At 71.2% G+C, this 42,801-nt stretch carries 38 protein-coding genes and 3 pseudogenes (1 of these 41 only partly in view); 27 read left to right on the top strand and 14 right to left on the bottom strand.

Annotated elements, in window-relative coordinates:
- A protein-coding gene (locus AB0H86_RS14525) for a S8 family serine peptidase (RefSeq protein WP_362437107.1) crosses the window boundary here: on the top strand, positions 1-548 show its final stretch. The gene continues 2,761 nt to the left of window position 1, outside the view; the window shows 548 of its 3,309 coding nt (coding positions 2,762-3,309); the start codon falls outside the window, past its left edge; the stop codon is at positions 546-548.
- Positions 549-607: 59 nt separating this feature from the next.
- Here AB0H86_RS14525 and AB0H86_RS14530 read toward each other — a convergent pair whose 3' ends face one another.
- Together AB0H86_RS14530 and AB0H86_RS14535 are read right to left on the bottom strand one after the other, a co-directional pair.
- Complete coding sequence (locus AB0H86_RS14530; protein WP_362437109.1) at positions 608-1,414, bottom strand: hypothetical protein; 807 nt, start codon at positions 1,412-1,414, stop codon at positions 608-610.
- Position 1,415: 1 nt separating this feature from the next.
- Entirely contained in the window at positions 1,416-1,949 is a 534-nt protein-coding gene (locus tag AB0H86_RS14535) for a sigma-70 family RNA polymerase sigma factor (protein WP_362437111.1), read from the bottom strand.
- Positions 1,950-2,276: 327 nt separating this feature from the next.
- Here AB0H86_RS14535 and AB0H86_RS14540 point away from each other — a divergent pair, with 327 nt between their 5' ends.
- Positions 2,277-3,293 (top strand): aspartate-semialdehyde dehydrogenase, encoded by a 1,017-nt coding sequence (locus AB0H86_RS14540; RefSeq protein WP_362437113.1) that lies wholly within the window; start codon positions 2,277-2,279, stop codon positions 3,291-3,293.
- A gap of 63 nt (positions 3,294-3,356) precedes the next feature.
- Here the strand turns inward: AB0H86_RS14540 and AB0H86_RS14545 are convergent, their stop codons facing one another.
- A complete protein-coding gene (locus AB0H86_RS14545) occupies positions 3,357-3,704 on the bottom strand; it encodes a type II toxin-antitoxin system PemK/MazF family toxin (protein WP_362437115.1) in 348 nt (115 codons plus the stop codon).
- On the bottom strand, positions 3,691-3,921 hold the full coding sequence (locus AB0H86_RS14550) for a ribbon-helix-helix domain-containing protein (RefSeq protein WP_362437117.1): 231 nt from the start codon (positions 3,919-3,921) through the stop codon (positions 3,691-3,693). Before AB0H86_RS14550 ends, AB0H86_RS14545 begins: the two co-directional genes overlap by 14 nt.
- A 100-nt stretch (positions 3,922-4,021) precedes the next feature.
- On the opposite strand from AB0H86_RS14550, the gene pepN reads away from it, so the two are divergent.
- Positions 4,022-6,595 carry an aminopeptidase N gene (gene pepN / locus AB0H86_RS14555; protein ID WP_362437119.1) on the top strand — a complete coding sequence of 858 codons (2,574 nt, stop codon included), beginning with the start codon at positions 4,022-4,024 and terminating at the stop codon, positions 6,593-6,595.
- A gap of 112 nt (positions 6,596-6,707) precedes the next feature.
- Here the strand turns inward: pepN and AB0H86_RS14560 are convergent, their stop codons facing one another.
- A complete protein-coding gene (locus AB0H86_RS14560; protein ID WP_362437121.1) occupies positions 6,708-7,658 on the bottom strand; it encodes an EamA family transporter in 951 nt (316 codons plus the stop codon).
- Positions 7,659-7,788: 130 nt separating this feature from the next.
- Between AB0H86_RS14560 and AB0H86_RS14565 the strand changes: the two genes are divergently transcribed.
- Positions 7,789-8,298, top strand: coding sequence for a MarR family transcriptional regulator (locus AB0H86_RS14565; protein ID WP_362437123.1), 510 nt, complete (start codon positions 7,789-7,791; stop codon positions 8,296-8,298).
- Between the two features lie 23 nt (positions 8,299-8,321).
- Here the strand turns inward: AB0H86_RS14565 and AB0H86_RS14570 are convergent, their stop codons facing one another.
- Entirely contained in the window at positions 8,322-9,812 is a 1,491-nt protein-coding gene (locus AB0H86_RS14570) for an FAD-dependent oxidoreductase (RefSeq protein ID WP_362437125.1), read from the bottom strand.
- A gap of 143 nt (positions 9,813-9,955) precedes the next feature.
- Here AB0H86_RS14570 and AB0H86_RS14575 point away from each other — a divergent pair, with 143 nt between their 5' ends.
- Entirely contained in the window at positions 9,956-10,534 is a 579-nt protein-coding gene (locus AB0H86_RS14575) for a TetR family transcriptional regulator (protein ID WP_362437127.1), read from the top strand.
- A 207-nt stretch (positions 10,535-10,741) separates the two neighbouring features.
- Here the strand turns inward: AB0H86_RS14575 and AB0H86_RS14580 are convergent, their stop codons facing one another.
- The 3 genes from AB0H86_RS14580 to AB0H86_RS14590 form a co-directional block, all read right to left on the bottom strand.
- Positions 10,742-11,029, bottom strand: coding sequence for a hypothetical protein (locus AB0H86_RS14580; protein WP_362437129.1), 288 nt, complete (start codon positions 11,027-11,029; stop codon positions 10,742-10,744).
- Between the two features lie 80 nt (positions 11,030-11,109).
- On the bottom strand, positions 11,110-13,197 hold the full coding sequence (gene malQ / locus AB0H86_RS14585; RefSeq protein WP_362437131.1) for a 4-alpha-glucanotransferase: 2,088 nt from the start codon (positions 13,195-13,197) through the stop codon (positions 11,110-11,112).
- Positions 13,198-13,455: a hypothetical protein gene (locus AB0H86_RS14590; protein WP_362437133.1), complete on the bottom strand. Its 258-nt coding sequence runs from the start codon at positions 13,453-13,455 to the stop codon at positions 13,198-13,200.
- 265 nt (positions 13,456-13,720) lie between these two features.
- Between AB0H86_RS14590 and AB0H86_RS14595 the strand changes: the two genes are divergently transcribed.
- From AB0H86_RS14595 to AB0H86_RS14615, 5 genes are all read left to right on the top strand, one after another.
- The gene (locus AB0H86_RS14595) at positions 13,721-14,335 is read left to right on the top strand and encodes an RNA polymerase sigma factor (RefSeq protein ID WP_362437135.1); all 615 of its coding nucleotides are present in this window, start codon (positions 13,721-13,723) and stop codon (positions 14,333-14,335) included.
- A complete protein-coding gene (locus tag AB0H86_RS14600; protein ID WP_362437137.1) occupies positions 14,332-15,240 on the top strand; it encodes a zf-HC2 domain-containing protein in 909 nt (302 codons plus the stop codon). Before AB0H86_RS14595 ends, AB0H86_RS14600 begins: the two co-directional genes overlap by 4 nt.
- 103 nt (positions 15,241-15,343) lie before the next feature.
- Positions 15,344-16,138 (top strand): ABC transporter ATP-binding protein, encoded by a 795-nt coding sequence (locus AB0H86_RS14605; RefSeq protein WP_362437139.1) that lies wholly within the window; start codon positions 15,344-15,346, stop codon positions 16,136-16,138.
- A complete protein-coding gene (locus AB0H86_RS14610; protein ID WP_362437141.1) occupies positions 16,135-17,475 on the top strand; it encodes a hypothetical protein in 1,341 nt (446 codons plus the stop codon). The genes AB0H86_RS14605 and AB0H86_RS14610 overlap by 4 nt, the downstream gene beginning before the upstream one ends.
- Positions 17,472-18,116, top strand: coding sequence for a hypothetical protein (locus AB0H86_RS14615; RefSeq protein WP_362437143.1), 645 nt, complete (start codon positions 17,472-17,474; stop codon positions 18,114-18,116). Before AB0H86_RS14610 ends, AB0H86_RS14615 begins: the two co-directional genes overlap by 4 nt.
- A 109-nt stretch (positions 18,117-18,225) precedes the next feature.
- Here the strand turns inward: AB0H86_RS14615 and AB0H86_RS14620 are convergent, their stop codons facing one another.
- Positions 18,226-18,762: an HNH endonuclease gene (locus tag AB0H86_RS14620; protein WP_030670120.1), complete on the bottom strand. Its 537-nt coding sequence runs from the start codon at positions 18,760-18,762 to the stop codon at positions 18,226-18,228.
- A 351-nt stretch (positions 18,763-19,113) separates the two neighbouring features.
- Here AB0H86_RS14620 and AB0H86_RS14625 point away from each other — a divergent pair, with 351 nt between their 5' ends.
- Both AB0H86_RS14625 and AB0H86_RS14630 read left to right on the top strand, forming a co-directional pair.
- Positions 19,114-20,214: a mechanosensitive ion channel family protein gene (locus tag AB0H86_RS14625; RefSeq protein ID WP_362437146.1), complete on the top strand. Its 1,101-nt coding sequence runs from the start codon at positions 19,114-19,116 to the stop codon at positions 20,212-20,214.
- Between the two features lie 138 nt (positions 20,215-20,352).
- The gene (locus AB0H86_RS14630) at positions 20,353-20,967 is read left to right on the top strand and encodes a Uma2 family endonuclease (protein WP_362437148.1); all 615 of its coding nucleotides are present in this window, start codon (positions 20,353-20,355) and stop codon (positions 20,965-20,967) included.
- 197 nt (positions 20,968-21,164) lie between these two features.
- Here the strand turns inward: AB0H86_RS14630 and AB0H86_RS14635 are convergent, their stop codons facing one another.
- Both AB0H86_RS14635 and AB0H86_RS14640 read right to left on the bottom strand, forming a co-directional pair.
- Complete coding sequence (locus tag AB0H86_RS14635) at positions 21,165-21,287, bottom strand: hypothetical protein (RefSeq protein ID WP_362437361.1); 123 nt, start codon at positions 21,285-21,287, stop codon at positions 21,165-21,167.
- A gap of 130 nt (positions 21,288-21,417) precedes the next feature.
- Positions 21,418-21,570, bottom strand: coding sequence for a hypothetical protein (locus AB0H86_RS14640; protein ID WP_362437150.1), 153 nt, complete (start codon positions 21,568-21,570; stop codon positions 21,418-21,420).
- Positions 21,571-22,206: 636 nt separating this feature from the next.
- On the opposite strand from AB0H86_RS14640, the gene AB0H86_RS14645 reads away from it, so the two are divergent.
- Positions 22,207-23,436: a hypothetical protein gene (locus AB0H86_RS14645; protein WP_362437152.1), complete on the top strand. Its 1,230-nt coding sequence runs from the start codon at positions 22,207-22,209 to the stop codon at positions 23,434-23,436.
- 145 nt (positions 23,437-23,581) lie between these two features.
- On the opposite strand, the pseudogene AB0H86_RS14650 reads toward AB0H86_RS14645, so the two are convergent.
- Positions 23,582-24,196, bottom strand: a pseudogene (locus tag AB0H86_RS14650) (transposase); the annotation flags it as partial.
- Between AB0H86_RS14650 and AB0H86_RS14655 the strand changes: the two are divergent.
- Positions 24,190-24,480: pseudogene (locus tag AB0H86_RS14655) on the top strand (transposase family protein); the annotation flags it as partial. The pseudogenes AB0H86_RS14650 and AB0H86_RS14655 overlap by 7 nt on opposite strands.
- A gap of 33 nt (positions 24,481-24,513) precedes the next feature.
- Here AB0H86_RS14655 and AB0H86_RS14660 read toward each other — a convergent pair.
- The gene (locus tag AB0H86_RS14660; protein ID WP_362437154.1) at positions 24,514-24,867 is read right to left on the bottom strand and encodes a hypothetical protein; all 354 of its coding nucleotides are present in this window, start codon (positions 24,865-24,867) and stop codon (positions 24,514-24,516) included.
- Positions 24,868-25,325: 458 nt separating this feature from the next.
- On the opposite strand from AB0H86_RS14660, the gene AB0H86_RS14665 reads away from it, so the two are divergent.
- The 13 genes and pseudogenes from AB0H86_RS14665 to AB0H86_RS14725 form a co-directional block, all read left to right on the top strand.
- Positions 25,326-26,537 carry an ROK family transcriptional regulator gene (locus tag AB0H86_RS14665; RefSeq protein WP_362437156.1) on the top strand — a complete coding sequence of 404 codons (1,212 nt, stop codon included), beginning with the start codon at positions 25,326-25,328 and terminating at the stop codon, positions 26,535-26,537.
- A 59-nt stretch (positions 26,538-26,596) separates the two neighbouring features.
- Positions 26,597-27,940 carry an ABC transporter substrate-binding protein gene (locus AB0H86_RS14670; RefSeq protein WP_362437158.1) on the top strand — a complete coding sequence of 448 codons (1,344 nt, stop codon included), beginning with the start codon at positions 26,597-26,599 and terminating at the stop codon, positions 27,938-27,940.
- A 2-nt stretch (positions 27,941-27,942) separates the two neighbouring features.
- A complete protein-coding gene (locus tag AB0H86_RS14675; protein WP_362437160.1) occupies positions 27,943-28,911 on the top strand; it encodes a sugar ABC transporter permease in 969 nt (322 codons plus the stop codon).
- A 1-nt stretch (position 28,912) separates the two neighbouring features.
- Positions 28,913-29,806: a carbohydrate ABC transporter permease gene (locus tag AB0H86_RS14680; protein ID WP_362437162.1), complete on the top strand. Its 894-nt coding sequence runs from the start codon at positions 28,913-28,915 to the stop codon at positions 29,804-29,806.
- Between the two features lie 7 nt (positions 29,807-29,813).
- Complete coding sequence (locus AB0H86_RS14685) at positions 29,814-31,079, top strand: 6-phospho-beta-glucosidase (protein ID WP_362437164.1); 1,266 nt, start codon at positions 29,814-29,816, stop codon at positions 31,077-31,079.
- Positions 31,070-32,059: a BadF/BadG/BcrA/BcrD ATPase family protein gene (locus AB0H86_RS14690; protein WP_362437166.1), complete on the top strand. Its 990-nt coding sequence runs from the start codon at positions 31,070-31,072 to the stop codon at positions 32,057-32,059. Before AB0H86_RS14685 ends, AB0H86_RS14690 begins: the two co-directional genes overlap by 10 nt.
- A 632-nt stretch (positions 32,060-32,691) precedes the next feature.
- Complete coding sequence (locus AB0H86_RS14695; protein WP_362437168.1) at positions 32,692-34,182, top strand: hypothetical protein; 1,491 nt, start codon at positions 32,692-32,694, stop codon at positions 34,180-34,182.
- Between the two features lie 14 nt (positions 34,183-34,196).
- On the top strand, positions 34,197-35,255 hold the full coding sequence (locus AB0H86_RS14700) for a glutamate ABC transporter substrate-binding protein (protein WP_362437170.1): 1,059 nt from the start codon (positions 34,197-34,199) through the stop codon (positions 35,253-35,255).
- A gap of 45 nt (positions 35,256-35,300) precedes the next feature.
- Complete coding sequence (locus tag AB0H86_RS14705; RefSeq protein WP_362437172.1) at positions 35,301-36,635, top strand: hypothetical protein; 1,335 nt, start codon at positions 35,301-35,303, stop codon at positions 36,633-36,635.
- Complete coding sequence (locus AB0H86_RS14710) at positions 36,632-39,220, top strand: tetratricopeptide repeat protein (RefSeq protein ID WP_362437174.1); 2,589 nt, start codon at positions 36,632-36,634, stop codon at positions 39,218-39,220. The genes AB0H86_RS14705 and AB0H86_RS14710 overlap by 4 nt, the downstream gene beginning before the upstream one ends.
- Complete coding sequence (locus AB0H86_RS14715; protein ID WP_362437176.1) at positions 39,221-40,579, top strand: protein phosphatase 2C domain-containing protein; 1,359 nt, start codon at positions 39,221-39,223, stop codon at positions 40,577-40,579.
- Between the two features lie 111 nt (positions 40,580-40,690).
- Positions 40,691-42,037 (top strand): VWA domain-containing protein, encoded by a 1,347-nt coding sequence (locus AB0H86_RS14720; RefSeq protein ID WP_362437178.1) that lies wholly within the window; start codon positions 40,691-40,693, stop codon positions 42,035-42,037.
- 103 nt (positions 42,038-42,140) lie between these two features.
- Positions 42,141-42,801, top strand: a pseudogene (locus AB0H86_RS14725) (FHA domain-containing protein); the annotation flags it as partial.

Raw genomic sequence — 42,801 nt, forward strand, 5'->3', positions numbered from 1 at the left:
ACGGCTTCGCCGCGATCGACGGCAAGCTGGTGGGCGGTCCGCTCGGCTCCGCCAAGTCGGCCCGTCCGACGATCGCCACGGGCGAGACGCAGACCACCACGGTCGAGGTGCCCGCGGGCGCCGCGTCCCTGGACGTCGCCATCGGCAACGTCTCCGACCCGGCGGCCGACCTCGACCTGGTCGTGCGGGACGCGGACGGCACCGAGGTGGGCAGCTCCGCCGACGGTGACTCGGAGGAGGCGGTCTCGGTTCCCACCCCGGCCGCCGGCACGTACACCATCGAGGTCATCGGCTACTCGGTCCCGACCGGGTCCACCGCGTACGACTACCAGGACGTGTTCTTCTCCGCCGCCCTCGGTACCGTCACCGTCGACGGGTCGACGCCGGTGAAGCTCGGCACGGGCGACTCGGCGACGGTCTCCGGCAGCGTCGTCGCCGCCGCGGCCGCGCCTCAGGGCCGTGAGTTCTTCGGCCAGGTCCAGCTGGTGAACGCCCGGGGCACGGTCGCGGGCACCGGCAACGTGAAGATCGAGAAGGTCACGCCGTAACCGATCCGGTACGACCGAGGGGCGGGCGTTCGTCGTCATGACGGGCGCCCGCCCTTGTCTCATGCGCAGGTCAGGGTGCGGGACTCGGGCAGCGAGGCGGTGATCCAGGCCCGTTCGCGGGCGACCTCCTGCTCGCCGACGGCCCAGTGGTCGGGCGTGGCGGCGTCGCGGGGGACGCCGAGCAGGACCTGGTCGCCCTTGTGCAGGTCGGTGACGTCGTACCGGCCGATCACGAAGGTGAGCCGGTCCTCTCCCCGCTCCGGCTTGTAGTAGCGGGTCACGTGCACGGTGACGCGCAGCTGTTCGGCGCCGGGGAGCTGTTCGAGGCGGGTGACCGTGCCCTCGACGACCGTGCGGGCGCAGGCCAGGTACCGGGGGCTGCCGAAGCGGACGCCGGACTCCTGCTTGGAGGCCGCGCTGTCGTCCCTGGAGGCCGCGCTGCCGTCGCTGTCCGACGCGGCATCGATGCCGTTCCCGGCCTGGCTCAGCAGCCAGCCCATGCCCGACAGCACGACCGCGACGGCGGCCACCGCGAGGGCGCCGAAGGCAACCCTGAAGGCCCGGCGGCGGGGCCGTGACGGACGTCGCGGAACGGTCCTCGCACCCTCCGAGGGCTCGCCGAGGGCGTGGCCGATGAGCCCCAACTGCTCGCGCAGCAGCGCGAGATCGGACTCGGCGGCACGGTGTTCGGCCATGAAGGCCGCGTCCGCGCGGTCGGCGTCGGACAGCGACTCCTCGGTGATCGCGGCCATCAGCGCGTCCATGTCGGCGCGTCCGTCGTGTTCGGCGGAGCCGTCGTGTTCGGCGGAGCCGTCGTGTTCGGCGGAGCCGTCGTGTTCGGCGGAGCCGTCGTGTTCGGCGGTCATGTCACACCACCTCGTCCTCGTGCAGACGGGCGCGCAGGGCCCGGACCGCCGTGTGCAGCCTGCTCTTGACCGTGCCCTCCGGGATGCCGAGTTCCGTGGCGATCCCGCGCACCGGCAGGTCGGCGTAGAAACGCAGGACGACGACCTGGCGCAGGGCGTCGGGCAGCTCGTCCAGGCCCTGGGCGATGGCGAGGGAGAGCACGCTGGTGTCCTCGCCGGAGGGGTGTTCCAGCTGGCGCAGGGAGGCCAGGCGCTCGCCGATGCGCTCCTGGCGGCGCTTGGCCCGGTGCCAGTCCATGGCCAGGTTGGAGGCGACGACCGCCGCCCACGCGGACACGTCACGCGGCGCCTCGTAGCCGCGCGCCACGCGCTCCAGCAACCTCAGGCGGACCTGCTGCACCCCGTCCGGCAGGTCCGCCTGCGGCACCCCGCCCAGGGCGAGCACCGCTCGCACCCGGCGTTCCTGAGCCGCGTCCAGGGGATCGTCGTGTTCGTCCCCCGGCGCGCGACGGGCCCTTCCGCGCAGCACAGACACCCCTCCCCTCACCGCGTTTCCTCTACGACGCCGTGGCGCGCGGAAACGTTCGGCGGAACCGCGGGAAATCCTTCAGAGGTGTCTTCAGAGGTGTACGTCACACCGTCGGGGGAAGCCGCACAGCTTGCGGCCCGAAGCGGTCGTAGGGCGAATTCCTGCAGCTCAGTGGGGGTGTGGACGGGAGTTCCGCAACCGTGGGCCGTCCCAGGGTGTCCCAGCCCTCGGGCATGGCGGCCAAAGAACTGGACAGGTGGACCCTTGTCGGCCGCATCATGGAAAAGCCTCGGCCAGGCAACACGCACGCAAAGACAGACACAGGGAGTCGCCGTGAGGGTCGGAATCGTCGGAGCCACCGGTCAGGTCGGTACGGTCATGCGCAGGATTCTCACGGAGCGTGACTTCACCGTGACCGAGCTGCGGCTGTTCGCCTCGGCCCGCTCGGCGGGAACGGTCCTGGACGGCGTGACCGTGGAGGACGCGACCACCGCCGACTACACCGGCCTGGACATCGTGCTGTTCTCGGCGGGCGGCTCGACCTCGAAGGCGCTGGCCGAGAAGGTGGCCTCGCAGGGCGCGGTCGTGATCGACAACTCCTCCGCGTGGCGCCGCGACCCGGACGTACCCCTCGTGGTGGCCGAGGTGAACCCGCACGCGATCGCCAACCGCCCCAAGGGCATCATCGCCAACCCGAACTGCACGACGATGGCCGCGATGCCGGTCCTGCGGCCGCTGCACGCCGAGGCGGGCCTCGAAGCGTTGGTCGTGGCCACCTACCAGGCGGTCTCCGGCTCCGGTCTGGCCGGCGTGGACGAGCTGTTCGAGCAGGTCAAGAAGGTCGGCGAGGACGCGCCGAAGCTCACGCACGACGGATCGGCGGCGGAGTTCCCCGCGCCGAACAAGTACGTCGCCCCGATCGCGTACAACGTGCTGCCGCTGGCCGGTTCGATCGTCGACGACGGGCTGCACGAGACCGACGAGGAGCAGAAGCTCCGCCACGAGTCCCGCAAGATCCTGGAGATCCCCGAGCTGAAGGTCTCCGGCACCTGCGTCCGCGTCCCGGTCTTCACGGGTCACTCCCTCCAGGTCAACGCCCGCTTCGCCCGCCCGATCAGCGTGGAGCGCGCGAAGGAGCTGCTCGGCGGTGCGCCCGGCGTCGCCCTCACCGAGGTCCCCAACCCGCTCCAGGCGGCCGGCCAGGACCCGTCGTACGTCGGCCGCATCCGCCGGGACGAGACCGTCGACAACGGCCTCGCCCTGTTCCTCTCCAACGACAACCTCCGCAAGGGCGCCGCGCTGAACGCGGTGCAGATCGCGGAGCTGGTGGCGGCGGAGCTGAAGGGCTGACGCCTCGCTGTCCTGGGGGGGGGCGGCCACCAGCTCGCGGGCTCGTGGCCGCCCTCCGGGTTCTCAGAGAGCCAGGTGACGCCGGAGCGCCAAGTCGATCTCGGCCATCCGCTGGCGCGGGAGCGAGCCGAGCCGCCGCAGCAACCGCTCCGCGGCGACGGCCCTCACCTGCTCGCACTGCGCCTTGGAGTCCTTCGGCAGGTGACACTCGCCCGCGCTGAGGAACACCTGGAAGGTGAGGACCCGCGTCGTGTTGGACGTCAGCGGCACCACCGTGACAACACCCCGGCCGTGGCGCTCGACCGACTGGTTGGCGCCGTCGTTGGACACGATCACCGAGGGGCGCGCCTTGTTCGCCTCGGCGCCCCGGGTGGGTTCGTAGTCGACGAGGTAGATGTCACCGCGCTTCATCAGTCAGTCCGTCTCCCGTGAGCCCGTCCCAGAACTCGGCGTCGCCGCTGCCGTCCCACTCGGCGAACGCCTCCGTGTACTCCGCCTCCAACTGAGCCGCGCGCAGCAGCTCGATCGCGGCGTGTATCACGGCGGACCGGGACTCGGCCTCGGTTCTGGCCGCGTACTCGTCGACGAAGGCGACATCCTCCTGTGGCAGGCTCACACTGATCTTCATACCCTCGATGCTACCAAGGGTAGGCAAAGGTCGGCCACTCCAAACGGAGCCCGCTTCGTGGAAGGATGGCGCAACCCACACATAACGAGGAGATGACCGCGTGCCTGGCACAAACCTGACTCGCGAAGAGGCGCAGCAGCGGGCGAAGCTGCTCACCGTTGACTCGTACGAGATCGATCTCGACCTCTCCGGCGCGCAGGAGGGCGGCACTTACAGGTCCGTGACCACGGTGCGCTTCGACGTCGCCGAATCCGGCACGGAGTCCTTCATCGACCTGGTCGCCCCGACCGTCCACGAGGTCGCTCTCAACGGCGACGCGCTCGACCCCGCCGAGCTCTTCGCGGACTCCCGGATCGCGCTGCCCGGTCTGCTGGAGGGCCGCAACATCCTGCGGGTCGTCGCCGACTGCGCGTACACCAACACCGGGGAGGGCCTGCACCGGTTCGTCGACCCCGTCGACAACCAGGCCTACCTGTACACCCAGTTCGAGGTGCCGGACGCCCGCCGCGTCTTCGCGAGCTTCGAGCAGCCCGACCTCAAGGCCACCTTCCAGTTCACCGTGAAGGCGCCGGACGGCTGGACGGTCATCTCCAACTCGCCGACGCCCGAACCGAAGGACAGCGTCTGGGAGTTCGAGCCGACGCCGCGGATCTCGTCGTACATCACCGCGCTGATCGTCGGCCCGTACCACTCGGTGCACAGCGTGTACGAGAAGGACGGCCAGTCGGTCCCGCTCGGCATCTACTGCCGTCCCTCGCTCGCCGAGCACCTCGACTCGGACGCCATCTTCGAGGTGACCCGGCAGGGCTTCGACTGGTTCCAGGAGAAGTTCGACTACCCGTACCCGTTCAAGAAGTACGACCAGCTGTTCGTGCCGGAGTTCAACGCGGGCGCGATGGAGAACGCGGGCGCGGTCACCATCCGCGACCAGTACGTGTTCCGGTCCAAGGTGACGGACGCCGCCTACGAGATGCGCGCCGAGACGATCCTGCACGAGCTGGCCCACATGTGGTTCGGCGACCTGGTCACCATGGAGTGGTGGAACGACCTGTGGCTGAACGAGTCGTTCGCCACCTACACCTCCATCGCCTGCCAGGCGCACGCGCCGGGGAGCCGCTGGCCGCACTCCTGGACCACCTTCGCTAACTCCATGAAGACGTGGGCGTACCGCCAGGACCAACTGCCGTCCACGCACCCGATCATGGCCGAGATCAACGACCTCGACGACGTGCTCGTCAACTTCGACGGCATCACGTACGCCAAGGGCGCCTCCGTACTGAAGCAGCTCGTCGCGTACGTCGGCTCGGACGAGTTCTTCGCGGGCGTGCAGGCGTATTTCAAGGCGCACGCGTACGGCAACACCCGTCTGTCCGACCTGCTGGGCGCGCTGGAGGAGACCTCCGGCCGTGACCTGGGGACCTGGTCGCAGAAGTGGCTCCAGACCGCCGGTATCAACATCCTGCGGCCCGAGATCGAGACGGACGCCGACGGTGTCATCACGTCCTTCGCGATCCGCCAGGAGGCCCCGGCCCTGCCGACGGGCGCGAAGGGCGAGCCCACGCTGCGCCCGCACCGCATCGCCGTCGGCCTCTACGAGCTCGACGAGGACAGCGGCAAGCTGGTCCGGGACGAGCGCGTCGAGCTGGACGTGGACGGCGAACTGACCGCCGTACCCCAGCTGGTGGGCAAGCGCAGGGCGGCCGTGGTGCTGCTGAACGACGACGACCTGTCGTACGCGAAGGTCCGCCTCGACGAGCGGTCCCTCGCCTTCGTCACCGAGCACCTCGGCGACTTCGAGTCGTCCCTGCCCCGCGCGCTGTGCTGGGCGTCGGCGTGGGACATGACCCGGGACGCCGAGCTGCCGACCCGCGACTACCTGTCCCTGGTGCTGTCCGGCATCGGCAAGGAGTCCGACATCGGCGTCGTGCAGTCGCTGCACCGCCAGGTGAAGCTGGCGATCGAGCTGTACGCCGACCCGAGCGCCCGCGAGGCCCTGCTGACCCGCTGGACGGACGCCACGCTGGCGCACCTGCGCGCGGCGGCGCCGGGCAGCGACCACCAGCTGGCGTGGGCACGCGCGTTCGCCGCGACCGCGCGGACCCCGGAGCAGCTCGATCTGCTGGACGCGCTGCTGGAGGGCACGCAGACGATCGAGGGCCTGGCCGTCGACACCGAGCTGCGCTGGTCGTTCGTGCAGCGCCTGGCCGCCGTGGGGCGCTACGACGAGGCGGAGATCACCGGCGAGTACGAGCGGGACAAGACCGCCGCCGGTGAGCGGCACGCGGCCACCGCCCGGGCCGCCCGTCCGACCGAGGAGGCCAAGGCGGAGGCGTGGGCGTCGGTCGTCGAGTCCGACAAGCTGCCGAACGCCGTCCAGGAGGCGGTCATCGGCGGCTTCGTCCAGACCGACCAGCGTGAGCTGCTCGCCCCGTACACGGAGACGTTCTTCACCGTGGTCAAGGACATCTGGGAGGACCGCTCGCACGAGATCGCCCAGCAGATCGCGGTCGGCCTCTACCCGTCGCTCCAGGTCTCGCAGGACACCCTGCGCCTGACGGACGAGTGGCTGGCCTCCGCGGAGCCCAGCGCGGCCCTGCGGCGGCTGATCTCCGAGTCCCGCGCGGGCGTGGAACGCGCGTTGAAGGCGCAGGCCGCGGACGCGGCGGCCGAGTAGGAGCCGGTGGTGGCCGGCAGTAGCCGCTAGTAGCCGCTAGTACGACGACGGGGGCGTCCGGTGCCGAACCGGACGCCCCCGTTCGCGTGCCAGCACCCGCGCGGCTCGTCGTCTACCGTCGCAGCGCCGGACCCGTCAGGCCCGTCAGGCCCTTCGAGTCCTTTCGGGTACGTCCTTCGGTGAGGCTGAACGATCGAGCGGGTGGGCGCGGCCCCGACTCCCCGAGCTGTCCCGCCACCGTCGCCCCGAAGGCCAGCGCCATGCCCGCCAGCTGCACCGGTGTGAGGGCCTGCCCGAGCGCCGCCCAGCCGACCACGGCGGCGGTCAGGGGGGACAGCGGGCCGAGGAAGGTGACCTGGGTGGCGGTGAGCCGGCCGATGCCGCGGAACCAGAGCCAGTACGCGACCGCCGTGTTCGCCAGCGCCAGGTAGAGGTAGCCGCCGATCGCCCGGCCGTCCAGCGCGGGCGGCGCGCCCTCGACGAGGAGGGCGAGCGGGGCGATGAGCAGACCGCCCGCGGTGAGCTGCCAGGCGGTGAGCGCCAGCGGGCCCACGCCGTCCGGGCGGCCCCACCGCTTGGTCAGTACGGTGCCGGTCGACATCGAGGCGGTCGAGGCGAGGGCGGCCAGCACCCCGACGGGGTCGAGCGCGCCGGCCGCCTTCAGCACGACCAGGCTCACCCCGGAGGCGGCGACGAATCCGGTGAGCACGCTGCGGGCCGTCGGCCGCTGTCCCAGCAGCAGCGCCGAGAGCCCCACGACGAACAGCGGCCCGACCGACCCGACGACCGCCGCCATACCGCCCGGCATCCGGTACGCCGACAGGAACAGCAGCGGGAAGAAGGCGCCGATGTTCAGCGCCCCCAGCACCGCCGCCTTGCCCCACCAGACACCGCGCGGCAGTACCCGGGCGATCGCCAGCAGGACCAGCCCGGCGGGCAGGGCACGCATGAGGCCGGTGAACAGAGGGCGGTCGGCCGGCAGGAGCTCGGTGGTGACGGCGTACGTGGTGCCCCAGGAGACGGGGGCGAGGGCGGTGAGCAGAACGGTCGTGGGCCGCTTCATGACCGGCACCCTTCCCAGAAGGTAGCTTGACGGTAATTAGCTTAGCTCTAAGCAACTTACAGTCAAGTTACTTTCTTGCGGGTGACCGGAACCCGTGACCGGAACCCTGCGGACAACGGATACTCATCGCATGAGTGCACAGCGCAAGGACCCGGTCGACGCGATCATCGAGCAGTGGGCCACCGTGCGGCCCGACCTCGACACCGCCGCCATGGAGGTCTTCGGCCGGGTCTACCGGCTCTCGCGCGCGATGGGCGACCGTATGAACAAGGCGTACGCCACCCTCGGCATCTCCCGCGGCGAGTTCGACGTCCTGGCCACCCTGCGCCGCTCCGGCGAGCCCTACGCCCTCTCACCCCGCCAGCTGTCGGCGACGCTCATGCTCACCACCGGCGGGATGACCGGCCGCCTCGACAAACTGGAACGGGCCGGACTGCTGCGCCGCTCCCCCGACCCGCACGACCGTCGGGGCCTCCAGGTGACCCTCACCGACACGGGGCTGGACCTTGTCGACCGGGCCGTCGGCGCGGGCCTCGCCGTCCAGACCGAGGCCCTGTCCGCCCTGCACACCGAACAGGCCGGCCAACTGGCCGACCTGTTGCGGGAGTTGCTGCTCTCGACGGAATCGGCGGACACGTAGCGCCCCCGCTCCTCGGGGACGGCTCAGCCGACGTGTGCGGCGAGGGCCGTCTCGATCGCGGAGGGGGCGGCGGAGGGGTCGGCGGTGTCGGCCGCCCAGGCCACGTAGCCGTCGGGGCGCACCAGCATTGCCGTACGCCGGTCGCTCGCCCAGTGCTCCACCGTGAGCCGGTCCTTGCGGGCGGCGCCCTGCTCCTCGTACGACGCGGACGTCTTCGGCGTGATCAGCACGAACCGTCCGCCGCGCAGGGCCTCGTAGAGGCGGCCGCTCTCCAGGGCCACGTCCGGGACGCGGGTGCCGGTGAGGCGGTGGGCGCCTCGGGGCGCGGCGTACCGGTAGCCGATACCGGAGATCTGGCCGACCATCTTGCGGCGGGCCGGGCCGACGGCCTTGAGGAAACCGGTCACCGCCGACCGCAGCGCCAGGGTCCAGGGGCGCTTGGCCATCCCGAGCCGGACCAGGCCGCCACTGCTGCGCAGCACGGCCCGGCCGATAGGGTGCCGCTCGGCCTGGTAGGTGTCGAGGAGTTCCGGACCCGCGTGGCCGTGGACGACCTGGGCGAGCTTCCAGCTGAGGTTGGCCGCGTCCTGCAGGCCGGTGTTCAGACCCTGCCCGCCGGCGGGGCTGTGGACGTGCGCGGCGTCCCCGGCGAGGAAGACACGGCCCACGCGGTAGGCGGGCGCCTGGCGTTCGTCACTGTGGAAGCGGGACATCCAGCGGGGGTCGTGCATCCCGAAGTCCCGGCCGAAGGCGATCCGGGCGATCTCCTTGATCTCGTCGAGGTCGACGGGCTCACTGTCGGACACGTCGCGGCCGTAGTGCCAGCCGAAGACGCGGTAGTACCCGTCCCCGAAGGGCGCGAGGAAGGCGAAGACGCCACGGTCGGCACTGGCGGTGAACACGACCGCGGGCTCCTCGGCGAGCTTCACGTCCGCCAGCACGATGGACCGGATGACGGAGCGGCCGGGGAACGGCAACCCGATGGCGTTCCGGACGACGCTGCGCATCCCGTCGGCGCCGACGACATACGCGGCACGCAGCGTCTCAGCCTCCCCGCCGGGGCCGCTCACCTCGACGGTGACCCCGTCCGCGTCCTGGGTCAGCCCGGTCACCTCGGACCCGTACCGGAACTCCACGCCTGCCGCGACGGCTCGCCGCTCCAGGGCCTTCTCGACCTCGTACTGCGGGATGACGAGCAGGTGGTTGAAGCGGGAGGGGAGGGCGGCGAGGTCGACTTCGAGGCGGGTGAAGAGGCGAAGGCTGTCGAGGGTGCGGCCGGCCGCCTCGACGTCGTCGGCCAGACCCCGGGCGTCGAGCTGTTCCAGGGTGCGGGCGTGCAGGACGAAGGCGCGGGAGAGGTTGCTGATCTCGTGGGGGCGCTTTTCGAGGAGGGTGACGGGGACGCCTGCGGTGGCGAGGTCACCGGCCAGCAGGAGACCGGTGGGGCCGGAGCCGACGATGATCACGGGAGGCGTGTTGTTGGTGGGGCCGGTGGTGCCAGTGGTGCCGTTCATGGGGACCTCCTGGGATGCCAACTCCTGTTGGTCAACTCCTGTTGGCCAACAACTGTTGGCCAACAACTGTTGGTAAAGTTAGGGCGGTCGGCGCGAGATGTCAACGCTTGTTGACCAACACATGTTGACCTACGCTTGTTGGCATGGCTGAAAGCACGTCTCCCCCGAAGGCAAAGCGCTCTGACGCGACCCGGAACGCGATCCTCGCCGCCGCGCGGGAGCGCTTCGCGGCCGACGGCTACGAGCGGGCCACCATTCGCGCCATCGCCAAGGACGCGGTCATCGACCCGTCGATGGTGATGCGCTACTTCGGCAACAAGGAGGGCCTGTTCGCGGCGGCCGTCGCGGTCGATCTGAAAATGCCGGACCTGGGGTCACTGCCGCGGGAGGACGTCGGCCGGGTGCTGGTGAACCACTTCCTCGACATGTGGGAGGAGAACGAGGTGCTCACCGCACTGCTGCGGGTCGGCGTGACCAATCAGGACGGGGCCCGGCGTGTGCAGGGCATCTTCCGGGACCAGTTGCTGCCGGTCGCCCGTCAGGTGTGCCCCGACCCCGAGCAGGCTCCGACCCGGGCGGCGCTCGTGGCCACCCAGTTGCTGGGGCTGGCGCTGACGCGGTACGTCCTGCGGTTTCCGCCGGCCGTCGCGCTGGTCCGCGAGGAGGCGGTGGCGTGGCTGGGGCCGACGGTGCAGCGGTATTTCACGGCGCCCAGTCCGTGAGGGGACGGTGCGCGGGACCAGGCCGGGCTCAGTGAGCCGAGCCGGCGCGGAGATCTGCGCGGCCCGCATCTCACCGGGAACACGCAAGGGCGCCGGCCCAGCACCCACGTACGGGCTGATGCGCGTACGTGCGGCGGGCGCGGCGCCCTGCGAAGAGCGTGCGGGGTACCCGTCCCCGGGTGGGGACCGGCAGCCCTGTCAGACCATTCAGGCCTTCGAGCCGGCCTCGGCCTTGGGCTTGGTCTTGATGTTGCGGGTGGTGACCCGGTGCGACTCGTGCGACTTGTCGAGGACCAGGACCAGGCCCGCGATGACCCCGAACAGCACGAGGGGGGCCACGACATACAGGCCCAGCGTCTCGACGACGCTCAGGCCCGAGCCCGGATCGTCGCCGTCGTCGGGGGTCAGCGCGAACGCGGGGGACGACATGAGCAGCATCATCAGCGTCGTACCGGCAGCCAGGGCACCGGCGCGCAGGGCGTTCTTCTTGTCCACGGTGCCAAAAGTATCGAACGCCGGTGGGCGGCGCTCGTCCGGGGTGCCGTATGAGGCGATCGGGGTGCCGTATGAGGCGATCAGCCCTCCGCCGACTCCCGCAGCACCTCCATCAACGCGTGCAGCCTCGGTGACCCGGCCAGCTCCTCCAGTGTCACCGGCCTGCCCTCCGCGTCCGCGATCGGCAACCGCCAGTTCGGGTACTGGTCCCAGGTCCCCGGGAGGTTCTGGGGACGGCGGTCGCCCACGCCGTCCGGGAGCCAGATGCCGAGCATGCGGGCCGGGGTGCGCAGCAGGAAGCGGTGGACGGCCTGGATCTCGGCTTCCTCCGAGGAGGCGTCGGAGCCGCCGCCCGTGCCCTGGAGGAGGCCGAGTCGGGTGAGCAGGCCCAGCCACTCCGCCGTGTCCGCGGCGGCCTCGGCCCGCTCCTCCTCCAGAGGGCGGGTCAACAGGCCCAGGCTGTCGCGGAGTTCGACGTGTTCGCCGGTGAGGCGGGCGGCGGTGGACGGCAGGTCGTGGGTGGTGGCGGTGGCCAGGCAGTCGGCGCGCCAGCGGTCGGGGGCCAGGGGGCGGCCGTCGCCCTCCCAGTCGCGCTCGAACCACAGCACCGACGTGCCGAGCACGCCCCGCTCGCGCAGCGTCTCGCGCACCCCGGGTTCGACGGTGCCCAGGTCCTCGCCGATCACCACCGCCCCGGCCCGCCAGGCCTCCAGCACGAGGACGGCGAGCATGGCCTCGGCGTCGTAGTGGACGTACGTACCGTCCGTGGGCGCCTCGCCCAGCGGGACCCACCACAGCCGGAACAGGCCCATGACGTGGTCGATCCGCAGGGCGCCGGCATAGCGGAACAGCGCCCGCAGCAGGTGCTGGAAGGGCGCGTAGCCGGACTCGGCCAGACGGTCGGGGCGCCAGGGCGGCAGCCCCCAGTCCTGGCCGCGCGCGTTGAAGGCGTCCGGGGGCGCGCCGACCGACATGCCGGCCGCGAAGTACTCCTGCTGCGCCCAGGCGTCGGCGCCCTCGGGGTGCACACCGACAGCGAGGTCATGGACGATCCCGACCGGCATGCCCGCCTCGCGGGCCGCGCGCTGGGCGGCGGTGAGCTGGGTGTCGGTGAGCCAGGCGAGGCGGCAGTAGAAGTCGACGTGGTCCATCAACTCCTCGCGGGCGCGGGCCGTTTCGGCGGAGCGCGGGTCACGCAGGCCGGCCGGCCACCGATGCCAGTCGGAGCCGTGCACCTCGGCGAGCGCGTACCAGGTGGCGTGGTCCTCCAGGGCCTCGTCCTGCTCGGCGAGGTAGTCGCCGTAGGCGGCGCGTCGGCCCGGCCCGAGCGGTACGGCCCGCACCAGCTCCAGCGCCTCCCGCTTGAGCTCCCACACGGCGTCCCGGTCGATCAGCGCGGACTTCTCCAGTACGGAGGCGCGCAGCCCGTCGGCCCGCTCCAGCAGGGCCCGTACGCGCTCGCGGTCCTCGACATGGGCGTACTCGGGGATGTCCGCCACCCGCAGATGGACCGGATCCGGGAAGCGGCGCGAGGAGGGACGGTAGGGGGAGGGATCCGTGGGGGCGCCGGGCACGGCCGCGTGCAGCGGGTTGACCTGGACGAATCCGGCGCCGAGCGCCCGGCCCGCCCAGGAGGCCAGTTCGGCGAGGTCGCCGAGGTCTCCCATGCCCCAGGAGCGGCGGGAAAGGAGGGAGTAGAGCTGCACGAGCAGCCCGTACGAGCGTCCGGGGGGCGCGGGCAGCCGGGGCGGGGCGACGATCAAGTGGGCGTCGGCGGTGCGGCCGTCGGGGGCGGTCGCGGCCAACCGGTGGACTCCGGGCGGGAGTTGATCGGCGGCGGCGCGGGTCTCGCCCTGTTCGGTGGTGATGCTCAGCCGGGTGCCGGCCGGGAGGGCGTCGAGGGCTTCGGGCGTACTGCCGCTCCAGCCCACCACGGTCGGCGGCAGCAGCCGTCCGCGCAGCCCCGCTTCCCGGGCCGTGCGCGCGGCGCGGACCGCCTCGGGGCTGTCGGCGGCGACGCCCAGGGCGGTCAGGGTCCGGGTGACGGCGGTGGCCGAGGCCGGGACCGTACGGTCCGGGGAGGGGCTGTAGGAGGTGGAGACGCCATACAGCGCGGCGAGCCGGGACAGGTCCTCGGTGAGTGGCTCGACCGGCCGGGGCGCCGTCATCTACGGCTCCGCGTGGGCATCGGACTCGCTGGTCAGCGGGGCGTCGCCGAGCGGCGGCTCGCTGGTGAGGGGCTCGGCGTCGGGCAGGGGCGGTTCGCTGGTGAGGGGTGCCTCGACGCAGGCGCCCTCCGCGCTGAACATGCACAGGTGAAGATCGGATGCGGCGGACGGTTCCGCCTCGGGCAGGGCGGACAGGGCGGAAGGGTCCGCCTCGGGTTTGGAAAGGGCCGGGAGCAGAAGGGGTGCAGATGCGGCCACGGGGGCCTCCTTGTCGAGTACGACGTGCGGATACCGCAGCCCTACCCAGTGGTCGCGAGGGCAGACGTACCCGAGGGAACAACGTGCCTCTTATCACAATCTGTTCGAGTGCGGTATTCCCAGACTGAGGCAAACACCGCATGACGGCTGCTCCCGTTCCCTGACGGGCAGGTCCGCCGGCGCTCGGGGCGCCGGAGTGCGGCGAGCCGCGTGAACCGTACGCTCCGAGGTCGTCGATAGACGGGGTGTGAGACTGTTCCGCCCCATGGGGGGCCACCGCGAGAAGGACCATGGAGACGCAGAGGGCTCTGACGCGGCACTGTTGCGGGCGGTCGCGGCCGGCGACTCGGCGGCCATGGCCGCGCTGTACGACCGGCACGCGGGATGGCTGCACGCGCGGCTGACCCGGCGTTGCGCCGATCCCGAGGTCGTGCGCGAGGTGTTGCAGGACACCTTCGTGACCGTGTGGCGGTCGGCGGCCGGGCATCGCGGCGAGGAGGCCGGCGGCTGGCTGTGGACGATCGCCGCGCGCCGCCTGGTCGACGCGCGCCGGGCGCACGAGCGGGCGGCGCGGGTCACGGGGGCGCCGCTGGAGCCGACGAGCACCGGGTACGAGTCCGCCGCGGTCGCGCCGTCCGCGGAGGACCGGGTGCTGGCGGCGCTGGAGTACGGCGACGTGGGCACAGCCCTCGACCGGATCTCGCCCGAGCTGCGCGAGGTGCTGCGCGCCACGGTCGTCGACGGACTGACCACGCGCGAGGCGGCCCGACTGCTCGGCATCCCGGAGGGGACCGTCAAGTCCCGCGCGATGCGCGCCCGCGCCGAACTCCGCGCGGCTCTCGCCCAGTTGAACCCGTCACCGATGGGAGGCCCGGCATGACCGGCTGGCACGCGTCCGACGACCTCGTCTCCCGCTACGGCGACGGCTCCCTCCCGGAACCGGACGCCTGGTCCCTGGAGAAACACCTCGAAACCTGCGGCCGGTGCGCGAGCCGCGTGTCCCGGGCCGTACGTGAGACGGCGGCGGGAGTGGCCCTGGCGCAGGTACGGGAGGCGGTCCTGGGAGCCGCGCCCACCCTGCCGACCGCCACGACGCCGACCACGACTCAGCCCCATGCCCGCCCCCGCGCCCGCCCCCTCGCTCTCCCCTCCCCCGGCCCCCGCCTCGCCCACCTCCTCTGGGCCGCCGGGCCCGCCGTGCGCGGGGCCTGGCTGCCCGCCGTGCTGCTCGTGGCCTTCGGTGCCGTGGCGCTCGCGTACGGGGCCGACATCACCGGCGTACGGCCTCTGCTGCTGGCCGTCGCCCCCGTCGTACCGGTCGCCGGGGTGGCCCTGTCCTACGGGGCGCACGCCGACCCGCTGCACGAGATCGCCGCTTCGACACCCTCCGCCGGGCTGCGGCTGGTGCTGACGCGGACGGCCGCCGTGCTGGCGGTGAGTGTGCCGCTGCTGACGCTGGCGGGGCTGCTGGTGCCGTCCTCGGACGCGCCGGGCGCGGCGGCCTGGCTGCTGCCGGGGCTCGCGCTGACGCTGGCCTCGCTCGCCCTGGCCGGCTATGTCGACGTCCGTACGGCGACGGCCGTGACCGGCGGCGGTTGGCTCTGCGCCGTGCTCGCCCCGGTGCTCGCAGCCCCGGGCGGGCACCTGACGGCCCGGCTGGCCGAGCAGCTCCAGTACTGCCTCGACGGCGCCCCGGCACAGGGCGGCTGGGCAGCGGCGGCCGTCCTGTCCGCCGTCCTGCTGGCCGCCCGCCGACCCGCCTACGACCGCCTGGAACGGCGTTGAGCACGGCAGGCACGGCAGGCACAGCAGGCACAGCAGCAGGCACGGCGGGCACAGCCACGAGAGTGCGGACCGCGTCCGCCTCCCACCCACCTCTGGAGAACCGTTGAGCACGATACGAGTGACCGGTCTGCACGTCCGGCACCGCAGAACCGTCGCCCTCGACTCGGTGGACCTCGACTTCGGTCCCGGCGTGCACGGCCTGCTGGGTCCGAACGGCGCCGGCAAGACCTCGCTGATCCGGGTCCTCGCCACGGTCGCCGCGCCGACCGGCGGCCGGGTGGAGCTGCTCGGGGACGACGTCCGCGAGCACCGGAAGCGGGCCGTGGTGCGCCGGCGGCTGGGTTATCTGCCGCAGGAGTTCGGCTACTACCCGGGCTTCACCGTGCGCGAGTTCGTCGCGTACGTGGCCTGGCTGAAGGAGATGCCCGCCGCCGAGGTCCCGGCCGCCGTCGAACGGGCCGTCGAACGGGTCGGGCTCGCCGACCGCGTCGACGCGAAGGTGAAGACGCTGTCCGGCGGCATGGTGCGCCGCGTCGGCATCGCGCAGGCCATCGTCAACGAGCCCGACGTACTGCTGCTCGACGAACCGACGGCGGGGCTCGATCCGGAACAGCGGGTGGAGTTCCGGGAGCTGCTGCGCGAGCTGGGCGGCTCGTCCACCGTCGTCGTCTCCACGCACCTGGTGGAGGACGTGACGGCGGCCTGCACGGAGGTCACCTTGATCGAGTCGGGCCGGGTCGCCTACCGCGGGACACCCGCCGCGCTCGCCGCACTCGGCGAGTCCGCGGACGGTATCGGCGTCGGCGTGGGCGACAACCCCATCGAGCGCGGCTACACGACGGCCCTGCGCACCCACCGCGCGTCGGCCACCCCCGCTCTGGAGGGGATGGCGCGATGACCCTCGTAGCGGAGAGGAGACCGGAAACCGCCCCGCACCCGCACCACCCGCTGCGCGCCGAGGTGGTCCGCGGTTTCGGCCCGTGGGCCGGTGCCGCCGTCCTGTTGACGGTCGCGGTCGCGCTGGGTGCCGACGCCGGCCAGTGGCAGGGCGGCTGGGCCGAGACGCGCGAGCGGTTGCACGTGGCGGCGGGGCTGCTCGGCGTGCCGCTGGCGCTGGCCGCGGGCTGCTGGCACGGCGGGCGGGAACGCAGACGCCGTACCGAGGAGCTGCTGGCGGCAGCCGCGCGCGCCCCGCTCGCCCGGCTGCTGGCGTCGGGGCTGCCGCTGGTGCTGTGGGTGGTCGCGGGCTACGCGGCCGCGGCCCTTCTGGCCTGGCTCGCCACCTGGTACTGCGCCATGGGCGACAGCCCGTACGTGATCGCACCGCTCACGGACGCGGCGGTCCTGGCGTCGGCCGTCCTGGCGGGCCAGGTCGTGGGCCGGCTGGTGGCCTGGCGGCTCGCGGCACCGCTGCTGGCGGCGGGCGCGTACGTCGGCATCGGCATGCTCACGTACGGCAGCGGCAACAACTCCTACGCACCCCTGTCGCCGGTCGTAGACGCCATGACCGACTCGGTCCCGGTGTGGTGGCAGCCGCTCGCGATGACGGCGTGGGCGGGCGGTCTCGCGGGCGCTGCCGTCCTGGCGTACGCGGCCCGTCTCCGGGCCGTCGCCCTGTTGCCGCTGGCCGCCGCGATCGCCGCGGGCACGCTGCTGGTGCAGACCGGGGACGGTCTGTGGCACACCGGCCCGCTCGCCCGCCGTCAGGTGTGCGACACCTCCACCACCCCGCAGATCTGTGTGAACGCCCGCTCCGAAAAGCTCCTGCCCCAGGTGAAGGACGCCCTGTCCGGACTCACCGGCCGGCTGGAGGGCGTACGGAATCTGCCGGTGCGGTTCGAGGACAGGCCGGGGGGACCGGCGCGGGACGAAGTGGGGCTGCCGATGCTCACGCCGATCGGCTGGACCGTCGTACGGGGTGAGCTCGCCGATCCGCGGGAGTACGCGTGGGCGGCCGGGATGTCGCTGTACGGCCGGTCCGAGTGCGACGATTCGGCGCCGTCGCTGGACGCGGTCGACAACGCCGTGGAGCACTATCTGGCGCCCAGCCCGTTGGAGAAGGACTTCGACGAGCAACTGGTCGAGAGCGACGAGGCCGACCGCGCCCGTCTCAAGGACCGCCTCGAGGCTCGCGCCCGCCTGCGGGCGATGAGCGAGCAAGAGCGCCGCGCCTGGCTGTCCGCCTACTTCGCCACGGCGAACGAGTGCGACCTGAGCAAGGTGCCGACGCTGTGACCGACCCCCGCCGCCTCGACGCCCGCTCCACCACCCCGCTCGACGGCCCGCTCCTGTACGCCCGCTCGCGTGCCGTCCCGCGCGCCCTCGCCGCGCTCCTCGCCACCGCCGCCCTCGCCGTATGGGCGGCGGACGGCCTGGACGCCTACGTCGATCCGGAACGGCGGGTGCCGGTCGTGGCGCTGGCCCCGCTGTTCGCCGCCGCGGTGATCGGGACGAGCCTGCACACCGCGTCCGACGAGCTGGACCGTACGGCGGTCCGCCCCTGGTGGCGACGGCGCCTGGTCCATCTCCTGGCGCTGACCGCGCTCACCGCGGCCCTGCTGTCCGTGGCGGTGCTCGGACACACCTCCGTGTTCGGTCCCCCCGCGATGATCCGCAACACCCTCGGCAGCACGGGCCTGACCGCGGCGGCGGCCGCCCTGCTCGGCGCCCGGCTGAGCTGGCTGCCGGCCTTCGGCTATGTCAGCGCGGTGTACCTGGGGTCGGCCGGTACGCACGGGCGCTCCAGCCCGGTGTGGGCGTGGCCGGTGCAGCCGGGCGGCAGGACCGGTGCCTGGACGGCGGCGGCGCTGGTCTTCGCGGCGGGCGCGGCGCTGTACGTCGTACGGGGTGCGCGGGGCCAGGGACCGCGCGCCTGAGGGGCCTCACGTCCTGGAGGTGAGGCACCCACTGACGGGGCCCTCGGTGGCGAAAGCGCCCCTGCCGAAACCGCCGATGACGGCGGGTATGCAAAAGCCCGGATCGTGGTCAGGCAGAGATGCCGTCGATCCGGGCCAGGGCGTCGTCCGCGCCGTACGGTTGCAAGTACGGCAGCCAGCGCGGATCCCTGTGGCCAGTCCCGATGATGCGCCAGGCCAGGCCCGTTGGCGGGGCGGGTTTGTGGCGCAGCCGCCAGCCGATCTCGACGAGATGGCGGTCGGCTTTGACGTGGTTGCAGCGACGGCAGGACGCGACGACGTTGTCCCAGACGTGCTTGCCCCCGCGACTGCGCGGGATGACGTGGTCGACGCTGGTTGCGACGCCACCGCAGTACATGCACCGGCCACCGTCACGGGCGAAGAGGGCCCGCCGAGTGAGAGGAACGGGCCCCCGATAGGGAACCCGTACGAATCGCTTGAGCCGGACCACGCTGGGTGCGGGGACAGTGACGGTAGCGCTGTGCATGAAAGCGCCGGACTCCTCAAGGCACACGGCCTTGTTCTCCAGGACGAGAATGAGCGCGCGGCGCAGTGGTACGACGCCGAGTGGCTCGTACGACGCGTTCAGGACCAGGACATGCGGCACGGATGGCCTCCTTGGACGCCGGCGGCGCGTGGCTCGCGCCGGGACGATTCGTTAGTCAGTCTCCCCTCATGCCTGGTGGAAGCGCCACCATGTCCCGGTAACGGGCTGGGAGTGTTTTCGACCACATCTAGTACATCCCCAGGATCATGAGCGGTTCATCCCACCTGTTCATCCCCAGGTGAGCGCGTTCTCTCCCTCGAACATCGCAACGATCCACACACGATGCCCCGATAGTGTGGTGGGCCTGCCCCACCGGTGACCTTTTCGTGACCTTGAACCGCGACGTACGCCCACGACGTACGACCCTGACCGCGACCGGAGGGGCGGGCCGCTGCACTGGAGGTACCTGCCGTGTCCTTGTCCGCCGTCCTACTGGCCGCCGGCCCGTCTCCGTCGCCGTCCCCCTCGGGGACGCCGACCGCTCCGGCGGTGCCGTCGCTCCAGGACGCCCAGGAGAGCGCGACGAACGCCGCCGGCTGGGTCCAGCAGAACTGGTCCACCTGGCTCGCGATCGGGCTGAGGGTTCTGCTGATCCTGGTGATAGCGGCGGTGCTGAGAGTTGTGGTGCGGCGGGCCATCACCAAGCTGATAGACCGGATGAACCGCTCGGTGAACTCGGCCGACGGCGGCGCGCTCGGCGGCCTGCTGGTGAACGTGGAGCGCCGCCGCCAGCGCTCCCAGGCGATCGGCTCGGTCCTCCGCTCGGTCGCCAGCTTCCTGATCCTCGGCACCGCGGCGCTGATGATCCTCGGCACCTTCGAGATCAACCTCGCCCCGCTGCTGGCGTCCGCCGGTGTGGCGGGTGTGGCGATCGGTTTCGGCGCCCGGAACCTGGTGACGGACTTCCTCTCCGGCGTCTTCATGATCCTCGAGGACCAGTACGGGGTCGGCGACACGATCGACGCGGGGGTCGCCTCCGGCGAGGTCATAGAGGTCGGCCTGCGGGTGACGAAGCTGCGTGGCGACAACGGCGAGATCTGGTACGTCCGCAACGGCGAGGTCAAGCGCATCGGCAACCTGTCCCAGGGCTGGGCGACGGCCGGCGTGGATGTGACCGTCCGCGCGAGCGAGGACCTGGACAAGGTACGGCGGACCCTCAACGAGGTCAGCGAGAAGATGAGCAAGGAAGAGCCCTGGAACGAGCTCCTGTGGGGCCCGATCGAGGTCCTCGGTCTGGACAGCGTCCTGCTCGACTCGATGGTCGTGCGCGTCTCCGCCAAGACCATGCCGGGCAAGGCCCTCACCGTCGAACGCGAACTGCGCTGGCGCATCAAGCGCGCGTTCGACGCGGCGGACATCCCGATCGTGGGCGGCGTGGCCGTCCTCGTCCAGAACGACGAGTCCGCGGACCCGACAGCCGCGGTGGCGGCCCCCTCGGTATACGCCAACACGGAGTCCCCCCAGGCCACGGCAGCCTCCCCGATCGTCCAGCCGAGGCCGACGCCGAAGTAGGGGTACGACGGGGGGCGCCGTATCGGTTCGGCACCCTCGTTCGGGTGAAGGGGTACGGCTGGACGCCCCCGCGGCCGGCTGACGGCTCCAGGGTGCTGTCGAGCCACTGCCCCGCGACAGCACCGAGGAACCCCGACGATGAACGCCGAGCCGGACCTCCTGTCCCAGCTGGAGCCCGTCGCCCTGCTGGCCCGGTACGAACAGGCCTCGCCCATGCCCATTCGCCCCGAGTACCTCGACGGGGTGGCCCATGTGCCGCTGTCGCCGCCGGACTTCCCGCACAGCGACACCGCCCTGAACCTGTTCTTCCAGCTCCGCTCGGCGGGAGTCCCCCACGTCGGCACCGGCAACGGGTACCGGTTCGCCGACCGGAGCGGCGGCACGACGGCCCTGCTCATCCCCGACTTCTACGCCCTGCACCGCAAGCCGACCACGGCCGACGAGGCGCACTACGGCACCCATCCGGGCTGGTACCCCATCGACATGCTCGCCCTCGTCGGCGAGGTCACCTCAACCAACCACGAGACGGACACCGGCCCGAAGTTCCGCACCTACGCCGCCGCCCGCGTCCCCGTCTACGTCCTCATCGACCGTCACTCCAAGACGGCCCACTGCTACACGGACCCGGTCCTCCCCGGCGACGACCCCACCGAGGCCTACTACGCCACTGACACCAAGGTCGACCTCGGGAAGCCGCTTCTGCTTTCGGAGCCGTATCCCACTGTGGACACGGCCCCGTTCATCACGGACTAGCCACGCGTGCTCCCCGCGCCGCTCCTCGAATCTCCCGCTGTTGTTCAGCCGAACCAGGTCACCTGAACAACCACGATCCGCTCGCCACGCACGTCCGTCAGAAAGGTGAGCATGAGCAGACCACGGCTCTCCGTGCGGGTCCCCGGCCCCCGCCTGCGGCCCGCCAGCACGGACGCATCAGCGGCCCCGCCACCGGCTCATCTAGCGGTGTGCTGTTCGGCCTGGGCGGACAACTCGGCCACCACCCTCGCGTGCTGTCCCAGACGCAGCTGTACCTCTGCCAGATTGACCTGTGTGGCCAGCCTCTCCGCGTTTAGCAGGGTGCGCTGAGCGTTGAATCACGGGCCGTCCGCCGCGGCGACCGCCCCCCCTCGCCATAGCCCCAGCGCCCCTTCCCACAACGCCACCGCAGGCTCATCGGCGTCCAACTCACGGGCCTGTCCCCCCAGATCACGGAAACAGATGCACATCCACCGCCGCCGCCTCCACCGTGAGCCGGTAGCCACTCAGCTCCCGAACGATGTCCGGCCCCAGCTCCATCAGCACCTGTCGCAGCCGAGACAGGTACCCGTACAGCGTCTCTCGGCCCCGTGTCGTGATCACGCACTACCGGTGTATATGCCGCTGACCAGTGGACCACGGACGATTCAAGACTTTCCGAAGGTTTTCCGACGGTCGGCACGACACGGTGCCGACACGTAACGGCGCCTAGTGGACCGGGGTCGACCGGACGTCGGTCCCATCACAGAAGGAGTGCGGGCATGCACAAGAGCTGGAAGCGCTCGGAAGCAGCCTTCCTCGAGACAAGTGAGCCAAATGGTCCGAGACATACATGCCTCATGAGTATCTGAGGGTTTCAGGCACTTTGGCCGCCAGCCCGCCTGGTTACGGCGGCCGGGCAGATCGCGTCCTGCTGGGCGCGGGCCAGGACCGCGATGGCGCAGCGAGGCTAGCTGTCGTCGGGCAGCGGACGGTGCATGGGCAGGCCAAGGGAAGTTATCCGACTTCAGGCGGCACACGTCGGTGAGCCGCGAATCGGTGGTAATGGCCGGCCTGGGCTCGGACCTGGTACGGCGTCGCCAGGCGGATCAGCGGAGCCGGTGTGCCGTATCAAGCATGGGCTGGATGGCGAGGGTCGTGAACAGCCGCTGGAGGAGGGCGGATGCCGTTCCACGCTCGCATGCAAGAGATTCAAGGCAAGACGCGAACTCTGTGCTCTTACCGAGGGGGAGATTGGTCATGAATTCAACACGAAGGACGATCCTGCGGGGGATGGCGGCGGCGCCGCTCGTGGCGACAACGGGCGGGTTACTGGTGCCGGAGTCGGCGATGGCGTCTCAGGCCGCTCAGGTGGAAGCCCCGCTCACCCTGACCTACAACCCTGCCGAGACCAGCGCCAATGTGCAGGGAATCCGATGGCTCATACGGAAGTACGGCGGCAGGCGGTACAACGCGGCGACGATTTCGCTGGCGCGCGCGTGGCAGGTCACCAACGTGACGGCCGAGGATCTCAATTGGCCAACTGACTCGCCCAAGCCCGAGTTTGTCTTCGGCTGGTCCCCCAACGACCAGGACGCCAACACAGCCCATTGGCATCCCCAGGGCGTCACGACGTACTACGACGCGTGGGGCCGGAACGGCAAGCGCATGATGGTTTCCTGGTACAACAAGTCATCGTCGAAAGAGGGCGCTCGCATAGCCGTCATCGATCGCAGCGGCAACGATCGGCGGTACCACTACGTGACGCTGGTGAGAGCGAAACGGTCTGGTAAAGACGCGTACACCACCGAGGCGCTCTCCGGCCTGCACGCGGGAGGCCTGGCGTGGTACCGGAACCGACTGTATGTCACGGACAGCGAGAATGGCGCGCTCTTGGTGTTCAACACCGATGACCTGTTCAAGCCCGGAGGCGACACCCCGTATGAGTATGCGATGCCTTTGAGCCGCATCTACACTGCGGATGAGGCATCGAAAAAGAGGCTCACGTTCTCGCAGGTCTCGGTTGACCGTACCTCGCTCCAGGGGCCGATCCGGCGGACCAGTCTCATCGTGAACTCGTTTGACAACCAGGATCCCGAGAACCGGCCCACGTACGAAAATCAGATCGTGGGCCGGTGGAGCTTCGAATACAACAGCGGATCGCTGCAGTCCAGCGGTACGACTGCTCGGTCATCGTCGGTCTACCGGGTTAACCGGGGGAGCGGCCTGCCCGTTGAGCGTGGAATTCAGGGGGCGGTCGCCATCCGCAACAGGTTGCACCTCTCCGTCAGTGACGGCGTGGGCGGCAAGGGGCTCTTCAGTACCGTGCCGCTCAACGGCGAGGGCGTCGGGACCGCCGTGGCAACGTGGCAGGTGCCGCGCGGGCCGGAAGACCTGAGCTACGAGGAACGGAGCGGAAGGGGCGGCTGGGTGTGGGGCCTCGGTGAGTACGTGGGGAACCGCCATGTGTACGCGATGCGAGTGGTGTGAGAACCCATTTTCCAACCGACCTTGGAACGCGGGGTCAAACGGGGATTCCGTTCGGGTGATCTTCCGGCTGTACGCGCATGAAGGCATAACCTTTCGGTAGCTCGGGGTTGTGTTTCAGGACGATCAGCCGCATGCCTTTCGGTCAGGTGCTCAGGTCGGGCAAGTCGGTGATCTCTGCGACCCAGGCGCCGGGCTGCTCGGTGCCTCCCGCGTCGTAGGCCGGTGTCCATGTCTTCTTCGGGATCTTCAGGACGGCCTGGTGGATGGCGTCGGTGATGGTCATTCCGACGGAATACGACAGCCACCGGCCCGGCCTGGCGAGCCAGTCGAGGAAGGCGTGGGTGCCGGTGCCGCCGGCGGAGTCGGTGCGGATCAGTGTCTGCCGGCCCCGCCCCAGGAGTTTGGGGAGTTGAGCGAGGGCGAGTTGGGTGGTGGCGATGTGATCGCTTGCGGTGTTGGAGCCGGGGTTGCCGGGCCGCAGCAGGGCGGCCGCCGGCTCGCCGGACCCGGCCGGGCCGGGCCGGGCCGTGGACTACGAACGCGACAAGCAGATGCTGGCCGAAGGCCTTCTTCCAGGTCGCGGTGGCGTCCTACTCTCGGAGAGCGCGAGCACCGGCACGCCGTTGATGTCCACGATCACGTTGCCGTCAGCGGCCGGACCATTTGCCCTGGCCAGCCCCCAGACCCGCGAGCGCACTTCGGCCCGCGCCGACCGGAGCACGGTGAGGGCCCTCGGGCCGGCTGCGGCGAGGACGTCAACACGACACCCTCGCCCAGCTTGCCGCCGGCTTCGGCATCTCCATCGGCACCGCCCACGCCTACGCGGCAGCCGTCGTCGATCTGCTCGCCGACCGCGCGCCCGGGCTGCTGCGTGCCCTGCGCGAAGCCGACCCGGACTACGTCCTGCTGGACGGCACTTTGGCGGAGTGTGACCGGGTTGGCGACGGCCGGGCCGGCTACTCCCACAAGCACCGCCGGCACGGAGTGAACGTGCAGGTCGTGACCGACCCAGCCGGACGGCTGCTGCGGATCTCGCCCGCACTGGGCTGGCGTGCCCCGTCAGCAAGCCTCCCTGCTTCAGTGAAACTCGTGGACCACCTGGATCTCGCCGACAATGTGGGCGTTGAAGTCGTCCAGCTCCTCAGCCGGAACCCAGAGCTCGAGGATCGTCTGCCCGCCGGCCTGCTGGACGGGATACCGGCTCAAGAACTCCGACTCGACCTCAAAACGAGTGACGAAGCCCGCACCGTCGTGCTTCACGTTCCAGTCCCGCGCAATCTTGATCGCGTAGTCCTCGTTGAGGACCGGGTAGAAAATCGGCTGCTCGGGAAGCCGAGGCGGCCACGCACGCCAGTTCAGATCGCGGACCAGGTCCAGCTCCTTGGGGCCAGTGGGGCGCCACAGGGTCGTCGCTGGTCGCTGGCTGGTCATGTGAGCCGCTCTCTGAACCTGGGAAGCCGCTGGTACGGCCGGTCGGAGGACCGGACCTTACCGGCAACGTCAACTCAGCAGCTACCGAGTTCCGCACCCGACCATCGCCGTGACCAGCAGCTACGGGACAAGCCTGGGGTGGCCCGCGCCTTGTTGAGGCGCTCCGACGCCTTGGACATGGGCTTCAGACCGCCGAAGAGCGGCGTTCGCCCAGTCTCACGCCCCCCGCGCGCAGCAACCCGACCCCCGCGCCCCACACACAGCCGCCCCGCAGGTAACCGGCTCCGCCCCCGCAGGTAACGACTCCATTGCCGCGGAAGCTCTCTATTGACGCCTCCTCCGCACCGGGCCTATGGTCCAGGCCATCAGATAGGAAACCTTCCTAACAGTCATCGCCGGATGGACTTCCCGGCTTGATCACTGGGAAGCTGTACGGCCGAGAGGCAGGTGTCGACCCCATGGCAGGAATCGCCGGTACGCCGGGCACCCCGCGCGTCCTGCGCGCCATGAACGACCGTGCCGCGCTGGACCTGTTGCTGGAGCACGGGCCGCTGTCCCGTACCCGGATCGGCAAGCTCACCGGTCTGTCCAAGCCGACCGCCTCCCAGTTGCTGGCCCGGCTGGAGGCCTCGGGGCTGGTGCTCGCGACCGGCACCACCGAGGGGCGTCCGGGCCCCGGCGCCCAGCTCTACGAGGTCAACCCGGCCGCCGCGTACGCCGCCGGGATCGACGTCACTCCGGAGCGCATCCTGGCCGCCGTCGCCGACGTCACCGGCCGGACGGTGGGCGAACACGAACTGCCCACCCCCGGCAGGCGGTCGACGAAGTCCGTCGTCCAGCAGGTCACCGACGCCCTCGACGGCGCGGTCAAGGCGGCCGGGCTCGCCCGCGACGACCTGCACCGCCTCGTCATCGGCACCCCCGGCGCCTTCGACCCGGGCACCGGCCGGCTGCGCTACGCCTCCCACCTCCCCGGCTGGCACTCCCCCGCACTGCTCGACGAACTGGCCGCGGCGCTGCCGATGCCGGTCGAGTACGAGAACGACGTCAACCTCGTCGCCGTGGCCGAGCAACGGCTCGGTGCGGCGCGGGGGTACGGCGACTTCGTACTGCTCTGGAGCGAGGGGGGCCTCGGCGCCGCCCTGGTCCTCGGCGGGCGGCTGCACCGGGGCTGGACCGGCGGTGCCGGCGAGGTCGGTTTCCTGCCGGTGCCGGGCACCCCCCTGGTCCGCCAGGTGGCCAAGGCCAACAGCGGTGGCTACCAGGAACTGGCCGGCTCGCAGGCGATCCCCCGGCTGGCCCGTGAACTCGGCGTCCAGGACATCCCCTCGGGCCCGTATCCCGAGGTCGCCGCCGCTCTCGTGACCCGCGCCGCGGCGGCCGACGACGACCTCCACCGGCGTCTGCTCCAGACCTACGCGACGAACCTCGCCACCGGCCTGGCCTCGCTCGTCTCCGTCCTCGACCCCGAACTCGTCGTCCTCAGCGGCGCCTCGCTCACCTCGGGCGGGGAGCCACTGCGCGCCCTCGTCCAGGCCGAACTGGAGGAGCTGGCCGCACCCCGGCCCCGGCTCGTTGTGGGCGACGTCCGTGAACACCCCGTACTGCGCGGCGCGTTGGAGAGCGCGCTCGCGACGACCCGCGACGAGGTCTTCGACACCTCGCGCTGAACCGCGTCACCCCTCGCACACCCACCATCACCTCGCCCTGGTCCTAGGGAGACCCCGTCATGCCCACAGCCATCCCCGAAGTCGCCCGAAAGGCGGCTTTTGCCCTCACTGCTTCTCTCGCCCTCCTCGCCACGGCCTGTACGGGCCAGTCCTCCTCCGGAGCCACCGACGACGCGTCCAAGGACACGACGATCACCTTCTGGCACGCCTGGAGCGCGCCGAACGAGGTGAAGGGCGTGAAGGCACTGATCGCCGGCTTCGAGAAGGCGCACCCCAACATCCATGTGAACGTCGTCGGCAACATGACCGACGACAAGATCAACCAGGCCCTGCGCGCGGGCGGCAGCAAGGCGCCGGACGTGATCTCGTCGTTCACCACCAACGGCGTCGGCAAGTTCTGTTCGTCGGGCGCGCTGGTCGACCTCAACCCGCTCTTCGAGAAGTCGAATATCGACCCGGCGACCACCTTCCCGAAGGCGATGGGCGAGTACACCCAGTACGACGGCAACCGCTGCGCCGCCCCGCTGCTGGGCGACGCCTACGGCCTCTACTACAACAAGACCGCGTTCAAGAAGGCCGGCATCACCAGTCCGCCCAAGACCTGGTCCGAGTTCGCGGCCGACGCCAAGAAGCTGACGATCACCCAGGGCGACACGTACAAGCAGCTCGGCTTCATGCCGAACTACCACGGCTGGGAGACCACGACCGAGCACTACATGGGCCAGTTCTCGCCGACGTACTTCGACAAGAGCGGCAAGTCGACGATCGCCACCGACCCGGCCGTCGCCGACGCCTTCACCCTCCAGAAGAAGCTGGTCGACGACCTCGGCGGCTTCCAGAAGCTGGAGAAGTTCCGTTCCGGCCTCGGTGACGAGTGGGGCGCCAAGCACCCCTTCCAGACCGGCCAGGTCGCCATGCAGCTCGACGGCGAGTGGCGCCTGGGCATGGCCCTGGACGCCAAGCCCGGCTTCGAGATCGGCGTCGCCCCGCTGCCCGTCTCCGACGACCAGGCCGACCAGTACGGCAAGGGCTACATCACCGGCACCATCGCCGGCATCGCCGCCACCAGCCAGAAGCAGAACGCGGCCTGGGAACTGCTGAAGTACATCACCACGGACACGGACGCGGTGGTCGGCTTCTCCAACGCCATCCACAACGTTCCTTCCACGCTCGCGGCCCTGAAGTCCCCGAAGCTGAAGTACGACCCGCGCTTCAAGACCTTCCTCGACATCGCCGCGAACCCGCACTCGACCACCGCCCCGTCCTCGATCAACGGCGGCGTCTACCTCACCACCATCCAGGAGCTCGGCTACGACTACGAGAGCGGCAAGACCACCGACCTCAAGGCCGGCCTGAAGAAGGCGGCAGCGCAGATCGACACGGATATCGCGCAGGCGAAGTAGTCATGGCCACCCACATGTTGCGGGCGAAGCACCGGCCCCCCGGCCTCCGTGCGAAGCAGCGGAAACAGGCGCTGCGCACCCTCGCCTTCCTCTCGCCCTGGTTGATCGGTTTCGCGGTGTTCTTCGCGTACCCGATGCTCTCGACGATCTACTTCTCGTTCATGCACTACGACGGCTTCAAGCCGCCGACCTGGAGCGGGACGAAGAACTGGACGTACGTCTTCGAGCACTACCCCTTCTTCTGGCCCGCCCTGCGCAACACGCTGTGGCTGGTGGTCATCATGGTGACCCTCCGCGTCCTGTTCGGGCTCGGGATCGGCATGCTCATCACGAAGATCAAGACGGGTACGGGGATCTTCCGTACCCTCTTCTACCTGCCCTACCTGGCCCCGCCGGTGGCCGCGACCATGGCGTTCGCGTTCCTTCTCAACCCCGGTACGGGACCGGTCAACTCCATGCTGGAGAGCATCGGCATCCCGGCACCGGGCTGGTTCAACGACCCCACCTGGTCCAAGCCGGCCCTGACGCTGATGTTCCTGTGGGGCGTCGGCGACCTGATGGTCATCTTCATGGCCGCGCTGCTCGACGTACCGAAGGAGCAGTACGAGGCGGCGGAGCTGGACGGCGCGTCGGCGTGGCAGCGGTTCCGGTTCGTCACCCTGCCGAACATCTCGCCGATCATCATGTTCGCGGTCGTCACCGGCGTGATCGCGGCGATGCAGTGCTACACCCAGCCCCTGGTCGCCGGAAAGGTCGCCTCGGGCGTGATCCAGGGCGCGGGCACCCAGTTCCAGCCCGGCTACCCCGAGCACTCCACGCTCACCCTCCCCCAACTCGTCTACAACCTCGGCTTCCAGCGCTTCGACTACGGCTCCGCCTGTGTCGTCGCTCTGGTCCTGTTCGCCCTGTCGATGGCGTTCACCGCGCTGTTGATGCGGCGCCGGGGCGGTCTCATCCAGGCAGGTGACTGACATGACCCAAGTACTGGACCGGCCGGTGGAGTTGAAGGCCCCAGCCTCGCCCGCCGAGCGCACCGCCCGCCGCAGGGCACTCCTGGAGTGGATCGCGGTCCACTCCCTCGGCGTCGCGGCCGCCCTCTTCTTCACCCTCCCCTTCGTGTTCGTCTTCCTGACCTCCCTGATGAGCGACTCGCAGGCACTCAGCCGGGACCTGATCCCGCACACCTGGGAATGGGCGAACTACCGGAGGGTCTTCGACACCCCCGGCTTCCTCACCTGGTGGAAGAACACGCTGATCTACGCCGGGCTGGGGACGGTCCTGACCGTCATCTCCTCGGTTCCCGTGGCGTACGCGCTGGCCAAGTTCCGCTTCCGGGGCCGCAATCTGACGCTCATGCTGGTGATCTCGATGATGATGCTGCCTCCGCAGGTGGTCGTCATCCCGATGTACCTGTTCTGGGCGAAGCAGCTCGACCTGTCCGGCACGCTGTGGCCGATGATCATCCCGCTGGCGTTCGGCGACGCGTTCTCGATCTTTCTACTCCGCCAGTTCCTCATGACAATCCCCAACGAGTATGTGGACGCGGCCAAGGTGGACGGCTGCGGTGACCTGCGGACCCTGCTGAAGGTGATCCTCCCGATGGCGAAGCCCGGCATCGCCGCCATCGCCCTCTTCCAGTTCTTCAACGCCTGGAACGACTACTTCGGCCCGCAGATCTACGCCTCGGAGAACCCGGGCGCGTGGACCCTCTCCTACGGCCTGGAGTCGTTCAAGGGCGCCCACCACACCGACTGGAACCTCACCATGGCCGCGACGGTGCTGGTCCTGGCCCCCGTGCTCCTCGTGTTCTTCTTCGCCCAGAAGGCGTTCGTCGAAGGCGTCACTCTTACTGGCGTAAAGGGTTGATCCATCTATGAAACTCACCGTGGTCGGCGGCGGTTCGACCTACACCCCCGAACTCATCGACGGTTTCGCGCGGTTGCGGGACACCCTGCCCATAGAGGAAGTCGTCCTGGTCGACCCCGCGGCCGAACGCCTGGAGCTGGTCGGCGGGCTGGCCCGGCGCATCTTCGCCAAACAGGGGCACCCCGGGCGGATCGTCACGACCGACGACCTGGACAAGGGCGTCGAGGGCGCCGACGCCGTCCTGCTCCAACTGCGCGTCGGCGGCCAGGCCGCGCGTCAGCAGGACGAGACCTGGCCGCTGGAGTGCGGCTGCGTCGGCCAGGAGACGACCGGCGCGGGCGGCCTCGCCAAGGCTCTGCGCACGGTCCCGGTGGTCCTGGACATCGCCGAACGCGTACGCCGCGCCAACCCGAACGCCTGGATCATCGACTTCACCAACCCGGTCGGCATCGTGACCCGGGCCCTGCTCGAGGCGGGCCACAAGGCGGTCGGCCTGTGCAACGTGGCGATCGGCTTCCAGCGGAAGTTCGCGGGGCTGCTCGGCGTGGCACCCTCCGACGTCCACCTCGACCACGTGGGCCTCAACCACCTCACCTGGGAGACGGGCGTGCGCCTCGGCGGCCCCGAGGGCGAGAACGTCCTGCCCGGACTCCTGGCCGCCCACGGCACGGACATCGCCGGGGACCTGCACCTCCCCCGGCCCCTCCTGGACCGTCTGGGCGTGGTCCCGTCGTACTACCTGCGCTACTACTACGCGCACGACGAGGTGGTACGGGAGCTGCGCACCAAGCCCTCCCGGGCGGCGGAAGTCGCCGCCATGGAACGGGAGTTGCTGGACCTGTACGCGGACCCGGCGCTCGACGAGAAGCCGGAGCTGCTGGCCAGGCGCGGCGGCGCCTTCTACTCGGAGGCGGCCGTGGACCTGACCGCGTCCCTGCTCGGCAAGGGCGGCAGTACCTACCAGGTGGTGAACGCGTACAACCGGGGCACCCTGCCCTTCCTGCCGGACGACGCGGTGATCGAGGTACAGGCGGCGGTGGGCCCCAAGGGGCCGGCCCCGCTGTCCGTGCCGTCCGTGGACCCGCTGTACGCGGGCCTGATGGCGAGCGTGACGACGTACGAGGACCTGGCCCTGCGGGCCGCCCTGCACGGCGGTCGCGACCGGGTCTTCCGGGCCCTGCTCGCCCACCCGCTCGTCGGCCAGTACGCGTACGCCGAATCCCTCACCGACCAGCTGATCGCACACAACCGGGAGCACCTCGCGTGGGCCTGACCGCAAGTGTCCTCGCCGTCGACGCGGGCAACAGCAAGACCGACGTCGCGGTCGTGGCGGCCGACGGAACCGTCCTCGCCGCGGCCCGCGGCGGCGGGTTCCGGCCACCGGCGGTGGGCGTGGAGAAGGCGGTGGACAAGGTCGCGGACGCGGTGAAGCGGGCGTTCGCCGCGGCGGGCGTCGAGTCGGCCGACCATGTCTCCGCCTGTCTCGCCAACGCCGACTTCCCCGTGGAGGAGGAGCAACTGACGGCCGCGCTGCACGCGCGCGCGTGGGGGGCGCGTACCGAGGTCCGCAACGACACGTTCGCGGTGCTGCGCGCGGGCGTCACCGAGCCACGCGGGGTCGCCGTCGTCTGCGGCGCGGGCATCAACTGCGTCGGCATGCGCCCCGACGGCCGCACCGCCCGCTTCCCCGCGCTCGGCCGGGTCTCCGGCGACTGGGGCGGCGGCTGGGGCCTGGCGGAGGAGGCCCTGTGGCACGCCTCCCGCGCGGAGGACGGCCGCGGCGGCCCCACCACGCTGGCCCGCACCATCCCCGCCCACTTCGGCCTCACCTCCATGTACGCCCTCGTCGAGGCCCTGCACCTGGAGCACATCGAGCCCGCCCGACAGCACGAGCTGACTCCCGTGCTGTTCGCCACCGCGGCCGACGGCGACCCGGTCGCCCGGTCCATCGTCGACCGGCTGGCCGAGGAGGTGGTCACCATGGCGACGGTGGCGTTGGCACGGCTCGACCTGCTGGAGGAGGAGACCCCGGTGCTGCTGGGCGGAGGTGTCCTGGCCGCCCGCCATCCCCAACTCGACGACGGCGTACGAGACCTGCTGGCGACCCGCGCCCCCAAGGCGGTCCCCCGCGTGGTGACCGCGCCCCCGGTACTGGGGGCAGCCCTGCTGGGCCTGGACCGGGCACAGGCACCCGAGGAGGCCCACGAGCGGCTACGAGCGCACTTCGCTCACTCCAGCCCGTCCGGCGTTTGAGGACGAGACCCCTTGAGCCGACACGGGGGTCGGGGGGCGGAGCCTCCAGGGCTGCTGAGACACCGGTCCACCCCCAAACGCCGGCCCGCCACCCCCAGCCCGTCCGGCGTTTGAGGACGAGGCCCTTCAGGCCGACAGGGGGTCTGGGGGCGGAGCCCCCAGGGCCGCGCGCCACAACGCATTCGTCCGCTGAGACACCGGTCCACCCTCAAACGCCGGCCCGCCACCCCCAGCCCGTCCGGCGTTTGAGGACGAGGCCTTCGGGCCGACAGGGGGTCTGGGGGCGGAGCCCCCAGGGCTGCTGAGACACCGGTCCACCCTCAAACACCGGCCCCGCCACCCCCAGCCCGTCCGGCGTTTGAGGACGAGGCCCTTCAGGCCGACACGGGGGTCTGGGGGCGGAGCCCCCAGGGCCGCGCGCCACGACGCACCCGCCGACACCCACCGCCGGAGGGGGAACCGAACAGATTCCCACGGCGTATACATGGGCAAGGGGTGGTGAAGGGGGCGCGATCAAGCCGCCGGCAGGCATTCCGCACTGCGATCCGATCAAGATCCAGCCAAGGCCGATGCGGATGTCAGTCCCGCCAGCGATACTTGCTGCGACGGATGACCATGGGGGAGGTCAAACAGTGACACACCCGGCGAAGAGCAGCGCGACGCCACCACCGGCACCGGGCGTGCCCACCATGCCGGCGGTACCACCGCAGCCGACCCCGCCGGGGCGGCCGGGGCGGCCGGATCAGTACGCCCGGCGCGGCCCGCAGGGCGACCCCGGCCGGCCGTCGCCCCCCACGCCTCCGCAGGCACGGCGTACCGCGTTCGCCGAGGGAGCCGACCGCCTGCGCGCGGCCGCCACCACCGAACCGGGCCGGCTGCGCATCATCGGCGCCGTCCTCGCGCTCCTCGTCGTGGCCTTCGGCGCCGTCACCGCCTGGCAGACGGCCGACCGGTCGGCCGCCGCCGACGACGTCCTCAACAACAGCCAGCCGCTCAGCTCCGCCGCGGCCGACATCTACCGCTCGCTCGCCGACGCCAACACCACCGCCTCCAGCGGCTTCCTGGCCGGCGGCCAGGAGTCGGCGGCGTCCCGCGAGCGGTACGAGAAGGACATCGACAACGCCGCCGAGGGCCTCGTCGAGGCCGCCGCCAACTCCGACCCGGGCTCCCCGGCGGCGGCGACCGTGGCCGATCTGAACCGGCTGCTGCCCGAGTACAAGGGCCTGGTGGAGCGGGCCCGGACGTACAACCGGCAGGGCTTCCCGGTCGGCGGCGCGTATCTGCGGTACGCCAACGAGAAGATGCAGAAGGAGATGCTCCCGAAGGCCGAGGATCTCTACACCAAGGAGAACCAGCGGCTGCGCGCCGACTACGGGGACGCCACGCCCTACCCGTGGGCGGCGATCGGCCTCGGCGTCCTCGCACTCGCCGGTCTTGCCTGGGCCCAGCACCGCAACTACCGGCGCACCAACCGGGTGTTGAACCACGGCCTGGTCGCCGGCACGGCCACCGCCACGGTGGTCCTGCTCTGGCTGGTCGTCGGCCACAGCGTCGCGCGCGCGGACCTCAACGCCTCCTACGACGACGGCGTCCGCTCGCTGAACGTGCTGCACGACGCCCGGATCGCCTCCCTCAAGGCACGCGGCAACGAGAACCTGACCCTGGTGGCCCGCGGCGCCGAGACCAAGAAGGTGGGCGCTGAGAGCGTCGACGCCTACGACTACGACTTCAAGACCAACATGGCCACCCTCGGCAAGGGCCTCGCCGAGGCGGAGAAGCTCGCCGACGACACGACCGGCGAGCAGCCGGTCACCCAGGCCGTCGGCAACATGACGGAGTGGAAGAAGCGCCATGGCGCGGCCCGCGCGGACGACGAGAACGGCAACTACGCCAACGCGCTGGCGAGGGTGATAGGCGCCAAGGGAGCGACCGGCGAGTGCTTCGACAGCGTCGACGCCAATCTCGCCAAGGCGATCGACCACGAGACGACCGAGTTCGAGCAGTCGGCCGGTGACGGCCTGTCCGCGATGACGGGGCTTTCGGCCGGCGCCGCCGTCCTCGCGGTCCTGGGTGCCGCCGGCGCGGTGCTGGGCGTCGGGCGCAGGCTTTCGGAGTACCGGTGAAAGGGGGCGTGACGATGCAAGGACGACGACTGCGGGCCCGCCTGAAGGGCTGGGGCGGTGTGGGGGCGATGGCTGTCGTGTGCGCCGTCGCACTGGCCTTCGCGCTGCTGCTGCCACTGACCCAGCCGCGCGACGGCGGCCCCGGCACCGGCGGATCGGGCCTCGCCCGGGTCACCCAGGCCAGGGCCGAAGACGGCTGCCCCACACCGGCGATGCGCAAGGCGCCGGAGAAGCAGACCCTGTCCCCGTCGGGCGCCGACGGCAAGACCATCGAGGCGATCAAGAACCGTACGGGCGAGAAGCGCAAGCTGATCGTCGGAGTCGACCAGAACAGCTACCGCTGGGGCTACCGCGACCCCAACAGCGGCGGCACCGGCGACCTGGAGGGCTTCGACATCGACCTGGTCCATCAGATCGCCAAGGACATCCTCGGCGACGAGAACGACGTCCAGTTCAAGGCCATCCCCACCGACCAGCGTATCCCCGCCATCCAGGACGGCCGGGTCGACATGGTCGTCCGCACCATGACCATCAACTGCGCCCGCCTGTCCGACGTCGCCTTCTCCGCCCCCTACTTCGAGACCGGCCAGCAGGTCCTCGCCCCCAAGTCCGCACCGATCACGGGGTACGACGACTCGCTCGCGAAGAAGAAGATCTGCACAGCGACCGGCTCCACCGCCAACACCAAGCTCACCGGCGACCAGGAGGCGGGCGACCTCGTCTCCTCGGCGGACCTGAAGACCACCGTGCCCAACCAACTCGACTGTCTCGTCAGGCTCCAGCTCGGTGAGGTCGACGCGGTGGTCACCGACGGGGCGCTCGCCGCGAGCCAGGCCGCGCAGGACCCCACGGTCGAGCTGAAGGGCGACCCCTTCACCGTCGAGTACTACGGCGTGGCGATGAAGAAGGACGCCGACGATCTGGTACGCCGGGTCAACCAGATACTAGTGGACTACCGCCAGGACAGGACGGACGGCTGGCAGGCGTCGTACGACAGGTGGCTTTCGGCGACACTGGGTAAGGACTCCTCGACCTCGGAGCCGCCGGCCCCGCAGTACCTGCGCAAGAGTTGACGGACCATCAACACTGACGGAACACAACGCAGCGAGAGGTGATCGATGGGCGTCACGGACCCCGCCGGGCCGGTGATGGACCGGGACGAGGTGGACCGTGCGCTGGCGCGGCTCGGCGCGGAGCACGAGGCGATCGAGACCTCGCTCCTCGCCCTGCAGGACCACGCGGGCCGCAGACTCCTCGAGGGCGCCGACCTCACCGGTGTCACCAAGGAGCGCTGGACGGGCGCGGAGGCGTCGATCACCCTGCTGTGGGCGTACTTCGACGCGTACACGGACGCGTTGCGCGGCGCCCGCGAGATCCGGTCCCGGCGCCGCTGGTCCAGCCGGGAGGACCTGGTCGAGCTGACGGAGCTGCTGCGCGGCGAGGCCGTCACGGTCGCCGGTTCCGCCACCGCAACCGCCAACGCGCCCACGCTGCACGGCGGTCCGGGCAAGCTCAGCGAGCGTTTCACGCTGGTCACGCTCGTGGACCGGATGAACGAGCTGTACGCGACCTCGCTGGACATGGTCGTCGCCGCCGACGCGGTGTGGTCGGCGCTGCCCGCCCGGATCGATTTACTGGCCGCGGAACTCCAACGCACCCGCCGGCTCGCGCACTCGGTCGGTGTGCGCCCGGGCGAGCACCCGGCCGGCGACGACCTGGAGCGGATCACCCGCACGCTGACCCGACTGCGCGAGCAGGTGGTCTCCGACCCGCTGGCGTTCTGGGTGCCGGCGCCGGGCAGTTCGGCCCCGGGCGGCGGCAAACCGGACACCACGGTCTACGACCGGGAGGCGCGCTCCCTTGAGGATGTGCGCCGGGAGATCGACGCCGTGCTCACGGTCCGGCAGGACGCCGAGGCCCGGCTGGTGACGCTGCGGGACGTGCTCTCCCGCGCGGACCGCACGCTCGCCGAGGCGCGTACCGCGCGCGGGGAGGTCCTGGCGAAGATCGCGGCCACCGAGGTGCCGGTGGTCGGCGGCCCGCCGACCGCGCTGCAGGAGCAGCTGTCGACAGCCGCCGAGTACCGCAGACACGCCCAGTGGCACCGCCTGTCCCCGCTCCTGGACTCCCTGGAGCGGAAGGCGGAGGACGAACTGCTGCGCGCCCGTGAGTCGTTGACCGCGGTCACCCAGCCCCTGGCGGTCCGCGCGGAACTGCGCGGCCGCCTCGACGCGTACAAGGCGAAGGTCGCCCGGCACGGCTTCGCGGAGGACCCGTTCCTGGTGGAGCGGTACGACGCGGCGCGCCGCATGCTGTGGAGCGCGCCCTGCGACCTGCGCGTCGCCGAACAGGCCGTCCTGCGCTACCAGCGGGCGGCCGCCGAACTGCTCGGCGCCCCGCGGGTGCCCGGTCAGGACGGACCCGAGGATGGTAGGGGGGAGTCGTCGTCATGAGTCGGTCAGAGCAGGGCCAGGCGCGGCAGAGCCAGGCAGAGCCAGGTCAGGCGGAGCAGAGCGAGGCGCCGCGGAGCTGTCAGCGGCCCGGCTGCGGCGGGGCGTACGAGGACGTGGGCGGTGGCGAGCTGTACTGCGACACCTGCGGTCTCGCCCCCGTCGTGTCGGCGACCGGCATGGTCGGCTCGCCGCCCACCGGGATCACCGCCGGCGGCCGCGGCTCCCGGGGTTCGTCGGGCAGCAGTTCCCGCTCCAGCAGCCGCAGTTCGCGTACGTCCTCACATTCGTCGAAGTCCCGGCGCTCGGTGTCGGGGCGGCTGTCGCGGTCGGTGTCGGGCAAGTCCACGGGCCGCTTGGTGTCGGTGCGCAGCTCCGGTGCGAGCGCGGGCTCGTCCAGTCGCGGGCGGCTCGGCGCGGGACTGGTCGAGGTGCCGGGTGTGCCGCGGCCCGACCCGCGCGCGATGGTGCTGGACAACCCCGAGGTGCCCGAGCGCAAGCGGTTCTGCTCGCGCTCGGACTGCGGGGCGCCGGTGGGGCGGGCCCGCGGTGACCGATCGGGGCGCACCGAGGGCTTCTGCACCAAGTGCGGCCACCCGTACTCGTTCGTCCCGAAGCTGAAGACCGGCGACGTCGTGCACGGGCAGTACGAGGTCGTGGGCTGTCTGGCGCACGGCGGCCTCGGCTGGGTCTACCTCGCCGTGGACCGCGCGGTGTCGGACCGTTGGGTGGTCCTCAAGGGTCTCCTCGACACCGGCGACCAGGACGCGATGGCGGCGGCGATCTCCGAACGGCGCTTCCTCGCGGAGATCGAGCACGCCAACATCGTCCGGATCTACAACTTCGTCGAGCACCTCGACCAGCGCACCGGCTCGCTGGACGGGTACATCGTCATGGAGTACGTCGGCGGCAAGTCCCTCAAGGAGATCGCCAACGCCCGCCGCAGCCCTGCCGGAAAGCGCGACCCGCTGCCGGTGGAGCAGGGGTGCGCGTACGGCATCGAGGCCCTGGAGGCGCTCGGCCATCTGCACAGCCGCAACCTGCTGTACTGCGACTTCAAGGTCGACAACGCGATCCAGACCGAGGACCAGCTCAAGCTGATCGACATGGGCGCGGTGCGCAGGATGGACGACGAGGAGTCGGCCATCTACGGCACGGTGGGCTACCAGGCGCCGGAGGTCGCGGAGGTCGGCCCGTCCGTGGCGTCCGACCTGTACACCGTCGCGCGTACGCTCGCCGTCCTCACCTTCGACTTCCAGGGCTACACGAACGTCTTCGTGGACTCCCTGCCCGACCCGGACAACATCGAGGTCTTCCGCCAGTACGAGTCCTTCTACCGTCTGCTGGTCCGGGCCACCGACCCCGACCCGGCCCGCCGGTTCGCCTCCGCCCAGGAGATGTCGGAACAGCTGACGGGCGTGCTTCGGGAGGTCGTGTCGCTGCAGACGGGCCGGGCGCGGCCCGCGCTGTCGACCCTGTTCGGGCCCGAAGTCCGCGTCACCGACACGGTGTTGTTCCCCAAGCTGGACGGCGAGGTGTCACGGCTGGGGGCGCGGGTGGCGCGTCCCGCACGCTCCTCCTCCGCCGGTTCCCCCGGTTCCCCGGGTTCCCTCCTCCCCGTCGCCGCCGCTGCTTCCGGCCTCGTCAAGCCGGTCGAAGCCCCCGCCGCGGGCCTCGCGTTGCCCGTCCCGCACGTCGACCCGGGCGACCCGAACGCCGGGTTCCTGGCCGGGCTGATGACGACCGCTCCGGCCGAACTGCTCGGGGCTCTCGCCGCCGCGCCGGCCCCGTCGACCGAGACCCGGCTCAGGCAGATCCGCGCCTGGCTGCAGAAAGGCGACACGCACACCGCGCACGAGGCCCTGCTGCGGCTGGAGGAGGAGCGGCCCGACGACTGGCGGGTGGTCTGGTACCGGGGCGTGGCCGCCCTGGTGACCGGCGACCAGGAGGCGGCCGCGCTCGCCTTCGACGCGATCTACGACGCCTTCCCGGGCGAGATGGCCCCCAAGCTGGCGCTCGGGCTGTGCGCGGAGGTGCTCGGCCAGCTGGACAACGCCGCCGAGTACTACCGCCTGGTCTGGTCGACCGACCCGAGCTATGTGGGCGCCGCCTTCGGCCTGGCCCGCGTCCAGCTCGCGGCCGGGGACCGCCGTAGCGCCGTGAGAACGCTGGAGTCGGTGCCGGAGTCGTCCATCCACTACACCGCCGCTCGCGTGGCGGCCGTACGGGCGAGGCTGCGACAACGCACCGCGGCCGCTTCCGACGTACCCTTCCTGGACGATCTGACCGCGGCCGCCGGTCAGATCGAGGCCCTGGAGGCGTACGGTCTGGATCCGGCCCGGCGTGAGCAGTTGTCGGCGGAAGTCCTCGGCTGCGCGCTGGACTGGATACTCTCCGGGGGCCAGGGTTCCGTCCCGCCCGGGGCCGCCGGGGGACGGACGCTGCTCGGCAGCGGCCTGGACGAGCGAGGCCTGCGCTTCGGCCTGGAACGTTCGTACCGCACGCTGGCCCGGCTGGCGTCGGGCGGCGAGGAGAGGATCGACCTGGTGGAACGTGCCAACCGTTACCGCCCCCGGACATGGGTGTAGTTGATGTCGCAGATGCCCCAGCTGTCCGCCTGCCCGAGCTGCGAGGAACCGCTCGACTCGGGTGACCGTTTCTGCGGTGCGTGCGGATACGACCTGTCCGCCGTGCCCGTACGGCCGGACGACAACCCGACCATCGCCATGAACGGCAGCGCGCCGCCCCCGCCGCGCGCCGCCGGTGTGCCCTGGCCCGTCCCCGAGACCGGCGGCTCCGGGACACCTGCCCCGGCGCACCTGCCGACGGACCTCCCGGGCACCGACTCGGGTGGCGGCGCCCTGCCGACGGTGCCGGGCCAGCCATCGGTGCCGGCCCAGCCGCCGCTCGCCGGTTCCCCGGTGTCCCCGGCCACGGGCGTCCGCTTCGACCATCCGCCGGAGCCCGACGAGTACCCGCTCCAGGCACCGGACCCGCGGGTGACGCCGGGCGTCCCGACCCCGGCCGAGGGCACCAAGGTGTGTGTGGCCTGCCGGGCGGGCCGCGTCGACAGCGACGGCTACTGCGAGAACTGCGGGCACGCCCAGCCGCGCGAACGCGACCACATGGAGCAGGAGTACGGCCCGGTCGCCGCCGTCAGCGACCGGGGCCGGCGCCACCACCGCAACGAGGACGCGTTCGGCCTCGGGTGCACCGCGCTGGCCGACGGCTCGCCCGCTCTGCTGGCGATCGTCTGCGACGGCGTGTCCTCCGCGACCCGCCCCGACGACGCCTCCATGGCCGCGTCCCGGGTGGCGAGCGAGGCGCTGCTGGCCGCCCTGCCGCTCGGCACGCACCCGCAGCAGGCCATGCATGACGCGATCGTCGCCGCCTCCCGCGCGGTCAACTCGCTGGCCGCCGAGCCCGCCACGGCCCGCGAGCACGCCCCGCACCAGAACGCCCCCGCCTGCACTCTGGTCGGCGCGGTGGTGACGTCGGGTCTGCTGATCGTCGGCTGGGTCGGCGACAGCCGCGCCTACTGGGTGCCGGTGGACCGCAGCGCTCCCCCGGCCCGTCTCACCGAGGACGACTCGTGGGCGGCGCAGATGGTCGCCGCGGGCCTGATGAACGAGGCCGAGGCGTACGCCGACGAGCGCGCCCACGCGATCACCGGCTGGCTCGGCGCGGACGCGTACGAACTGGAGCCGCACACCGCTGCGTTCAAGCCGGACCGGCCGGGAGTTGTGGTGGTGTGCACGGACGGCCTGTGGAACTACGCGGAGGGGGCCGAGGAGATGGCCGAGGCGCTGCCGCTGGACGCCGCCGTGCGGCCCCTGCACAGCGCCCGCGTTCTGGTCGGTCACGCCCTGGACGGCGGGGGCCACGACAACGTAACAGTGGCCGTCCTGCCGTTCCCGGCGCCGCCTCAGGGGGCAGGATCGGCCTGAGGCCGCGTACGCATCGCGCGGCGACGGGGAAGCCTCGACGGACCGGAGGGGACCGGTCCGTCCACAGTCAGTGCCCCGCCTCGGCGGGGTTCGAGGGGGATTCGATCAGGCATGGCCAATTTCTCGAAGTCGAACGTGCCGCAGTTCTCGGTGGACGTGTACCAGAACGAGTACCTGCCCGAGGGCGGCCGGGAGGTCAACGCGATCGTCACGGTGACCTCCACCGGCGGCGGCACGCTCGGAAGCGCGGTCGCGGCGCCCCACCTCTACGCGCCGGGGCAGGGCCCCTCCGCGGCGGTGGCGATCATGGTGGACTGTTCGGGCTCGATGGACTACCCGGCGACCAAGATGCGCAACGCCCGTGACGCCACCGGCGCCGCGATCGACACCCTGCGCGACGGTGTGCACTTCGCGGTGATCGGCGGCACGCATGTCGCCAAGGAGGTCTATCCGGGCGACGGCCGCCTCGCGGTGGCCGACGCGATCACCCGCGACCAGGCCAAACAGGCCCTGCGCAAGCTCAGCGCGGGCGGCGGCACCGCCATCGGCACCTGGCTGCGTCTCGCCGACCGGCTGCTGGCCTCCGCGGACGTCGCCATCCGCCACGGCATCCTGCTCACCGACGGCCGCAACGAACACGAGTCGCCCGAGGACCTGAAGGCCTCCCTGGACGCCTGCGCCGGCCGCTTCACCTGTGACGCCCGCGGGGTGGGCACCGACTGGGAAGTGAAAGAAGTCACAGGGATCGCCTCCGCGCTGCTCGGGACCGCCGACATCGTCGCCGACCCGGCCGCGCTCGCCGCCGACTTCACGCAGATGATGGAGACGGCCATGGGCAAGGAGGTCGCGGACGTCGCCCTGCGGCTGTGGACCCCGGTCGGCACTACGGTGAAGTTCGTCAAGCAGGTCGCGCCGACCGTCGAGGAACTCACCGACCGTCGCACGGAGGCAGGCCCGCGCGCCGGGGACTACCCCACCGGATCCTGGGGCGACGAGTCCCGTGACTACCACGTCTGTGTCGAGGTCCCGGTCGCGAACATCGGCCAGGAGATGCTCGCCGCCCGGGTCGCCCTGGTGGTCCCGCAGCCCGACAACACGGTCCAGAACCTCGGCGCCCAGGGTCTGGTACGGGCCGTGTGGACCGACGACATGGTCGCGTCGACGTCGATCAACCCCCAGGTCGCCCACTACACCGGGCAGGCAGAACTGGCACAAGCCATCCAACAGGGCCTGGATCTTCGCAAAGCGGGAGATATGGATGGAGCAACGGCCAAACTGGGCCGGGCCGTTCAGCTCGCCAGCGACTCCGGGAACGCGGATACTGCGAAACTGCTTGCGAAGGTGGTGGACGTGGTCGATGCCGCGACAGGTACTGTGCGACTGAAGGCGAAGGTCGAGGACGCCGACGAGATGACTCTCGAAACACGGTCCACAAAGACTGTTCGTGTAAAGAAGTGACGTAGCACGATCATGTGAAGCACCGAAAAGCAGCGAGCCTGACCCCTTGGGGTTGGAGACAACCGGTCGTCGCGACCGGACAAGGAGAGGGGGAAGCGCCGACATGCCGACCTGCCCGAACGGACACCAGTCGGGTTCCGACGACTGGTGCGAGGTCTGCGGTCACCGCATGGCCGGTTCCGCGCCCCCGCCCCCTCCGCCGCCGCCCCCGGGCGGGGGGTACGGCTTCCCGCCGCCCCAGGCCACGCAGCCCGGTCAACCCGGCGGAGAGCTCTGCCCGCAGTGCCGTACGCCCCGTGAGGGCGGAGCGCCGTTCTGCGAGGAGTGCCGGTGGAACTTCCTGACCAACACGGCGACCTCGTACACCCCGGCCGCCCCGCACCAGCCCGCGCCCGGCCCCAACCCGGCCGGCCGCTTCCAGCAGCAGCCGGGGCCGTCGTACGGCGGCGGTGACGGGTACGACTACCAGGGCTCGCGCCCCTCGCAGGTGAACCGGCCCGCCGAGCCGATCCCGCCGGGCCCGCCGTTCGGCAACCAGCCGGGGCAGGGCGGCCCGGGTGGGCCCGGTCCCGGTGGACCTTCCGGTCCTGGTGGCCAGGGCGGGTTCGGTGATCCTTCGGGTCCCGGTGGCCAGGGCGGGTTCGGTGGCCCCTCTGGTCCTGGTGGTCCCTCTGGTCCTGGTGGTCCCTCTGGTCCTGGTGGTCCCTCTGGTCCTGGTGGTCCCTCTGGTCCTGGTGGTCCCTCTGGTCCTGGTGGTCCCTCTG

Source organism: Streptomyces sp. NPDC050997, from assembly GCF_040660135.1.
Classification (GTDB): Bacteria; Actinomycetota; Actinomycetes; order Streptomycetales; family Streptomycetaceae; genus Streptomyces.

What these genes read in the sequence shown, in the direction of transcription:
- AB0H86_RS14660 (WP_362437154.1), bottom strand. Translation starts at nt 24,867, where the DNA reads ATGACCAGCCAGCGACCAGCGACGACCCTGTGGCGCCCCACTGGCCCC.
- AB0H86_RS14545 (WP_362437115.1), bottom strand. Translation starts at nt 3,704, where the DNA reads ATGAAGCGCGGTGACATCTACCTCGTCGACTACGAACCCACCCGGGGC.
- AB0H86_RS14720 (WP_362437178.1), top strand. Translation starts at nt 40,691, where the DNA reads ATGGCCAATTTCTCGAAGTCGAACGTGCCGCAGTTCTCGGTGGACGTG.
- AB0H86_RS14530 (WP_362437109.1), bottom strand. Translation starts at nt 1,414, where the DNA reads ATGACCGCCGAACACGACGGCTCCGCCGAACACGACGGCTCCGCCGAA.
- AB0H86_RS14685 (WP_362437164.1), top strand. Translation starts at nt 29,814, where the DNA reads ATGAAACTCACCGTGGTCGGCGGCGGTTCGACCTACACCCCCGAACTC.
- AB0H86_RS14550 (WP_362437117.1), bottom strand. Translation starts at nt 3,921, where the DNA reads ATGAAGATCAGTGTGAGCCTGCCACAGGAGGATGTCGCCTTCGTCGAC.
- AB0H86_RS14670 (WP_362437158.1), top strand. Translation starts at nt 26,597, where the DNA reads ATGCCCACAGCCATCCCCGAAGTCGCCCGAAAGGCGGCTTTTGCCCTC.
- AB0H86_RS14600 (WP_362437137.1), top strand. Translation starts at nt 14,332, where the DNA reads ATGACCGGCTGGCACGCGTCCGACGACCTCGTCTCCCGCTACGGCGAC.
- AB0H86_RS14575 (WP_362437127.1), top strand. Translation starts at nt 9,956, where the DNA reads ATGGCTGAAAGCACGTCTCCCCCGAAGGCAAAGCGCTCTGACGCGACC.
- AB0H86_RS14595 (WP_362437135.1), top strand. Translation starts at nt 13,721, where the DNA reads ATGGGGGGCCACCGCGAGAAGGACCATGGAGACGCAGAGGGCTCTGAC.
- AB0H86_RS14675 (WP_362437160.1), top strand. Translation starts at nt 27,943, where the DNA reads ATGGCCACCCACATGTTGCGGGCGAAGCACCGGCCCCCCGGCCTCCGT.
- AB0H86_RS14610 (WP_362437141.1), top strand. Translation starts at nt 16,135, where the DNA reads ATGACCCTCGTAGCGGAGAGGAGACCGGAAACCGCCCCGCACCCGCAC.
- AB0H86_RS14560 (WP_362437121.1), bottom strand. Translation starts at nt 7,658, where the DNA reads ATGAAGCGGCCCACGACCGTTCTGCTCACCGCCCTCGCCCCCGTCTCC.
- malQ (WP_362437131.1), bottom strand. Translation starts at nt 13,197, where the DNA reads ATGACGGCGCCCCGGCCGGTCGAGCCACTCACCGAGGACCTGTCCCGG.
- AB0H86_RS14630 (WP_362437148.1), top strand. Translation starts at nt 20,353, where the DNA reads ATGAACGCCGAGCCGGACCTCCTGTCCCAGCTGGAGCCCGTCGCCCTG.
- AB0H86_RS14710 (WP_362437174.1), top strand. Translation starts at nt 36,632, where the DNA reads ATGAGTCGGTCAGAGCAGGGCCAGGCGCGGCAGAGCCAGGCAGAGCCA.
- AB0H86_RS14680 (WP_362437162.1), top strand. Translation starts at nt 28,913, where the DNA reads ATGACCCAAGTACTGGACCGGCCGGTGGAGTTGAAGGCCCCAGCCTCG.
- AB0H86_RS14700 (WP_362437170.1), top strand. Translation starts at nt 34,197, where the DNA reads ATGCAAGGACGACGACTGCGGGCCCGCCTGAAGGGCTGGGGCGGTGTG.
- AB0H86_RS14565 (WP_362437123.1), top strand. Translation starts at nt 7,789, where the DNA reads ATGAGTGCACAGCGCAAGGACCCGGTCGACGCGATCATCGAGCAGTGG.
- AB0H86_RS14705 (WP_362437172.1), top strand. Translation starts at nt 35,301, where the DNA reads ATGGGCGTCACGGACCCCGCCGGGCCGGTGATGGACCGGGACGAGGTG.
- AB0H86_RS14645 (WP_362437152.1), top strand. Translation starts at nt 22,207, where the DNA reads ATGAATTCAACACGAAGGACGATCCTGCGGGGGATGGCGGCGGCGCCG.
- AB0H86_RS14665 (WP_362437156.1), top strand. Translation starts at nt 25,326, where the DNA reads ATGGCAGGAATCGCCGGTACGCCGGGCACCCCGCGCGTCCTGCGCGCC.
- AB0H86_RS14570 (WP_362437125.1), bottom strand. Translation starts at nt 9,812, where the DNA reads ATGAACGGCACCACTGGCACCACCGGCCCCACCAACAACACGCCTCCC.